Annotated in this window: 43 protein-coding genes; 11 read left to right on the top strand and 32 right to left on the bottom strand. The window is 63.4% G+C overall.

Going from position 1 to position 57671, the window contains the following annotated elements; genetic code table 11:
- Positions 1–18: 18 nt before the first annotated feature.
- Positions 19–3426: an alpha/beta fold hydrolase gene (locus AAHK20_RS29655; RefSeq protein ID WP_449185063.1), complete on the bottom strand. Its 3408-nt coding sequence runs from the start codon at positions 3424–3426 to the stop codon at positions 19–21.
- 100 nt (positions 3427–3526) lie between these two features.
- On the bottom strand, positions 3527–4315 hold the full coding sequence (locus AAHK20_RS29650; RefSeq protein ID WP_449185062.1) for a hypothetical protein: 789 nt from the start codon (positions 4313–4315) through the stop codon (positions 3527–3529).
- A 263-nt stretch (positions 4316–4578) separates the two neighbouring features.
- Here AAHK20_RS29650 and AAHK20_RS29645 point away from each other — a divergent pair, with 263 nt between their 5' ends.
- Positions 4579–6495: an ATP-binding response regulator gene (locus AAHK20_RS29645; protein WP_449185061.1), complete on the top strand. Its 1917-nt coding sequence runs from the start codon at positions 4579–4581 to the stop codon at positions 6493–6495.
- Here AAHK20_RS29645 and AAHK20_RS29640 read toward each other — a convergent pair.
- Positions 6461–7177 (bottom strand): response regulator transcription factor, encoded by a 717-nt coding sequence (locus tag AAHK20_RS29640; RefSeq protein ID WP_449185060.1) that lies wholly within the window; start codon positions 7175–7177, stop codon positions 6461–6463. The two genes, AAHK20_RS29645 and AAHK20_RS29640, sit on opposite strands and share 35 nt — an antisense overlap.
- Before the next feature lie 162 nt (positions 7178–7339).
- The gene (locus tag AAHK20_RS29635) at positions 7340–8248 is read right to left on the bottom strand and encodes a LysR family transcriptional regulator (protein ID WP_449185059.1); all 909 of its coding nucleotides are present in this window, start codon (positions 8246–8248) and stop codon (positions 7340–7342) included.
- Between the two features lie 145 nt (positions 8249–8393).
- Between AAHK20_RS29635 and speB the strand changes: the two genes are divergently transcribed.
- The 8 genes from speB to AAHK20_RS29595 all read left to right on the top strand — a co-directional run bounded on the left by speB (position 8394) and on the right by AAHK20_RS29595 (position 18448).
- The gene (speB, locus tag AAHK20_RS29630) at positions 8394–9350 is read left to right on the top strand and encodes an agmatinase (protein ID WP_449185058.1); all 957 of its coding nucleotides are present in this window, start codon (positions 8394–8396) and stop codon (positions 9348–9350) included.
- A 79-nt stretch (positions 9351–9429) separates the two neighbouring features.
- Positions 9430–10935, top strand: coding sequence for a purine-cytosine permease family protein (locus AAHK20_RS29625; RefSeq protein ID WP_449185057.1), 1506 nt, complete (start codon positions 9430–9432; stop codon positions 10933–10935).
- Between the two features lie 252 nt (positions 10936–11187).
- Positions 11188–12867, top strand: coding sequence for a 5-guanidino-2-oxopentanoate decarboxylase (locus AAHK20_RS29620; protein WP_449185088.1), 1680 nt, complete (start codon positions 11188–11190; stop codon positions 12865–12867).
- On the top strand, positions 12864–14369 hold the full coding sequence (locus tag AAHK20_RS29615) for an aldehyde dehydrogenase family protein (RefSeq protein WP_449185056.1): 1506 nt from the start codon (positions 12864–12866) through the stop codon (positions 14367–14369). Before AAHK20_RS29620 ends, AAHK20_RS29615 begins: the two co-directional genes overlap by 4 nt.
- A 100-nt stretch (positions 14370–14469) precedes the next feature.
- Positions 14470–15567 (top strand): ABC transporter substrate-binding protein, encoded by a 1098-nt coding sequence (locus AAHK20_RS29610; protein WP_449185055.1) that lies wholly within the window; start codon positions 14470–14472, stop codon positions 15565–15567.
- 5 nt (positions 15568–15572) lie between these two features.
- Positions 15573–16496 carry an ABC transporter permease gene (locus AAHK20_RS29605; RefSeq protein WP_449185054.1) on the top strand — a complete coding sequence of 308 codons (924 nt, stop codon included), beginning with the start codon at positions 15573–15575 and terminating at the stop codon, positions 16494–16496.
- Positions 16493–17335, top strand: coding sequence for an ABC transporter permease (locus AAHK20_RS29600; RefSeq protein WP_449185053.1), 843 nt, complete (start codon positions 16493–16495; stop codon positions 17333–17335). Before AAHK20_RS29605 ends, AAHK20_RS29600 begins: the two co-directional genes overlap by 4 nt.
- Positions 17336–17374: 39 nt before the next feature.
- Entirely contained in the window at positions 17375–18448 is a 1074-nt protein-coding gene (locus tag AAHK20_RS29595; protein ID WP_449185052.1) for an ABC transporter ATP-binding protein, read from the top strand.
- Between the two features lie 87 nt (positions 18449–18535).
- Here AAHK20_RS29595 and AAHK20_RS29590 read toward each other — a convergent pair whose 3' ends face one another.
- The 8 genes from AAHK20_RS29590 to AAHK20_RS29555 all read right to left on the bottom strand — a co-directional run bounded on the left by AAHK20_RS29590 (position 18536) and on the right by AAHK20_RS29555 (position 32046).
- Positions 18536–19186 (bottom strand): DsbA family oxidoreductase, encoded by a 651-nt coding sequence (locus tag AAHK20_RS29590; protein ID WP_449185051.1) that lies wholly within the window; start codon positions 19184–19186, stop codon positions 18536–18538.
- A 108-nt stretch (positions 19187–19294) separates the two neighbouring features.
- The gene (gene pelG / locus AAHK20_RS29585; protein WP_449185050.1) at positions 19295–20668 is read right to left on the bottom strand and encodes an exopolysaccharide Pel transporter PelG; all 1374 of its coding nucleotides are present in this window, start codon (positions 20666–20668) and stop codon (positions 19295–19297) included.
- Complete coding sequence (pelF, locus tag AAHK20_RS29580) at positions 20668–22335, bottom strand: GT4 family glycosyltransferase PelF (protein ID WP_449185087.1); 1668 nt, start codon at positions 22333–22335, stop codon at positions 20668–20670. The genes pelG and pelF overlap by 1 nt, the downstream gene beginning before the upstream one ends.
- Positions 22335–23342: a hypothetical protein gene (locus tag AAHK20_RS29575; RefSeq protein WP_449185049.1), complete on the bottom strand. Its 1008-nt coding sequence runs from the start codon at positions 23340–23342 to the stop codon at positions 22335–22337. The genes pelF and AAHK20_RS29575 overlap by 1 nt, the downstream gene beginning before the upstream one ends.
- On the bottom strand, positions 23335–24753 hold the full coding sequence (locus AAHK20_RS29570; RefSeq protein ID WP_449185048.1) for a PelD GGDEF domain-containing protein: 1419 nt from the start codon (positions 24751–24753) through the stop codon (positions 23335–23337). Before AAHK20_RS29570 ends, AAHK20_RS29575 begins: the two co-directional genes overlap by 8 nt.
- Before the next feature lie 25 nt (positions 24754–24778).
- Positions 24779–25327 (bottom strand): penicillin-binding protein activator LpoB, encoded by a 549-nt coding sequence (locus AAHK20_RS29565; protein ID WP_449185047.1) that lies wholly within the window; start codon positions 25325–25327, stop codon positions 24779–24781.
- Between the two features lie 85 nt (positions 25328–25412).
- The gene (locus AAHK20_RS29560) at positions 25413–29297 is read right to left on the bottom strand and encodes a tetratricopeptide repeat protein (RefSeq protein ID WP_449185046.1); all 3885 of its coding nucleotides are present in this window, start codon (positions 29295–29297) and stop codon (positions 25413–25415) included.
- Positions 29287–32046 carry a polysaccharide deacetylase family protein gene (locus AAHK20_RS29555; protein WP_449185045.1) on the bottom strand — a complete coding sequence of 920 codons (2760 nt, stop codon included), beginning with the start codon at positions 32044–32046 and terminating at the stop codon, positions 29287–29289. The genes AAHK20_RS29560 and AAHK20_RS29555 overlap by 11 nt, the downstream gene beginning before the upstream one ends.
- Positions 32047–32792: 746 nt before the next feature.
- Here AAHK20_RS29555 and AAHK20_RS29550 point away from each other — a divergent pair.
- A complete protein-coding gene (locus AAHK20_RS29550; protein WP_449185044.1) occupies positions 32793–33434 on the top strand; it encodes a DUF1007 family protein in 642 nt (213 codons plus the stop codon).
- Positions 33435–33611: 177 nt separating this feature from the next.
- Here AAHK20_RS29550 and AAHK20_RS29545 read toward each other — a convergent pair whose 3' ends face one another.
- From AAHK20_RS29545 to AAHK20_RS29525, 5 genes are all read right to left on the bottom strand, one after another.
- On the bottom strand, positions 33612–33785 hold the full coding sequence (locus tag AAHK20_RS29545) for a hypothetical protein (RefSeq protein WP_449185043.1): 174 nt from the start codon (positions 33783–33785) through the stop codon (positions 33612–33614).
- A complete protein-coding gene (gene cydB, locus AAHK20_RS29540) occupies positions 33763–34764 on the bottom strand; it encodes a cytochrome d ubiquinol oxidase subunit II (RefSeq protein ID WP_449185042.1) in 1002 nt (333 codons plus the stop codon). Before cydB ends, AAHK20_RS29545 begins: the two co-directional genes overlap by 23 nt.
- Before the next feature lie 70 nt (positions 34765–34834).
- Complete coding sequence (locus tag AAHK20_RS29535) at positions 34835–36256, bottom strand: cytochrome ubiquinol oxidase subunit I (protein WP_449185041.1); 1422 nt, start codon at positions 36254–36256, stop codon at positions 34835–34837.
- Positions 36257–37108: 852 nt separating this feature from the next.
- A complete protein-coding gene (locus AAHK20_RS29530) occupies positions 37109–37306 on the bottom strand; it encodes a 4-oxalocrotonate tautomerase (RefSeq protein WP_449185040.1) in 198 nt (65 codons plus the stop codon).
- 62 nt (positions 37307–37368) lie between these two features.
- A complete protein-coding gene (locus tag AAHK20_RS29525; RefSeq protein ID WP_449185039.1) occupies positions 37369–38145 on the bottom strand; it encodes a class II aldolase/adducin family protein in 777 nt (258 codons plus the stop codon).
- A gap of 278 nt (positions 38146–38423) precedes the next feature.
- On the opposite strand from AAHK20_RS29525, the gene AAHK20_RS29520 reads away from it, so the two are divergent.
- Positions 38424–38978: a putative glycolipid-binding domain-containing protein gene (locus tag AAHK20_RS29520; RefSeq protein WP_449185038.1), complete on the top strand. Its 555-nt coding sequence runs from the start codon at positions 38424–38426 to the stop codon at positions 38976–38978.
- Between the two features lie 74 nt (positions 38979–39052).
- Here AAHK20_RS29520 and AAHK20_RS29515 read toward each other — a convergent pair whose 3' ends face one another.
- The 15 genes from AAHK20_RS29515 to AAHK20_RS29445 all read right to left on the bottom strand — a co-directional run bounded on the left by AAHK20_RS29515 (position 39053) and on the right by AAHK20_RS29445 (position 57609).
- Positions 39053–39946 carry an alpha/beta fold hydrolase gene (locus AAHK20_RS29515; protein WP_449185037.1) on the bottom strand — a complete coding sequence of 298 codons (894 nt, stop codon included), beginning with the start codon at positions 39944–39946 and terminating at the stop codon, positions 39053–39055.
- Positions 39943–40827 (bottom strand): metal-dependent hydrolase, encoded by an 885-nt coding sequence (locus AAHK20_RS29510; protein ID WP_449185036.1) that lies wholly within the window; start codon positions 40825–40827, stop codon positions 39943–39945. Before AAHK20_RS29510 ends, AAHK20_RS29515 begins: the two co-directional genes overlap by 4 nt.
- Before the next feature lie 41 nt (positions 40828–40868).
- Positions 40869–41771, bottom strand: coding sequence for an SDR family NAD(P)-dependent oxidoreductase (locus AAHK20_RS29505; RefSeq protein WP_449185035.1), 903 nt, complete (start codon positions 41769–41771; stop codon positions 40869–40871).
- Between the two features lie 74 nt (positions 41772–41845).
- Positions 41846–43411: a flavin-containing monooxygenase gene (locus AAHK20_RS29500; protein WP_449185034.1), complete on the bottom strand. Its 1566-nt coding sequence runs from the start codon at positions 43409–43411 to the stop codon at positions 41846–41848.
- A 173-nt stretch (positions 43412–43584) separates the two neighbouring features.
- Positions 43585–44850, bottom strand: a complete 1266-nt coding sequence (locus AAHK20_RS29495; protein WP_449185033.1) for a GGDEF domain-containing protein — start codon at positions 44848–44850, stop codon at positions 43585–43587.
- Positions 44851–45193: 343 nt separating this feature from the next.
- Positions 45194–46498, bottom strand: a complete 1305-nt coding sequence (locus tag AAHK20_RS29490; protein ID WP_449185032.1) for an NAD(P)/FAD-dependent oxidoreductase — start codon at positions 46496–46498, stop codon at positions 45194–45196.
- A complete protein-coding gene (locus tag AAHK20_RS29485; protein WP_449185031.1) occupies positions 46498–47790 on the bottom strand; it encodes an NAD(P)/FAD-dependent oxidoreductase in 1293 nt (430 codons plus the stop codon). Before AAHK20_RS29485 ends, AAHK20_RS29490 begins: the two co-directional genes overlap by 1 nt.
- Before the next feature lie 70 nt (positions 47791–47860).
- The gene (locus AAHK20_RS29480; RefSeq protein ID WP_449185030.1) at positions 47861–49423 is read right to left on the bottom strand and encodes a DUF3138 family protein; all 1563 of its coding nucleotides are present in this window, start codon (positions 49421–49423) and stop codon (positions 47861–47863) included.
- A 53-nt stretch (positions 49424–49476) separates the two neighbouring features.
- Positions 49477–50394, bottom strand: coding sequence for an ABC transporter permease subunit (locus AAHK20_RS29475; protein ID WP_449185029.1), 918 nt, complete (start codon positions 50392–50394; stop codon positions 49477–49479).
- Positions 50391–51362 carry an ABC transporter permease subunit gene (locus tag AAHK20_RS29470; protein ID WP_449185028.1) on the bottom strand — a complete coding sequence of 324 codons (972 nt, stop codon included), beginning with the start codon at positions 51360–51362 and terminating at the stop codon, positions 50391–50393. Before AAHK20_RS29470 ends, AAHK20_RS29475 begins: the two co-directional genes overlap by 4 nt.
- 7 nt (positions 51363–51369) lie before the next feature.
- Complete coding sequence (locus AAHK20_RS29465; protein WP_449185027.1) at positions 51370–52554, bottom strand: ABC transporter ATP-binding protein; 1185 nt, start codon at positions 52552–52554, stop codon at positions 51370–51372.
- Between the two features lie 195 nt (positions 52555–52749).
- Entirely contained in the window at positions 52750–53883 is a 1134-nt protein-coding gene (locus AAHK20_RS29460) for a polyamine ABC transporter substrate-binding protein (protein ID WP_449185026.1), read from the bottom strand.
- Positions 53884–53970: 87 nt separating this feature from the next.
- Complete coding sequence (locus AAHK20_RS29455) at positions 53971–55404, bottom strand: aspartate aminotransferase family protein (protein ID WP_449185025.1); 1434 nt, start codon at positions 55402–55404, stop codon at positions 53971–53973.
- A gap of 37 nt (positions 55405–55441) precedes the next feature.
- Entirely contained in the window at positions 55442–56776 is a 1335-nt protein-coding gene (locus tag AAHK20_RS29450; RefSeq protein ID WP_137336721.1) for a glutamine synthetase family protein, read from the bottom strand.
- 38 nt (positions 56777–56814) lie between these two features.
- The gene (locus tag AAHK20_RS29445; protein ID WP_449185024.1) at positions 56815–57609 is read right to left on the bottom strand and encodes a gamma-glutamyl-gamma-aminobutyrate hydrolase family protein; all 795 of its coding nucleotides are present in this window, start codon (positions 57607–57609) and stop codon (positions 56815–56817) included.
- Positions 57610–57671: the final 62 nt, after the last annotated feature.

Below are 57671 nucleotides of genomic sequence, written 5' to 3'. Positions count from 1 at the left end.
TCTCGACGCACTAAGCCACTACCTGGCGTGGACCGCCAGATGCCGCGTAATCGCGGGATACACGTGCGTGGCCGCATCGCGCCCGAAGATGCAGTCGATATGGCCGTACCCGTCGATGAGCACGTGCTCGTAGCGCTGATCGGGGTAGGCGCCCTTGAGCAGATCGAAGGTCTTTAGCGTGCTTTCCGGCAGATAGCAGCGATTGAGCGCGCCATGGACGAACGTGATCGGCAGATTCAAGCAGCTCAAATCGCGCAGATAGACATCCTCGCCGTCCGCTCTCACGACATGCCCCGCTCGCACCATCGCGGCGAGATGTTCGAACAGACGCATGTCATGCACGCCGAACAGCTCCTGCAGGTTTTCGTGCAACACCTCATTGAGCTGCTCGTGCTCGTAGACTTGCCCGTACATGAACGTCGCGCGATGACAGACCGCGCTGCGGCAGCCTTCTTCCACCGGATACAGACGCAGTGCTTCATCGAGCAGGTTCGCTGGCCAGCTCGCGTGCCGGGTTAGCGCGGTCAAGTCGGTGATGCCCAAGTGACCGAGCATCTCCGGCACATGCAAGCCGGCCTTCACGCGCTGCAGCGGTTCGGGAATCAAATGCGCGGACACTTGCGACATCACGGCCGAACTTACGCGCGTGAGGCCGCTCAATAGCGACATCGTCAGCGTCACTGCGCCTAGGCAATGGCCGATGACGTGGATCGAATCAGCGCCGCTCAACTCGCAGACCTTTGTCACGGCGGCGGGGATGTCGTAGGCGGCGATCGCGTCGGCAGTCGTTGGCTCGGCCGCGCTCGGCAGCGCGATGCTCACGCGCAGATCGACGAGCCAGACGTCGTAGCCGTCCGCGCACAGATGCTCGACCAGATTGGTGTCGATCATGTCCGTCGTGAAGATGCCGCTCGATACGCCCGAACCATGAATCAGCAGCAACGGTCCCTTGTTTCCGGCGCGATAGCGTGTGAGGCGCAGCGTCTTGCCGTCTTGAGTGCGCAAGTAATGGGTATCCGGCGCAGGTGCATTTAAACGGCGACGCTCGCGCGGACGTACGTCGGCGTCCGCGAATTGCAGCGGCGCTGCAATGCCGCCGTACTCGGTGAACAGCACGTCGGCGAAGAACTTGCCGAAACGCAGGGTCCACGCCAGGCGCATTTCGAGTGTCGGCGCGTTGGTGACGCCGAGCGTCGTTTGCTGCTTGAGCGAATTGCCGGCCGTGATGATGAGCGTGGCTTTGCCCAGCAAACGCGCGCCGTCGTCAGCGGATTCATGCACTTCCGCGTAAAGCGTGTTCGTCTGCTTCCACAGTTCGAGCGGCGAGCTGAACGTGATGATCTTGCGGCCGACGAAGTCATAGCGCTTGTCCTCGGCCGCGACGAGCGTCATACGGTAGACCATGTAGCGCTGATCGACATGCGCCGGGTCGGTGACGAACAGGTTGAAGCGCCCGTTAGCGATCGTCATCGGTTCGCTCGATAGCGCCGCGCACGTCAGCGTGCCCACCATCGGCGCTTCGTGCTGCGGGTTCGCGAGCATGGCTGGAAGGTCGCCGGAGTCGACGGTGAGCGTGAAGCTCATCGGACTCGATTCGGCGTCGTCAGGGGCGGCGGGTGTATATGACCCGACCATCGTTTCCGTGAAGCGCAGACCGATGCGCTCGGCAGGTGGCGCAGCGGCATCGGCGCGCGTATCGCCGGTTGTGAAATCAATCGCCCAGCCGTTGGCTGCAGCCAGTTGCACGCAATTGCGTTCGGCCAGGGCCGAAATCGTCAACAGCGGATTCACGCCGAGCGACAACGGGATGACCGCGCCGTCCATCACGTAGAGGCCGCGATGCACGTCGACGCCTTCCGCGCCGCTGAACACGCGGCCCGCGTGATCGACAACGCCATGTCCGGCATCGTCCGCCATCGCGCAGCCGCCCAGCGGATGCACCGTGACGAGGCGGTCCTTGAAGAGCGGCGTATCGAGCGGATCGTTGACGAAGGTGCCGCCGAGCGCGCGTGTCGCGTCTTCGAGCGTGTCGTTGATCGTGCGGTAGATCGGCTGCTCGCTCGCGCCAGGCCACGCGATACGCGGGCGATCTTCTTGCAGCACGATTTGCCCGGCAGCGTCGTCGTGGGCCATCACGAGGTACGTTTGCGTGTTGCGCATCGCGCCGTAGTGCGGGCCGCGCAATGCCGAGAGCGCTTCGCGCGCGACGGCGTCGAGCGTGTCGTTTTCCTCGGCGCCGTCCAAGGCTGCGTCCTCCGGCTCCGCGACACCCTCCGCGGGCGCGGCGATGCCGAGCACGCCCAGCATCGCCGTGCCGATCGGCGCGGCGAGCGAGCCTTCTTCGACGACGAAGCCGTCCATCACGTCTTTGGTGTCGCGATGATCGATGATGCCGGTGATCACGGGGCCGACCGGCGCGCGCCTGGCTTCTTCGGCCGTCTCCCAGCCCACGCCGTTGATTTCATGGTTGGTATTGAACGCGAAGGCGAGCACGTCGCCGTTACCGGTGAAATGCTCGCCCAACTGATTCGATAGCCTGAGGCCGCGCTTCTCGCGCGAGCGCAACAGGATCGCCGTGGAGCCGAGCGTGCCCGCCGAAAGGATCACGTGGTCCGCCGTCGTGAACAAATCGGCGCCGTCGAAAATCTCCCGGCCGATATCGACCCACTCGTAGTAGACGCGCCACTGCTGCGCTGCTTTGTCCCATTCGACCGAATCCACGGCAGCTTGCGTGAAGATCTGCGCGCCGTGCGCGACCGCATCCGGCAGATAGTTCATGTGCGTCGAGTTCTTCGCGCCGTAGTTGCAGCCGGAATTGCAGTTGCCGCAGCCGATGCAGGCGCTTTGCTCGACGCCCGCCGCATTGAGGCCGTCCTTGAACGTGACGGTGATCGGCGGCCGGTAGAACGACGCGCTCATGTCAAGCGCTTGCGCCGACCGCCCGAGCGCGTCGAGCTTGGGCAAGCGTGGGAAATCGGCGGGCCACGGCTGCGGGTTGAGCATCGCCAGCGCGCGGGCATAGCCGGCTTCGATGCCGCCTTGATCGGCGCGCAGCGCCGCAGGCCAGCGCGGATCGTCCCAAAGGCGCGCGTCAGGATGCAGCGCGACGTTCGCGTTGATCAGCGAGGTGCCGCCGAGTCCGCAGCCGACCACCGCGTTGACTTCCGCGTTCACGTGCACTTCGATCAACGCGAGCGCCGAGCCGAGCCGCCTGGCGTCGAGGTTGTACTGGACCTCGCCGGCGCCCTGCGCGGCATGCACCGGATAGTCGCCCGCCATGAATTCGCGCCCGCGTTCGAGCACGCAGACGCGGCGCCGTGCGCGCGCCATGCGGCTTGCGGCGATGGCGCCGCCATAGCCGGAGCCGACGACGATCACGTCGTAGTGCGGCTCCAACGCCTCCATAGGTCTCGACAGGCGGTTCATGCGGCCACCTCGCTAGCTAATTGGAAGAAGAGGGGACGTGCGGCGCGGCTTATCTATCTTAGGCGGTGAATCGCGCTTATCCAGTGAATTAGCCGGTGCATCAAGCCGCCGCCTCGTTCACCACGCACTCGCTCGCCTCGACGGCCAGCAGGCTCAGCGCGACCAGAATGACCTCGCGGTTCTCGACATGAATCTCGATGCCGAGCTCGTCGACCAGCCAGCGTCCGATCTTCGTATTGGAAAAATCGTCGGCCTGGGCCGTCTTTTTCATCGTGACGCCGAGCTTTACGGCGCGATAGTGATATGACGGCACGCGATGCTGCGCCGCGATACGCGACAGTCCGCCCTTCGATTCGGAGCCCCAGCCGAGGCTGCCCGCGAGCACGATCTGCTCGGGCGCGTCGAGGCCGGCGATGAAGCGGCGCGCGGCGGCGCGCACGTGGGCTTCATGGAGGCCGTATTGCGTCAGCACGCCGTCGACGGGGTCTTCGAGCGCGCGCGCGTGCGAGTCGATTTCCTGTTCGATGCCTTCGATTTCCATCGACACGTTGCGCTGATGGCTCGCGCTGCGCAGGCAGTCGATCAGATAACGGCGGAAGTACGCGCAGATCGCGTAGCGCGTGGACGGCGCGCTGTCCGGGCAAGCGCGCGATTCGGCGTGGCCGGGTTCGAGCCGGAGCACCTTCGCGAAGATGAACTGCGCGACGAGCTCCTCTTTGTCCTCGGCGAGCGCGTGGAGTTCGAGCGGATGGTAGCCGCGCAGCGCGCTCCGCACGAGCTCGCACATCGACACCATCTCGTCGTCGGACAGCGCGCTGCGGCGGCGCCAGAGGTCGGGAAGGATTGCGGTGTCGTTGCGTGCAAAGTCGTGGCCGATCAGTGCGCCCATGATGCCTCCATCTTGTCGAAGAACTAGAGGGAACGCGGCATCGGAATCAGCGTTGAAGGAAACGCTGAAAAGTTCGCGAAGAAACGCAGGCCGCGCGAGAAGTGCCTGCAGTATTGTTTTTGGCCTCGTTGCTGCCTATATGGATTAAGTGTTAGCTGATGGGTAAACTCCCGGGTAAACCGCGAAAACGCAGCCACTAATGCGGTTTCCCCAAAAGGGCCGCCGCTCAACGCACTTGCCGGACTTCAAAAGGAAGCCGCACGATGCAGGCCGATCCGATCCAGCGCGCCATCGATGAAGACCTTGTGCGGGTTCTCTACGCGCAGGATTTGCTCGCGTTTTTCACGCATTGGTTTTCGATTGCGGTGCTGACGTCGATTTATTGGGCGGAGATGTCGGCGCTGCGCTTCTTCAACGCGTGGTTCATCTTCTACTCGATGGCCAATTGCCTAGGTCTCGCGCTCTGGCTTTGGCACCGGCATTGGCCCGCCGCGCTGGCGCCGCGCGTCTGGATCAACCTGCATGCGTTGCGCGGCGCGCTGCTCTATAGCGCGCCGGGGCTTTCGATCTGGTTCGCGTTTCACAGCACGCAAGTGGAGCTGCCGCTGCTGCACACGGTGATGATCGTGACGCTCGCCGCCGGCGTTTTCATGTCGAACGGCTTCGATATGCTCAATTTCTCAGTCGCCATTCCGTTGCTGCTGCTGCCGGCGATCGTGCTGCATTTCAGCGCGCATTCGTTCGAGCGGATCGTGGTCGGGACCGTGGTGCTGTTCTTCTTTTCCGCGATCAACCTGTATGCGGTCAGCTACCGCAAGCTCTTTCGCAGCGTCGTGCAGGCGCGCGTCGACCAGCAGCGTCTGGCCGAATCGCTCGCGGTGCAAAAGCATGTGGCCGTCGAGGCCGGCTTGGCGAAGACGCGCTTTTTCGCGGCCGCGAGCCACGATCTGCGTCAGCCGCTTCACGCGATCGGGCTGCTCGCGGCGTCGCTCGGCGACATGGCGGCGCCAAGCGCCGAACGTGCGCGCGCGGCGGACAACATCGTGCGCAACGTCGAAGCGCTCAATCAGCTCTTCAATCAGGTGCTCGATCTCTCGCGGATCGAAAGCGGCGTCACGCAGGTGATGCGCGTGGATTTCCGGCTCGCCGAGCTGTTCGAGCGCATCGGCGGCCTATACCGGCCGCAGGCGGCGGCCAAGGGGCTCGCGTTGCGGATTGCGCCGACCTCGATGGTGCTTTACGACGACCCGGCGCTGCTCGAGCGCGTGCTCGGCAACCTGGTGGCGAACGCGGTGCGCTATACCGACGAGGGCTCGATCTGGGTCGGACTGCGGCGCGCGGGCCGTGCCGACGGCGGCTATATCGAAGTGCGCGATTCGGGCATCGGCATTCCGCCCGGCGAGCACGAGCGCATCTTCGAAGAGTTCTATCGCGGCGAGAGCGCCGAGCGCGACGCGCGCCCGGGCCACGGGCTCGGGCTGCCGACGGTGCGCCGCCTGATCGGCTTGCTCGGCGGCGAGTTGCAACTGCGCTCGGCGCCCGGACTCGGCTCGACGTTTCGTTTTCCAGTGCGCGCGGGGGACCCGGGGCGCGTCGTCACGGGGCTCGCCGAGCTGACGCCCGCGAGCGCGCCGCAGGCCATGGCGACAGGGCGGCGCGTGTTGTGCGTCGACGACGAACCGGCGATTCGCGACGGCCTCGCGAGCTTGCTCGGCCACTGGGGGTGCATCGTGAAGAGCGTCGCCAACGAGGAGGACGCCTGCGATGCGATCGCCGAGGGCTTCGCCCCCGACGCCGTGCTATGCGATTACCAGCTCGGCAACGGCCGCGGAGGCCGAGCGGGCAACGCGGCGATCGAACGCGTGCGCGGCGCGCTGGTGCGCCACGGCGCTGAACGCGCGGTGCTGCTGCTGATTACGGGCGACATGGCGTCGCCGGAGTTGAAGGCGCTGGCCGAAGAGGGCGTGGCGATCTTGCACAAGCCCGTGAATCCAGCGCGTCTGCTGCGCACGCTGCTGACGGCGTGGCGCGCTGCGGCGGACGACAAGGCGGACACCAAGGACGCCGCGGTTTCCGAGGCCGCTGCGGCGCCGCTGCCGTCGCCGAGCCAGCAGCCGCCTGAAACGCTTAGGCAGCCCGCGCCGCTTACAGCGTCTTCCCGGCCTCGAGCCAGCCGTTGATGACGGCGATCGCGGTCGCGCGATTGCGCACCGCCAGCGCCCGGAAGATCACCGACAGATGCACCTTCACCGTGCCTTCGGCCATGCCGAGTTCACGCGCGATCATCTTGTTGGTCCAGCCACGGTGGACGAGCCGCATGATGTCTTGCTGACGCGGCGAGAGGTTTTCCATCAGATGCTGCTGGTGCGGCTGCAGCGCTGGAACGCTGGACGGCGGGGCTGCGGCGGCGCTTTCCGGCGACGCCTGCGCTGATGATGCGGAAGACGCCGCCCCATGCGCGCCGAGCAGGCTCAGCGCCTCCATCGGCACATAGGCGCCGCCCGACAACACGAGTTCGATCGCCTTGAGCATCACGCTCGCGGGCTGCCGCTTCGGCACGAAGCCGAGCGCCCCGGCGGCGAGCACGGCGCGCATTTCATCGGGCGACTCCTCGGCGGAGAGCACGACCACCGGCAGCGCCGGATTGCCCTTCAGGAGCGCTTCGAGCGAGGCCGCGCCCGCCATGCCGGGCATGTGCAGGTCGACGATCGCTAAATCGTGGTTGGCGTCGGGGCGGGCGGCGGCGTTGAGCGTTTCCCAACTGTCGGCTTCATCGAATTGGGCGTCCGCATCGAGGCCGCGCAAGAGGCCTTTGACGCCTTGGCGGATCAGTTCATGGTCGTCGGCAACAAGAAACTTCATGTTGTCTCCGTGAGGGACTCTGCTTCTTGTTATACGGCCTGAGCGCGGCGAATGCCAAGGCGCTCGCGCTGCGTTGCAGCGTAGCGCATCGGAACGTCGCCGTGTTGCGGCTTACCCGATAGACGAACCGAGCGGAGCGTTTTTTGAACGCCGCGCCGCGGCTCAAGCGACAAGCGACACGTGCGCATGTTTCAAATCCTCCACGAAGGCCGCGACGATCGGACTATGGTGGCTCTCATGCTGCGTGACGATGTGAAAGGTCACCTCGTAGCGCAGCGTCTCGGGATTGAGCGCCGCCAGCAGCCCCTGCGCGACGTACGGCGCGGCGAAGTGCTCGGGCAAATAGCCGAGATGATGGCCGGAAAGGATCAAGAGCGACACGGCCTCCATGTTGTCGGCTTGGGCGGTGACGCGATTCGGCGTCGTCGAGAGCTGCGCTTCGGGCAGCGGATAGCTGCGCCATGCCCACTCCATGTCGGCGACTTGCTCATGCGTGAGGCGCCCCGCGCGCGAAAAGAGCGGATGCCCGCGTCCGCAATACGCGATCTGCCGCTCGACGAACAGCGGCGTGTATTCGAGCGTCGGCACACGGTGCCAGAAATAGCCGACCGCGACCTGTATCTCGCCGTTCAGCAACTGCGCTTCGAGGTCGCCCGGCGACTTCACCGAAATCGAAAAACGCACGGCTTCGTCGCGTTCCCTGAAGCGCGCGATCGCCTCGCTGATGCGCGCGTTCTGGCTGATCGGCGTGTGGCCGATCAAGCCGATCTTCAACGTGCCGACGAGCTTCTTGTCCATGTTGCGCGCCTCGACGCTGAACTCGTCGACGGCCGCGAGCAGCCGCTTGGCGAGCGCATGAAAACGCTCGCCTTTCTCGGTCAGCTTGAAGCCGCCGCGGCCGCGCTCGCAGAGGCGAAAGCCGAGCCGGGTTTCGAGCGTCGACAACTGCGTGCTGATCGTCGACTGGCCGACGTTCAGCGTCGTCTGCGCGACGCTGACGCCGCCCGCGTCGACCACCGCGAGAAACACGCGGATCAGCCGCAGATCGAGATCAGAGAGCGTTCCGAACATGGTTTTCTCCGTCGCGGGCGGTTACATCGATAGTTATAGATGTAAGCATCCGAATTTCATCATTCAAGTTTTGTTTCTGATCGCTTAAAACTCAGTCCTGAGGACGAGACACATGATACGGCTCGTTGAATGTAAATCGGAGGAAATGATGCCGGCTGACTATTTTCAACCCCTTGGCGGCAACGACATGCCGCGCAGCGGGGGAATCGCGACGATGATGCGTCTGCCGCATCTGGAGAGCGCCGAGGGGCTCGATGCGTGCTTCGTCGGCGTGCCGTTCGATTTGGGCACGTCGAACCGCACCGGTGCGCGCTTCGGGCCGCGCCAGGTGCGCACCGAATCGGTGCTGCTGCGCCCGTACAACATGGCGACGCGCGCCGCGCCGTTCGATTCGCTGCGCGTGGCCGATGTCGGCGATGTCGCGGTCAATCCGTACAACCTGCACGACTCGATTGCGCGCATCGAGGCCGCGTATGACGGCATCCTGAAGCATGGCGCGAAGCCCATCACGCTGGGCGGCGATCACACGATCACGCTGCCGATCCTGCGGGCGATCCATCGCCGGCACGGCAAAGTGGGGCTGATTCACGTCGACGCGCACGCGGATGTCAACGACACGATGATGGGCGAGAAGATTGCCCACGGTACGCCGTTCCGGCGCGCGGTCGAGGAAGGACTGCTCGATTGCGACCGCGTCGTGCAGATCGGCCTGCGGGGCACCGGCTACGCGGCTGAGGACTTCGATTGGTGCCGTCAACAAGGTTTTCGCGTGGTGCAGGCGGAAGAATGCTGGAACCGCTCGCTCGAACCGTTGATGGCTGAGGTACGGGAGCGCGTCGACGGCGGGCCGGTGTACTTGAGCTTCGATATCGACGGGATCGACCCGGCCTATGCGCCGGGCACCGGGACGCCGGAGATCGCCGGGCTGACCGTCCCGCAGGCGCTGGAGATCATCCGTGGCGCCTGGGGGCTCGGTCTGGTGGGCGCGGACGTGGTGGAAGTGGCCCCGCCTTATGACCCGTTCGGCACGACGGCGCTGCTCGCCGCCAATCTCGCCTACGAACTGTTGTGCGTGCTGCCCGGCGTGAAGCGCCGCGACTAAGCGGACGCCGAGCGCCGGCCACGCTGCCGGCGCTCGGCGTCTCGCATTAAAAAATAACCACTGTGGAGACACGCTATCGATGAGCAATTCCGAATCCGCACACCTGCCCGGCGCGATCGGCGGCCTGGAAGTCGAGACCCATTCGATCGACTACATTCCCGAGAATGAGCGGCACGCGCGCTTGCGCAGCCAAGGGCCGTTCTGGTTTCTCGGCAACTTTCACTTCTTTACGATTTCGATCGGTTTTGTCGGACCCAGCATGGGGCTCACTGCAGGCTGGACGACCTTGGCCGGGGCGCTCGGCATCATGTTCGGCACGATCTTCATGGCCTTTCACGGTTCGCAAGGGCCGGAAATGGGGCTGCCGCAGATGATTCAATCGCGCGCGCAGTTCGGCTATCGCGGCGTGATTCTCGCGTTGCTCGCCACGCTGTTCGTGTTCATCGGCTTCAATGTCGTGAACATCGCGCTGATCATGGATGGCTTGAAGAACGTGTTCGGCATCGACCCGACGCTCGTCGCGATCGTCGCTGCGGCTGCGGGCGCGCTGCTCGCTGTCTTCGGTCACGACCTCATGCACAAGGCGTTCAAATGGGCGCTGATCGCGACGCTGCCGCTTTATGCGCTCGTGACGATCGCGCTGCTGTTCGGCGTCGGCAAGGGCGCTGCTACGATGCCGGCTCACCCCGTGCAGCTCGGCTTCAGCTGGGTGGCGTTTCTCACGCAGTTCGCCATTGCCGCGAGCTTCAATATTTCGTACGCACCCTACGTGTCCGACTATTCGCGCTACCTGCCGAAGAACACGAGCCGCGCGAAGCTGATCACGATCATTTTTCTCGGCGCGTCGTTGTCGGGTGCATGGATGATCGGGCTCGGCGCATGGCTCGCGCAGCAGCTAAAAGCGAACGACGCCCTGGTGGCGCTGCATCAGGTCGGCTCGGCGCTCGCGCCGGGGCTCGGCAACGTGATCGTCGCCGTCTCCGTGTTCGGCTTCTTGCCGATCATTTCGCTGAACACCTATAGCGCGATGCTGACGATCCTGACCGGCGTGGATTCGGTCAAGAAGATCCAGCCTAGTCGCGGCTCGCGGATTGCAGCGATCTTCGCGATCAGCGCGGTGCTGCTGATTTGCGTGCTGTCGATCAAGGGCAACGGCGTGGCGATGCTGAATACGTTTCTCGTGCTGATGCTGTATTTCCTCGTGCCATGGACCGCGGTCAATCTGGTCGACTACTTCTTCGTGCGCAAGGGACGCTACGCGATTCCGCACTTCTTCACGCCTGACGGGCTGTATGGCGCATGGCAGATCAGAGGGATTGCGTCGTATCTGATCGGCTTCGCGGCGATGATTCCGTTTTTCTATGTCTACGATGCGCAAGCCGAGAAGGAAGTGTTCGTTGGGTATTTCGCGAGATTGCTGGACGGAATCGACATCGCGTGGCTCGTCGGTCTGATTGTTTCGGGGGGTGTTTACTACCTGTTGAGCCGGTCGCTCGATTTGGCGCACGAGGAAAACGTGATTCGCCAAGTCGGCTCGCGGGATAGGGCTGCGATGGTGCGGCAGACGGCGGGGAAAGCGCGGTAAGCGGAATTCGCTACGCTTAGTGTGGTTTGCGAGAGGCGGCGATTGGCTGGAAACAGCTGATCGCCGCCTTTGTTTTTTGGCGTGTTGAACGCGTCCGGGTTTTCCTCAGGTCATGCGCGACGATCATGCGCACCATGAAAACTTATCGATTGTTCGTACGCCAGATCAGCACAGAGAATGACTTCAACACATGCGCCGAGGTACGCGCGTTCGAGTCAACCACGAAAGCGACGAACGATGAACTATCCAGACATGACTGCCCGCCTCAATGACGCAGACGAGCAGGCGGCTACCCGGCGCGCCAAGCCGGATCTCACCTGCGGCGAGGCGCTCGTCACGCTGCTCGAGGAATACGGCGTGCAATACGTGTTCGGCATTCCCGGCGTGCATACGGTCGAACTGTATCGCGGTGTCTCCGCGTCCTCGATCCGGCACATCACGCCTCGCCACGAACAGGGCGCGGGCTTCATGGCCGACGGCTACGCACGGGTCACGGGCAAGCCCGGCGTGTGCTTCATCATCACCGGGCCGGGCATGACCAACATCGCGACCGCCATGGCGCAGGCCTACGCGGATTCCATCCCGATGCTGGTGATCTCCAGCGTCAACGCTCGGCGCGAGCTGGGCAGCGGCGATGGACGGCTGCATGAGCTGCCTTCGCAACGCAATGTCTTCGCCGGTCTCACCGCGTTCTCGCACACGCTGCTGGATGCGGCCGAATTGCCCCAGGTGTTGGCTCGGGCCTTTGCGGTGTTCGAGAGCGCGCGTCCGCGACCCGTGCACATCGAGATCCCGCTCGACGTCATCAAGGCGCCGGCAAGCGTCATGAAGCGGACGCACACCGCGTTGCCGGCGAAGCCGGCGGCGAGCGCCAGCGCCCTTGCCGCGGCCGCGGACCTGCTTGCCGAGGCACAGCGCCCATTGATCCTGGCCGGCGGCGGAGCCGTCCACGCGGCAGCCGAACTCCGGGAACTCGCTGAACGTCTGGACGCGCCGGTTGCGCTCACGATCAACGCCAAAGGTCTGCTGCCGTGCGGTCACCCGCTGTTGATCGGTTCCACCCAGTCGTTGCCGCCGACCCGCGCGATGATTCGGGATGCCGACGTGGTGCTCGCCGTCGGGACTGAACTCGGTGAAACCGACTATGACGTCGTGTTCGATGGCGGCTTTGCCATCGACGGCCGGCTGATTCGCATCGACATCGACGCGCAACAGCTGATGCGCAATTTCCATCCCGATGTGGCGATTGCGGGTGATGCACAGCAGGCACTGGGGAGCCTGTCGCAGCGGCTGCATGAACGGACCTTGCCCGCTTCACGGGCCGACTGGGGAGCGCCACGCGTGGCGGCGGTGCGCAAAGCGGTCATGGCCAGCTTCGACGAGCCGACGCGTTCGCAGAAACACCTGATCGATACCCTCGTCGGCACCTTGCCCGGTGTCATCGTTGCGGGTGATTCGACCAGCCCGGTCTATGTCGGCAACTTCGTGCACGACGCGCCGGCGCCGCGCTCGTGGTTCAACTCCTCGACCGGCTACGGCACGCTGGGCTATGGGCTGCCCGCCGCGATCGGCGCAAAGCTCGCGGCGAGCGGGCGGCCCGTCGTCTGCCTGATCGGCGATGGCGGCTTGCAGTTCACCCTGCCGGAGCTCGCAAGTGCGGTCGAGGCGCAAGTGCCCATCATCGTGCTGCTGTGGAATAACTTCGGTTACGGCGAAATCCGTAAATACATGACCCAGCACGACGTCGCTCACGTGGGCGTCGATATCCATACGCCGGACTTCATGGCGCTCGCGCGCGGCTTCGGATGCGCCGCATGTCGCGTCGAAAACCGGCCGGACCTCGTCACGCAGTTGCAACAGGCCGCGTTGCGTCATGTCCCGACGGTGATCGAGATTCTGGAAAGCGACTGGTTCGAACAGGTGCCGGCATGAGTACGCAAGCCTTCCCTCGTTTGGATGTCCCGCTGCGCACCCAGCTCTATATCGATGGCTTCTGGTGTGCGGGAGAGGCGGGTCGCCGCCTGCCGGTCGTCAACCCGTCGACGGAAGAGACGATCGTGGAAGTGGAGGCGGGTGAGGCCGGCGACGTCGATTGCGCGGTGCAAGCCGCTGCGCGTGCATTCCGCACCTGGAAGAAAGCAACCGGTGCCGAGCGTGCGGCTTGTCTGCGCGCCATTGCCCGGGGTGTGGAGGCGCGCCGGGCCCAACTCGCCGCGCTCCAGTCGCTGAATAACGGCAAACCGCTGGCCGAGGCGCAGATCGATGTGAGCGACGTCGTCGCGACCTTCGACTACTACGCGGGACTTGCCGAACAGCTCGACGTCAGCGCAGAGGCGGAGGTCGCCATCCCAAGCGGCGATCACCAAGCCTTGATTCGCCGCGAGCCGGCAGGCGTCGTGGCGCTGATCGTGCCGTGGAATTTTCCGATGGTCACGACGGCCTGGAAGCTCGCGCCGGCGCTTGCGGCGGGCTGTGCCGTCGTGCTCAAGCCGTCTGAAGTGACGCCGCTACCCGAGCTGGAGCTGGCCTCGATCATCGCGGAAGCGGGTTTGCCGCGCGGCGTATTCAACGTCGTGACGGGCACCGGACCGGAAGTCGGCGCGCCGCTTGCCGCACATCCGCTCGTTGCGAAGGTGTCGTTTACCGGGAGCACCGCAGTGGGCGAGCAGGTGATGAAGACGGCCGCGCAAACGATCAAGGGCGTGAGTCTGGAATTGGGAGGCAAGTCGTCGATCATCGTGTTCGCCGATGCCGACCTCGATCTCGCAGTCGACCTGGTGGCAGGCGGTGCATTCTTCAATGCCGGCCAAATGTGCTCGGCCACTTCACGTGTACTCGTTGAGCGGCCGCTTGCTCAGGCGCTGACCGCGCGCCTTGCCGATCGTGCGAAACAGATCGTAGTAGGCGATCCGTTCTCGTCCAGCGTCCAGATGGGACCGCTCACGAGCCGCGCGCAATACGAGCGTGTCCAACGCTTCATCGCGAAGGGAAAGGCCGATGGGGCGCGTCTCGTGATCGAAGGCGAGGTGCCATCGGGGCCGGGCTATTTCGTGAAACCCACGATCTTCGTGGATGTGCCGGCCGACAGCGCGGTGTGGCGTGAGGAGATCTTCGGACCGGTCCTGTGCGTGCGCAGCTTCGATACGGAAGACGAAGCGATCGCAGCGGCCAATGACACCGAATTCGGGCTGGTGGCCTCCGTCGTCACGCGGGATGCCGTGCGCGGCAAGCGTGTGGCCGACGCGCTGGAGGCGGGCGTCGTCTGGATCAATGCGCCTCAGCTGATCTTTCCGCAGACGTCCTGGGGCGGCTACAAGCGCAGCAGCGTGGGCCGCGAACTGGGACCGTTCGGACTCGCGGCCTTTCAGGAAATCAAGCAGGTACTGACTGCAACCGGCCAGGGCGCAGCGCTGTCCGCAGACGGCGGCGCATGACTTCCTGTCATAGGCCGCATGCAGAGATTTCGTTTGTTACCGGAATTTGACGAACCTAAAGTTCATTCACGTACCGACAGGGTTCAACGAGGAGACGATCATGAAAGACATCAATGAGCGCAGAAGGCAGGCGATCAAGACCATCGGAACCGCGCTCGGCGTTTCGATGCTCCCCATGCCATTCATCAGCACTGCCAAGGCACAAGAGAAGAACTTTTCAGGCAAGACGCTGCGCCTGCTCACGTGGTCCGACGACACCGGAGCTGCAGCGTTACGCAACATCGCCGCGACCTTCAGCAAGAAGACCGGGGCGCAGGTGATCGCGGACCGGGCTGACGGCACCTCCGGCATGGTTGCGAAAGTGAAGGCCGCCGGAGACCGGCCGACTTACGACGTGATCACGCTGGCAGGCGTCGGCGCGTCGGGCCTCGCGGATGCCGGCCTGCTGATGAAACCCGACCTGAACAAACTGCCGAACCTCAAGGACGTCGCCCCGCCATATCGAACCGGTGCGAACGGCTTCGGCGTCGGCTATTTGCTCTGGTCGGACGGCCTGATCTACAACACCTCGACGGTGAAAACGGCTCCCTCGAGCTACGAGGCGCTGTGGGATCCGAAGTACAAAGGGCGGCTCTTCCTGCCGCCGCCGGAATGGGCCGAAGCGGTCGATCTGGCGATCATCGCCGCCAAGATGGCTGGTGGCTCGCAGCAGAATATCGAGCCTGGTTTCGCTAAGCTGGCTCAATTGAAGGACAGCGTCATGACGCTCGGAGAGAATCCGAACCAGATTGCCGACCTGTTCCGTACCGGATCGCTCGATATCGGCGGCATCTACTCCCCGGCGTTCTTCCCGGATCAGTTGCGCAAGCCCGAGTACAAGATGGCCGTGACGTATGGCATGAAGGAAGGGTTCGCGACGCAGTTGATGTTCACTGTCATTCCCAAGGCGCATCCCGGCGACATCGATCTGATTCACGCGTTCATCAACCATTCGCTCGATGCCGGCGTGCAAGGCCAGATGGCCGCCGATGTGCTGAATGGTCCTGTGAACTCGAAAGCGGTGATCCCGGCCGAAAGCCGCGCGTATGTGCCGTCGCCGCAGCAGATCGCCGAGAAGGCCATTCTGCACGACGACAAGACGCTCGCTGCGGTCCAGCCGGCGTGGATCAAGCGCTATACGGAAATCTTCTCGGCCTGACGACCATGTCCGCGTTCTCTTCACACCGTGCGGCAGCGGCGGCTGCCGCCGGCGACTCCGCGGCGCATGCGGCGACGCCTGCGTTGCCCAAGGTGCCGCCGCTGCTGCTGCTCGCGCCGATCCTCGCGTTTCTCGCGGTGCTGGTCGCGGCCGCGCTCGCGGTGCTGCGCATGAGCTTTGGCGTAGCGGGTAACGAGTGGCACGCGTTCACGCTGCAGAACTACGCGGACCTTGCCGACTCGTACTTCCTGCGCTCGCTCTGGCTGACGTTGCGGCTCGCGTTTCAAAGCATGGTGTGCGCGGTGCTGCTGGCAATTCCCGTGGCCCTCGCAATGGCCCGCACTCAATCGCGGATCGCGCGACGGCTGCTGCTCGCGGGGGTCCTGTTGCCGCTCCTGGTCAACCTTTTGCTGCAGGGCTACGGCTGGCTTGTCATCCTCGGGCCGGCCGGCTTGCTCAACCATGCGTTGAGCGCAACCGGCCTCATCGAGCGGCCGGTGCTATGGCTCTATCGCGAGAACGGCGTGCTGCTCGGCCTGATCCAGACCGCTTTCCCGCTTGCCGTGCTGCCGCTTTCCAGTGCGATGCGCGCGGTATCGCGCTCGTATGAAGAGGCAGCGGCAACGCTTGGCGCGACGCGCTGGCAGACCTTGCGTCACGTGATGCTGCCGCTCGCGATGCCGGGCCTGGTCTCCGGCGCGCTGCTCGTCTTTGCCTATAACGCAAGCGCGTTTGCCGTGCCGCTGCTGCTTGGCGGCCGCCGTGTGCCGATGCTTGCCGTGCTGGTGCACGACAACGTGGCCCCGCTGCTGAACTGGCCGGCCGCCTCGGCATCGGGCGTCGTGCTGATGGTCGCGACGCTCACCGTGATGGCGGTGTCGCAGCGGCTCGTGCGCGGCATGCAACGCAACGAGGAATCCCGTCCATGACTACCTTGCGCCTTCCCGCGATGATGCCGGGCCGTCTCAGCCGGGCGACGAGCCTGCTCGCGACCGTCGTGCTGTTTCTCGCTGCGCTGCCGATCCTGACGATGATCACGATGTCGTTCGGCAACTCGGACACGCTCGAATTTCCGCCGCAGAGCTTCGGGCTGCGCTGGTACCACGCCGCGTGGCACACGTTCGTCTCGCCCGATGCAAGCGATGTCTTGTCGATGGGCACGGCGCTGACCACGAGCCTGGTCGTCGCGATAGCGACGATGTTCATCGCCACCGCCATTTCGGTGCCCGCAGCGTATGCGCTCTCGCGTTACCGCTTCCGCGGCAAGCCGGTCATCGAACAACTGGTTGCGCTGCCGCTGGTGTATCCGCTGGTGATGCTCGGGCTCTCGTTGTTGCTCGTGTTCAACGTCTTGCCAGTCGAACTGGGCGTATTCCGGCTCATCATCGCGCACGTGATTCTCGCGTTGCCGTTCACGGTGAAGAACTGCGCGGCATCGGTCGCGTCGATCGGCCCCGAATTCGAGGAAGCCGCGTGTCTGATGGGGGCAAGCCCGCAACGCGCGCTCATCGACGTGGTACTGCCGCTCATGCGCCCGGGCATTCTCGCGGGCATGCTGTTCGCCTTCATCATCTCGTTCAACGAGTTCACGGTGACGTTCTTCTTGTACAGCATCAACACGATGACGCTGCCCATCTGGCTCTACAGCCGCACCGTGTCATCGCTTGATCCGACGGTGTTCTCGTTTGCCGTTTTTATCGTGCTCATCGACTTTGGGCTGATCTGGCTGCTCGAAAAACTGGTCGGTGACGAAGGCGTTGCGCTGTAGCGGTTGCCGCATTCGCCATTGCATGCACAGAGGACTCTCATGACTCATTTGACACTTCAAGCTGTGACGAAGCGCTTCCACACCGCGTACGCGGTCGATCATGTCGACCTCACGGTACCGGACGGCAAGCTGGTCTGTTTTCTTGGACCGTCCGGCTGTGGCAAGACGACCCTGCTGCGGATCATCGCGGGGCTCGAAACCCCGTCGTCCGGCACCGTTGCGTTTGCCGGCCGCGATCTGACCCACGTGCCGGCAAACCGGCGCGATTTCGGCATGGTGTTCCAGTCGCTGGCGCTCTTTCCGCATATGACGGTCGCGCAGAACATCGCCTACCCGCTGCGGCTGCGCCGGATCGAGAAAAGCGCACAAGAGAAGCGCGTTTCTGAACTGCTCGAACTGATTCAGTTGCCGCACATGGCGAACCGGCCGGTCACTCAGCTTTCGGGCGGGCAGCGCCAACGGGTTGCGATTGCCCGTGCGATCGCATCGTCACCGAAGCTGCTGCTGCTCGACGAACCGCTCTCGGCGCTCGACGCGAAGCTGCGCGAAGCGATGCAGGTCGAGATCCGTCTGCTGCAGCAGCGCCTCGGCATCACGACGATCATGGTCACGCACGACCAGCGCGAGGCCATGACGATGGCCGACGAAATCGTGGTGATGGAAAAAGGCCACATCGCGCAGGTCGGCAGGCCGCTCGATATCTATCGCGACCCTGTGAGTGAATTCGTGGCCGACTTCATCGGACTGGGCAACATTCTGCCTGTCACGTTCGATGGGGGAGACCGGATCGGCCTTCCCGGCGGGCAGCAAATCAGGGTGAACGCGACGCCAAGCGCATCGGCCGACGCCGGCGATATCCGGCTGCTGATTCGTCCCGAAGACGTCTGTGTGCGACCCATCACGCCCAATCCCGGGCCGAATAGCCTGGCGGGCAAGGTCACGTTCATCCGGGACGTCGGCGCGTCGCTCGAAGCCACGATCGACTGCGCCGGCTTCACGCTGACCGCCGCCACGACGCCGCGCGAGACGCCCGAGCTCGCGGTGGGCATGCCGATATTCGCGGAATTGCCTCCGCAGGCCTGCAAGCTCATCGCGGCACGCACCGCGCATTGAATTCGCTCGACCTGAGGCTGCGGACGGCGGCGATCGGCTTGAAACGGTCGATCGCCGCCGATCTTCGTGGGCGTCTTAGTGGACGTCTTAACGCTCTTGTGCTTCAGCCAGAATCTGCTGAATCACTTGCTCGAAGCTTTCCACCGGTTGTCCGCCGGTGACCAGATAACGCTGGTTGAAGATGATCGACGGCACGGAATCGACGCCCAGCTCCTGATATTTCTGTTCTTCCGCACGAACCACATCGGCGTAGTCGCCGTTACGCAGCACGTCACGCGCGGCCGCGGCGTCAAGTCCCACCGATTGCGCCGCCTCGACCAAGACCCCATGGTTGCTCGGGTCTTTGCCTTCGGAATGATAGGCGCGCAGCAGCGCCAGCTTGAGCGGCAACTGCTTGCCTTCGAGACCGGCCCAATACAACAGGCGGTGCGCATCGAAGGTGTTATAGACGTTCGTACGCGGACCGAATTCAAAGCCGACGCTCGCGCCTCGCTCGCGAATCATCGCTTGCGTTTCGGCGATTTGCGCCGGCGTGCGTCCGTATTTCTTGCCGAGATAGTCAACGATGTCCTGGCCTTCGGGCCCCATCTGCGGGTTCAATTCGAAGGGATGCATGACGATCTGCGCATCAACCGCATCGCCCAGGCGCGATAGCGCGAGTTGGAGCGAGGAGAGGCCGATGGCGCACCACGGGCACGCGACGTCGGAGACAAAATCGATAGTGAGCGATTGGGTCATGGCTTACAAAATGGAGAGAGTCTGTCCCCCACGGGTTTGCGAGGGATGCAGCGGCGGCAGACAGGTTAGCGTGAATCGCCGATGCTTGCAGAAACGCAGACATCCTCCTCACGACCGCAACATATAGGTTTCGTACTCCAACGAAGCAAACTTCGCGTCGAGCAGTTTCACCGCGGCCACGACGACCATCAGCAGCGCCGCCGCAAATCCATACCCGTAGGCATTCGGCCCAATCCACAGCGTAAAGATCGTCAGCACCGCGTTGAGCAGCGCGAACGCCGTCGTCAGCACGAGCACGGTACGCCGCGCGTCCAAATAGAAGAACACGTTCAGCAGCCCAAGCAACAACACCTGCAGGCTTGCCGAGATCACGTCCACCAAAAGCAGCGGCATGTACAGCGGCGAAATATCGAGCGCTTGCAGCACCCATTGCCCGAACGCCACGATCAGCAGCAGCACGATCGATTGCACCTTGATGATTTCGTAAAGCCCGGAACGTACGCTGCGCACCATCATGTCGCGCATGTCGTTGATGCGGCCGAATGTGTCGCCGCTGCGCACGGCGTCATAAAACGCATCGTAGTATTCGACGAAGTCCGCTTCGATGCGAACCAGAAACGTGGCCATGCCGGGCATCACGCAAACGTAAGCGATGAACACCGGAATGTCGTAGATGATCGATGCGTTGAGCCAGCCGATCACGTGTCCGCCGGTGCCGGGCGCATACCAGAAGACGAATTTGTCGGCCCAGACGCCGAGGTTGAACATCAGGCCCACGAGCGCCAGCGTCGGATACGCGTAGCGCCGTTCGAACACCTCGAACGAAATGAACACGGGGCTGCTGTAGTTCCGGTAGATGAGCCCGGAGAGTCCCGTGAGCAACACCAGATGCCCGCCGACAAACCCGCCCAGCAACCCGACCAGCCCATAGTGATTCAGCGCGAGCGCGAGCGCGACGACGCACGCATAGCCGACGAAGAACACGACCAGAATCTGCCGATACTGTTTGACGCTCGATAGAAAAATGACGGCAATCCAGATGTTGCTCATCACCGTGAAGCCCGCCACCATCAGCAGACGGTACGTGAGCAACTCGTGGCGAAACCCGAATGCCATCGCAGTGACGGCGATCGCGGCCGACAAGACAGTCGATACGAGCACCACCGCGTTGTAATTCGACAGCACGAGATCGTCGCGCTTCTCGAACAGGCGGTCGGAAATGAAGCGTGTGAGCGAGAGCTGCAACGGCCCCGTCACGATCAAGCTCACCGCGATCAAATACGTCACCGATACCTGGAACTGCACGACGGCGAACTTCGGTATCACGACCGCGAGACTCAGCAAGCCGATGATCAGAATGCCGAAAATCGACAGGATCAGCGGTCCGGAGCTGATGAGGCCCGCGTAGAGATACGCGCGTGCGACGCCGGCCAGCGTGTCGCGCCGCATCACCTTGCGCAGTTCGAATCCGATGCCGGCCATCAGCGGCTCTCCTGCGGCGTGGCGCCCTGATCGGCGTCGATCGGCAATGCGGTTTGCGAGTGTTCGGCTGGTCGTGCCGTTGCGTGATGCATCGGACAGCCGGGCGCGGAACCCGGCGAGCGCTTGGCGCCTGTTGGCGCGGCCGCGAGCCGCTCGTACAGCGTGCGATAACTGTCGATCATCTGCGTCTTCGTGTAGTAGCGCCGCACGCGCGCGAGACCGGCTTGCTGCGCTGCCTGCCAGCGCGCGTCGTCGCTCAGCAGCGAGACGGCCGCTTCGGCAAACGCGGGCGGATTCGCAATCGGCACGATCGCGCCGGCGCTGCCGAGCGCTTCGTCGTCGCCGCCGAAGCCTTCGATCAACTGGCGGCATGCTCCGACATCGGTCGTAATGGCCGGCACACCGGCCGCGAAGCCTTCGAGCACGACAAGCGGCAATGCCTCGCTGATAGAGCTGAGCGCAATCAAGTCGACTTCGGGCATGACGTCGTCGATCTTCTGAAAGCCTAAAAACCGGATGTTCTTGGAAGACCCAAGGCTTTGCGCCAGCGCGCGGCACTCTTGGGCGTAATCGGCATCTTCTTCCTCGGGGCCGACGATCCAGCCTTCGATGTCCGGCATCGCACGCGACGCGATAAACACGGCGCGAATGAACGTCTTGATGTCCTTGATCGGCACCACGCGGCCGATCAGCGCGATCACGCGGCGCTTGCGCGGCGTGCGGCGCGAAAGCAGGGCGCCGAAGCGCTCGATGTCGATGCCGTTCGGGATGTTGCGCGTGCGTTCGGCGAGCGCGCCGTCGGCCACTTGGCGGCGGCGGTTGCCTTCGTAAAGCGCGACGATGTCGTCGGCGGCGTCGTAGGCGAGCTTGCCGAGCGCTTCGAAAAAGCGCACCCATAGCTCCCGAAAATAGCTGACCTGCGAAATATCGCGTTCAAAAGCGCCACGGTTGTCGCGTATCCACTTGCTTTGCAGCAGGTCGATCTTGCGTTCCTTTGTATAGATGCCGTGTTCGCTGATGAGCAGCGGCCGCCCGGTGCGATAGTGGGCGAGCGTGCCGAGGAACCCCGCATAACCGGTCGACACCGTGTGATAGACGCGCGCCGGCATCAGTTGCTGTGCGACTCTCGCCAACTGCCACAGCGGCTTGTGCATGATGCGCACGGTCCAGAAGTAATCGGTAAACGAGGGGTCTGTGCAGTGCTGTTCGTATTGCTCGACGATGAATTCCCAAGCGCGGCGGCTCGTGAGGAATTGCGCTTCCGAAAGTCCGCCTTGCTCGCCTAGCATCGGAATCAGCTCGGCCATCAGCGCGCCCACATCGACGTCGGCGCCGCGATTGCGCAACGCGGCGTGCAGCTTCGCGGAGCGCTCGAAAGCATGCGCGTCGCCAGTGGTGGCGCGCGGCTTGCGCGTGTCGGCGTTGACTGGCGACTCGTACAAGTAGTGCGCTTCGAAATGCACGACGTTGTCCGGCAATGCGTAGACGGCGCCCGCGTAGTCGTCGGTGCGGCTGCCGATGAACACGATCGCGAACCGCAGCGCCGGATAGGCACGGATCATTTCGTTGACCCAGCTCGATACGCCGCCGCGCACGAACGGAAACGTGCCTTCGAGCAACAAGCAGATATCGGCGTCGGCGGATTTGCGGTTGAGCGGGGTATTCATCATGACCAGTACTCCACTACGGGCTTCAACACCGGCAGCGCGGCGGCGCTGCCGAGCGACGCAAGCAGCTCGCGCGTGCGCGCGTAGTCGCCCTTGAGGAAAGCGGCTTCGGCAAGCCAGGGCAGCAGCCGCTCGCGCGGAAAGCCAAGACGCTGCGCTTCGTCCAGATGGGCCGCCGCGGCGTCGGGCTGCACGCGCGCCAGCGCGAGGCGGCCGCGGATCAGCCATAGGGCGGCGTCCTTGTCGCTACTCGAAAGCGACAACGCCATGGCCGCATGACGCTCGGCCTCTTCGAGCGTGTGTTGAAACACGGCGCTCTGCACGAGGTTCTGATAGACGAGCTCGAAGTGCAGCTCGGCGAGACGGCAATGCAGCGCATGGCGCCCGTCGTCGGTGGCGGCGCTCTCGAGGGCCTTCGTGTTGTCGAAGATCTTCTGCATGATCTCGTTCTCGGCCTGATCGAGCGTGCCGTAGGCAATCAGGCGAATATCCTCGACAGGGTCGGTGAGCAAGCCGCGCAGCAGCGAGCCCGTGGTGCGCGTCGGCATGTTCTGGATCGCGACGAGCGCCGACAGGCGATCGGTCGTCGAGACCTGGGTATTCGCGAGCCGCGCCTGCAGGCGCGCGCCGCTGCCGTGCGAAACGCGCGAGACGAGATGCGTGACGAACTGCGGGCGCGCGATGTCGGTCAGTCGATCGTTCGTGCGTGCGGCCGGAAACCAATACGCCCACGCGCACGACACCAGCGCGACGAGTCCGCCCGCGAGCGGCACGAGCGTGCAGAGCAGCCACAGCAGCAGAAGTGTCGAGCGCGCCGGTTGGCGGTATGCCGCGGGGAGCAGCAAGCGAATCGCGCAGGCCTCGACGAATCCGGCCAGCGCCTGCAGCACGCAGAACGCGAGGAACGGGTCGAGCCATGACGGCGCGTGCAGCACGCCCGCCAGCGCCGCGTATTGCAGCCCAAGCGCGAGGATCGCGACGAGAGCGGGGATCAGTACGTCAGACATGCGACGTGACCCGCGCGATCAGCGCAGCGAGGCTCGGCCCGGGCGAGGCATCGTGCACGTGCAGCGTATGCACGCCGATGCCCGCTTGTTCGAGGTCGGTGTCGAATTGGGCTGCAAGGCTGCCTTCAATGCGCGCGAGATAACCGTCGATGCCGGTCGCGTCGGTGACGGGCATCAGGTTCACGAGCACCGACCGCTTGTCGGTCACGAGCGGCCAGATGATATCGAGCGAGCGGCGCCGGCGCATGACGTGCTCGAAGAGGGAATCGTGCGCGTCATCGCGCGGGAACGACAACGCGACGAGCGACGATTCGATGCCCGAGCCCTGCTGCAAATGAGCGAGCCGCCCTAATTCGAGCGCGAATTCATAGGGGCATTCGGGCACGGCATCGAGAATGTCCTGCACGTGCTGTGAATGCTCGATGCCGTCCGCGTAGTAGCCGAGCAGGACGAGCAGCAGCAGGAGGTTGTCGGCATTGAGCGACAGGAACGGCATGCGCTTGACGACGAGGACCGCGCGCAATTCATTGTCGGCGGTGAGCATCGGCGCGCAGACGATGTAGCGGCTGTCCATGTGCCGCGAATCGTCGACGCGAAGGTGCGCGACGCTTTGCGTCGTCAGCGCATGCGTGACGAGATCGTCTTTCGCGTCGAACTCGAACGGCTCGCCGACCGCCGCGACGGCGTTAAGAGCAGGCTTGCCGCCGGTCACCGGATAGAGCGCGGCCACTTCGATCTGGCACGCCTGCGCGACGAATTCGAGCAGACGCTGCGCGCCGGGAAGCGTTTCGAGGGTCGGTGCAGGGGATTGTTCGGCGTGCGTGGCGGGCGAGACGGCGTGCGTCACGGTCAAGCGCCGCAGCTCGGTGATCGAATCGCGCAGCGTGGTCGGCTTCGAGAGCAAGTCTTTCTCGAGCCGCTCGTGCGAAAGCCGCAACAGGTAGTGGCTATCGGTGATCGCGACGAGCCGGTCGTTCAGGTAAGCATTGATCGAGCGCGAACGGGTCGCGCGCGTGCCCCACGTGTCGCCGAAGTGACCGGCGACGATCGTCTGAATCAGGCCGCCCGCGAAATACGCCATGGGCCATTCTCCGGCCGGGTAGCAGAGGTACCACATGCCGATCATCATCGCGCCGCCGAGCGTGCCGATCAGCGCGCCGTAGCGCAGCGCCACGATCAACGGCGCAAGCCACAGCCACGGAAAGCGTGCGCCGAGCAGCAGCGGATCATGGCGATCGAGCGCCCAGCAAAGCGCGAGCACGAGCGCCATGAAGACGGCCGACTCGACGAGCGCAAATGGCCGCTCGACGGCGGGCGCGAGCACACGACGCACGCGGCCCAAGTTGCCGAATGGATCGGAATTGCGCGGCTTGGGCGCGGTGGAGCGGGAGTCGGCGGCTACGGTGTTCACGGCCGTTTCCTTCTAAAGAGGCAGCTTAGGAGCGCACGCCGAGCGGTGCGAGCAGCTTGCCGATCAGCGTCTGCGCGACGCTTGCGAGACCCGAACGGCTCCAGCCGGTGCGCGTGCCCGTTGCGCTCCACAGCACCTTGCCCGATTCGACCTCGATCAGTTCGAACGTGATGCCGACAGCCGGCTCACCGTCCACGCCTACCTTGTAGCGCCACTCTTCGACCGCGCCCGTGAGCGCATAGCGCGCGTGTTGCTGGCGCGCCCAATCGAGGTTCGGCGCGCCGTCGCCGTGCGCGCCGCTATCGAAGAGCGCGTTGGCGTTCGGGTCGGCCGGCGTGCGCACGACGTTCGTGACGCCGAGCGTGCGCAGCGCATTGGCCGACATCGCTTGCGCGGACTGGCCGGCGTCCGGCGTTTCCGTAAAGTTGGCGATCGGCAGCACGGCCACCGCGTCGCCTGCGGCGAGCGCGGGCGCGTGCGTCGCATCGATCGAGCTGCACGCGCTCGCGAGCGCCACCGAGGCGAGTGCGAGCATCCACGCCGCCCGCGCGCTGGTCTTCTTCCAAAGGCTCATGCTGTTTTCTCCGTCGAGTTACGTTGTATGTGGTACACCACGTATTGCATTTGGTATACCTAATTCAAAACGCTCAATTCACTATTCAATAGAACCAGCTATAGCGGGCACCGAGCAGCGTCACCGACGTGCCACGCTGCGACACGCTTTCATGCTCGAAATAAATCGCCGCATGGTCGCCGCCGAATATCGTCCCGGCGATGCCGATGTTCGTATCCACCCCCCAACCCTGCACCGAGTCGTGCACGAGGCCCACATCGAGGTACGGGCGCCACGCATGCGTGTAGCGATCGGCAAGATCGTTGCCGAAGCCGAACATCGCGCCGTACTGGGCGTAGGTGAGCGGCATGTACGCGCTCGCCGCGGTGGGCGCGCCTGGCACGAGGCGCGATAGCAGCGCGTCGGCCTGGCCTGTCGCGTTGTAATTGCCGCGCACGCCGATCAGGCGAAGCGTGTAGTCCGGATACGTGGTGCGGAATTTGTAGTCGATCTCGCCTTGCGACAGCACGCCGGTGCCGAGAAAATTGCGCGCCTGGCTGTAGAAGCGGTCGCCTTCGATGTTCGCGGCGACTGAAATGCGCGGCGTCACTTGCCAGACGAGGCCGCCTGTCAGGTTGTCCTTCATGCCGCCGACTTGCAGCGACTGCGCTTCGGTCGCCATCTGATTGCGTCCCAGCGTGCCTTTGAACGACAGCGCCGAATCGCGGCCGATCTCCGCCGAGGCGTTCGCCGTGTAGAACGAATCGAGCGCGTCGCGCCGTCCGGCGCGGACCTGGAAATCCGTATCGCGCGTTAGGCGCCGCGCCCAGAATTCGGCCGAGCGGTCGACGTTGGGCACGTTGATGAGCTGAGAGGCATCCGTCGAGCGCTGGAAGATCTGCGTGCCTTTCGCGCCGATCATGTAGTGATCGGAGAGTTTCAGGCTGCCCGCGAGCGTCTGCTGCAGATAGTCGAGCGGATGCTCGACGTAGTTGTCGACGGACGCATCGATCGATTGCGCCCAGAACATCGTCGTGTCAGTGAGGCGCTGGTGCAGTTCGCTGTCGTCGGGCGCGCCGTCGAGTCCGTCGAACGCCAGCGCTTGGGCAGCGCCTTGGCGATCGGTCTGGACGGAGGCGTCGATACGGTTGTAGAGCGGCAGCTCGGCGGTGTGCTGGTCGAGCAGCCGGTTCATCTCGGCCGTGTCGCCTTCCGCGAGTGCGATCGAGAGCTGCGCGTCGGCCGGCGCCAGCAAGCGGCTCGCGTAGCGGCGCGCGAGCCAGCGCTTGGCGAGCGCATTCGACTCGCGCGACAGCGCCCAGGCGACCGCCACGTCTCGCGCCGCGCTCGTGCGTATGCGCCGCGATTCCTTGAGCGCGTCGGCGCGCGTCGGCACGGGCGGCAGTCCGCGCACTTCGCCGAGCAACGTCTTGGTCGCCGCGGGATCGACCGCATCGCTCGGCGAGGGCGGTCGTGTCAAATCGTCGAGCAGGCGTGTCGCGACATCGCCATTCGCAAAGATCTGCGCGAGCGACACGCGCCGGCTCGCTAACTGCGCGCGCACTTCGGGGTCGGTCGGCGTCGGCAGTTGCAAGCCGTTCTGCGCTGCTGCGCCGTCAAGCGGCACAGGCGCAGCTTGCAGCGCGATCAGCCCGCGCCACACATTGCGGCGGATCGACCACGCCAGATCAGGACGCCCCGTCATCTCCTCGGCGTCCGCAAAGGTGAGGAGCCACAGCGGGTCGCGCCGATTCGACGCCGCCTGCAAGCGCAGATAGCGCAGCGCGGCGACGGGCCGGTTCAAGCGCATCAAGGCGGCGGCCATCGGCCCCCACAGCTCGGACGTGCGCAGCGCGTCGTCATGCCAGCGCTTGACGATATCGCGCAGCTCGCTTTCGCGGCCCACGTCGACGAGCGTCCACAAGTACGCCGCCTTCACATCGGAGCGAGCGTCCGGCATCGCGATCGCGCGCGAGAGATCTTGCAGCGCCCAAAGCGGGCGATCGATCTGTCGATAGTATTCGGCGCGGACGCCGAGAAACTCCGGACGTTGCTGCGCAGCGTCCAATTGCTTGGGCGTGAGGCGCGCGAGCAGCGCGCCGACGCGGTCGAGCTGGTGCGATTCCGTGTAGTAGTACATCGCGTCGCGCAGCGACTGCACGTCCTGATAGCGGTCGAATTTCAATTCCGCCGTGCGTCCGGCGTCGATCGGATAGGGATCGTAGAAATAGACCATCGCGGCGAGGTCCTCAGGCGTGGCTTGGCCGTCCTCGAGCAAATGTTTGTATGCCGCGTTGGCCGACGCGTCGTCTTGCAGAAGCCGCGCGAGCTGGCCGTAGGTGCGCCAGTAGAGCGTGTCGTGGTCGCTCGCGCCGCGCTCGGCGAGCTTCAGCGCGGCGAATGCGTCGGCGTAGTCGTTCTGCTGGTAGAGCAGGTTGGCGGCTTGCAACGCGTAGACGGTGTTGTTCGGGTCGAGCTTCTGCAGCTTGCGGTAAGTGTCGAGCGCCTGCGCATCGTCGCCGGCGCGTTCGGCAACCGTCGCGTAGCGCTCGTTCATGGCGGCCGCTTCGCCATCGGTGGCGCGCGTTTGCAGGAACTTGAGGGCGTCCTGCGGCCGTCCGAGCCGCTCGTAGGCCGCGACCACCTGATCGGCGAGCTTCAAATCGGAGGGCGCGGCGTTCGACGCGTGCACGAGCGCGAGCACGTAGGACTCGTCGTCGTGGAGCATCGGCGCGAGGCGCAGCACGTTCTTCCAGCCAGCCGGATCATTCGAGAGGTTCGCATACGCGAGCCACGCCTTGAGCGAAAGCGCCGGCTCGTCGTGCCACTCGGCGACTTGCGCGAGCCGCTTTTGCCAGTCGGCCGATTGCGGGTGGCGTTCTGCCTGCTCGGAGGCCACTTTCTCGGCGTTGGCGAGGTCGTTCGATTCGATGAAGGACTGATAGACGAGCGCGGCAACGTCGTCTCGCGAGGCGCCATTGGTTGCGCTCGCAACGTTCGGCGCGGCGGCTTGCGTGCTGACGCGCAGGATTCGCACGTCGCCCCAGCGCGGCGAGGCGGCATCGGGTGCGGGCCCGTCCATGTAGCGGGCCCACGCCGGACGATACGAAACGGTGCGCAGCCCCGTTCCATCCGCGTCGCGTGCGCCCGTCGTGTACGGCATCAGCGCTCGTGCGTAGCGATCGACCAGATCGGTGCGGCCCGCCGCACGCGCCAGATTCAGCAGCACGATCAACGTGGCGCGATCGTTGGCGAGATTGCCGGCGTTCGCTTGCGCGGCGGCGAGCGCCTCGTCGAGCAGATTGCCCGCCTCCAGCGCTTGCACGCCAGCGAGGAATTCGCGGCGCGTGTCGTCATGGGTCGGGGCGGAGCGCTGCGCGTCGAAGAAACGCTCGGCCGCGAAGCGATATTGACCGTTTCCGAGCGCGATCCGGCCCGCGGCGTCTTGCCAGTGCGAGCGTGAAGCGGCGTCTTGTTGCGCGAGCCGCTGGTAGCACGTCACCGCGACATCCGGCGCACCGGCGGCGAGCGCATCCGCGGACAACACTCGCAACGTGTCCGCGTCCCACTGCTGCTTCATGGACGCAGTCAGCGCTTTGCGGACTTGAATCAGTCCCGCCTCGCGTGCAGGCGTCCCCTCGGGGCTCGCGAAGGTGCGCTGTTCGGCGACCTTCAAGCGGATCAGCGTCGCCTTTGCGCGGAGCGTTTCGTCATCGAGCGCTGTCATGCGCGCGGCGATCCGCTCGGCATCGTCGTATCGCCCAAGGCGCAGATATTGCGTTGCGAGCGCCGTCAAATACTCGGTGTTGGTTGGTTGCGTGCGCAACCAGGCTTCGAGGTACGCGACTGTCAGCTCGCTGGGCGCCGAGGTCTCGATGATGTGCTCGCGCACGCCGCCCGCCGAGTAGACGCCCGCGAGCGCGAGCACGATGGCGGCGGTCATGCCCGTCAGCACGAGCGAGGTGGCGATGCGCGGGCGCTCAACGGCCACAGTCGATCTCCAGCGGCCGATACGTGACTTGCTGGCCGGCCACGCCCGGGATGTCGACACGCAGCAGCGTGCCGTTGCGAGTCGCGGCGACGCGCGCGCCATTCATCGACACGCGGCACGTGGACGCGCTCGCGAGCTCGACGAATGGCTTGTAGTAGCCGCCGAATTCGAAGCGCAGGCCGGACGCCGAGCGCTGGAAGTTGCGCACGAAACCATTGGCTTGCGCGATATAGGGCAGGGCGCCGGGCGCGGCCTTCGCGCCGAGCGTGAAGCGCGCCGCGCCGCCGTCGATGTGGATATAGGTGCCGTCCGGGCCGTGCGAGTAGCCGGTCACGCCAGTCGAATCATGCGCGGCGTCGATGAGCGGCACGTCGTCTTTCGGCCAATGCAGTTCGCGCACTTCCCCGTTGCCGCGCACGAGCCAGGCATCGCCTTCGCGCGCCACCGCGAACGAGCGCCAGTCGAGCACCTTGCGCAGATAGTCGGTCACGTGCACGGGCAGCACCGGCTGCGCGAGCACGGTATCGAAGATCTGCGTGAGCGCGCGCAGCGACGCGACCTTCGTGCCGCTATACATGTGGTAGTAGACGTCGATCGGCTTGAAGCGCAGCGGATGGTCGGTCATGTCGAACGTTTCGAGCACGCGCGTAAATCCGTAGAACGGTCCCTGCCAATCGCTCGTGTAGACGTTTTCGTCCTGGTTCGGCGCGTAGATCTGATAGGCGCCGGGGCCCTTGTCGACGCCGATCGGCGCGATGTTCGTCCAGCTGTCGGCGGCGTGCGTGATGACCGTGTCGCCGCCGTTGACGTTCAGCACGCCGGCCTCATACGTCTTCTTCACGACCACGGCGGGCGGCATGCAGTCGCCCGACCATTGCAGCACGACGGTGCGCTTGCCGGCGGGCGCGAGCCGCGTATCGATGTAGTGGATCGACCCGGAGATCTCGCGATCGAGGTTGAACTTGTAGCCGGGAATGTTCAGCGAAAACGCCGAGTCGCCGCCGCCGCGGTCCTTCTGCAAGCCAGTCTTGGCGTCCACCTCTTCCCAGTTGAACGGGTGCGAATAGGTGTGCGTGCCGATTTCGACATACGGCAGCGCGAAGATCTTGCGCGCGATCTCTTCGAGGCGTGGCGAGATCTTCGGATAGAGGCCGGTTGGGCCGACTTCGCCTTCGATCACCGAAAGCGTCATCGGCACGGAATAGCGCGTGAAGATCTGCTCGTAGAGCGCCTCGCCCGAATAGTCGGGGCCGGGGAACTCGCTGCGCGACGCGAAACCGTCGCCGTCGACGTGCGTCATGAAAAGACGCCTGCCGTTCTCGGTCGTCACGTTGGGCGCGGGCAGATCGGGCAGGCGCAGCGCGGCGCGCAGGAACGCGATCGGCTGAATGGCCCAGCGCTCCTGCTCGATGCCGTCCAGCGACACGACCGTGTACTGGTTCAGCGCGAAGCCGCCCCAGCGCGTGAGGCCGACGACGTCCACCGCCTTGTCTGCCGAGGCGATGCGCAAGAGCGATTGCCCGTCGGCGCCGACCTGGATATTCGGCAGGTCGCGCGGATCGGGGCGCGGCATGATCTCGAAGCCCACCATCGGGTCGCGCTTGGCGACCGTCAACGGTGCATTCAAGATGCCGGATACGGTATGCAAACCGATCGCCGAGTCGTTGTCGGCAACGTTGAAGCCGAACTGACCGAGGAATGCGACCGGCAACTGATCGGCCATCCGTGCGCCGATCCAGCGCCGCCAAGCGAGCGGGTCAGGCACGGCGTTGCGCTGAATCCACGCGACGACGCCTGCGTAGCGGTCAGGCGTCACGTGCGCGGGAAGCGGGTGGCTGAAGTCGGCGTACTCGACGTCGTAGCCGAGGTAGTTGAGCGGCGTGGCGAGCGCGCGCACGCCGAGGCTCAGATCGATCGGCTCGTTCGGATCGCGGTCCTGGATGACGAGCACCTTGCGCGGCATCACCTCGATGCGGCCGATGCCGACGAGATCGCGCGCGGGGTCGGTGACGTAGGGCTCCACGCCGGTGGCCGCAACCTGCGCGGCGAGTGTGCGCGCACACGCTCGCGCCGCGCTCTCGCAGTATTCGATCGAGACGACGGGCACGCGGGTCCGCTGCATGAATGCCTGCGCGGCGGCCACGCGCTGCTCGCGCTCGGCGGCCGGGACGTCGACGACGTGCGTCGCGCTGTCGTTGCGCGCTTCCACGAGCGAATCGATCACCACGGCGTAGATTGCGTTGCGATGCGCTTCTGCGACGCTATACGCCGTTGCCGTGTCGCCGGCGACGATGATCTTGGCGTCCGGATGCGCCGCTACGATCGAATCGATGGAGGCGAAACCGGCGGGACTGTCGAGCAGGAAGCCGCGAAAACCGCGTTGCCACAATGGCTCGATGCGATTGGCTACGAAGTCCGCGGGCGCGGTGTTCGCGCTGGCGGCGGCGCGAGCGATATAGATGGAGTGGGCGAGAGGGTGAGTAGAGGGATCGAACCCGCTGGCCGGATCGAGCACGATTGCGTCGAACGCTTGCAGTTCGTCGAGCGGTGGTTGGTCCGCGTCGTAGAACGCCAGATTCGGCGCTTGAGTCGACGCATGAGCGCGTTCGACCGCGGCGCCCGCGCCCGCTTGCCGGTTCTCTGCGGCCGTTTGCGCGTTACTCGGAACGGCTGCGAATACGCCAAGCCACGCCAGCGACAGCGCGGCCAAGCGGCGAATGCAGCTCCCGGAGAGAAAACGCGCCGGCATGCTTCGCCTGGCGTAAGCGCCAAGGCGTATTGCGGAGTTCGCCATTGTTCTGAATGTTGTTGTCAGGCGCAGCCAGTGACGGCTGCCTCGATAGCCCTCGACCGTCTTTGCGGTTCGATGTTTGCCCCCCACGACACGGTCTAATGCCGCAGGCTCTCATTTTTTTTGAAATCAAAACGGGGGCGAAGATATCACAGCTAATTCGATTAAGGGTCATTTATTTCAGGCTTATAATCGGAGCATTCGCGATATTTAACAATATCTGTCAATTAAATCGCTGAAATGTTAAATGCCGCAAACGTTGTCGGGGATGGCAAACGTTTATCCTGGTTCACCATTTGGTCGCAAACGTTTTCGTATTGGTAATCATAGGAAATATTCCTGCTCTTATCAAAGAATCCGTGCAGAGGCCCGTCGTTGCTGATTGTGCACAGATGCGGCGTGGGTACGGTGCTGCGGTACGTTGCACCCGAACTCTCATCGAAAATCTATCGCTGAGCATGGGTAAAACGCGATCGAGAGCGGTCAGACGTTTTAACGATTGCGGGCAAAACCTCGCCCGGATTTTTAATTTGGTATTGACGGGATTTTGTAATGTCTGGCGTGTGGTGCATCGCGGAAATAATGACGTTTTCCGCAAGCGTCGATTGTAAAATTGTTACCTCATCGGGCAGATTGGAATTGCCGAATCGGTAATTCTGGCGTAGAGAAGCTATTTGCCGATCGACGTCGCTACAAGGATCAAGATGAGTTTGGATCGCCTGCTTCCGGGGAAGAACCGCCTATCGCATGCGGTTCGTGTTCGCGCTTGGCTGCAATTTGCTGTCGCCGTTGCGGTGTGGCTTGCCGCCCAAGCGGCTTATGCGCATCCCCACGTGTGGATCAAATATTCGCTGTCGGTCGATATGCGGGGCAGCGCCATCGTGTCGGTCAACGAGACGTGGATTTTCTCGCGCGGTTTTCCGGTGGCGATTGCGGGCTTGTCCGAGCTGCCCGAAAGCGGTCCGTTGAATGCGGCGCAGACGCAATTGTTCTGGGAACAGGCTTTCTCTTCGCTTAAAGATACGGATTACTTCACGCATCTGTTCGTCGATGGCGTGCCGCTTCACTTTGGCGAGGCGACGAATTTTCGCGTGGCGATGGAAAACGGGCACCTTGTGTATCGTTTCTCGCTCGTGCCGCAAAAGGCCGTCGACGTGACACGCGGGCAAGTGCAGCTAGGCGTGTGGGACGAGAGCTTCTTTGTCGATTACGAACCGTCGGATGCCCCGCACGTGACGCTCGGCGCGGGCGCGGCCCGAACGTGCAAGGCTCAGGATTTCGACGACACCAAGCATCCGATATTCGGCGGCGCGGTCGTACCGGTGGCGACGAACATCGCCTGCTGATGTGATCAGTCTGAACTCAACGCGCTTATGAAACGCCCAGCGACGCTTCAAAAAGCGCCGAGCCCATTCGTCTAATGCATACCACGCGGTGAGGGACCGGGGAAAGACGGGGAGAGAGGGAAGCGCCGGGGATGCCGAACTTCGCATCCCCGGCGTCGTCCTGTGCTGCGCCGCGCGTTACTTCGAAACGGCAAACAGCGTGACGTTCATGAACACCTTGAACAGCGCGCCGATCAGCATCGCGCCGCTCACGCCCACGCACCACAGCGTGACGAACCAGACCCAGCTCGGAATCGCCCAGCTCGCGCGCTGAAGCGCGGCCATCGATTTAGTGATAATGCGCGTCGCCATGGCGTACCTTCCCGCGAAAAACCCAATAGCCCAAGATCGTGTAGCCGATGATGACCGGCAGGATCACCGCCGCCCCGGCGAGTGTGAAGGTCTGGCTCGAACGCGGCGCCGCTGCCTCCCACACGGTCAAGCTCGATGGAATCGCGTAAGGCCAGAGCGACACGAGCAAGCCCGCGTAGCCGAGCAGCACGAGCGCGAGCGCGATGAAGAACGGTGTCGTGTGATGGCGCCCGTGGACCGCGCGATACATGACGAACGCGCAGACCGCGACGAGGAACGGCGCCGGCAGCAAGCGATAGAACAATCCCGAATCGAACCAGCGCGCGGCCACGTTCGGATCCTGCAGCGGCGTCCATACGCTGACCAGCGCGATGAACGCGAGCAGGACGAGCGTGAGCGGCCACACGACGCGATGCAAGCGCCGCTGCAGGTCGCCCTCGGTCTTCGCGACGAGCCAGCACGCGCCGAGGAGCGCGTAGGTCGCGACGAGGCCGAGCCCCGTCAGCAGGCTGAAAGGCGTGAGCCAGCCGAACGCGTCGCCGGCGAACTGGCCGTTCTCGACCGGAATGCCTTGGAGGAATGCGCCTAGCGCAATCCCTTGAAAGAGCGCGGCGCCTGTCGAGCCCCCGATGAACGCGAGGTCCCACATGGGTTTCGTGCGCGTCGCTTTAGCGCGGATTTCGAATGACACGCCACGAAAGATCAAGCACAAGAGCATGAAGACGAGCGGCAGATAAAGCGCCGAGAGCACCGTCGAATACACGACCGGAAACACGGCGAAGAGCGATGCGCCGCCGAGCACGAGCCAGGTTTCGTTGCCGTCCCACACGGGGGCGACGGTGTTCATCATGAGGTCGCGTTCTTGCTCGTCGGGGAAGAACGGGAAGACGATGCCGATGCCGAGGTCGAAGCCGTCGAGCACGACATACAGGAACAGGCCGAGCGCGATGATCGCAGCCCAGACAACGGTCACATCCATTTTAAGCCTCGAAATACAGGGGTTTTACGAGTTGCGGCGAGTTGCGGCGATAGCGATGCGGCTAGCGCGCTTAAGCGTCGATCAAGTGCTTGGGCGCCGGCACCGGTTGACGCTTGGGGCGCAGGTTCGCATCACGGGGCGGCGTGTCGCGTTCCACATCTCGCCCAGCAGGCGGCAGCGCAGGACCGTTTTTCATCAGCTTCAGCATGTAGTACACACCGGTGCCGAACACGAGGAAGTAGACGACCACGAACGCCATCAGCGAAATGCCGACCTGCTGCGCGGTAAGCGGCGACACGGCTTGCGAAGTCCGCATCACGCCGTACACGACCCACGGCTGACGGCCGACTTCAGTCGTCACCCATCCCGAGAGCAGCGATATGAAGCCGGTGGGACCCATCGCGACGACGAAGCGGTGGAACCACTTCGCGTCGAACAGACGCCCGCGGCGGCGCAGCCACCACGAGAGCGCGGACATCAGGATCATCAACATGCCGAGCCCGGCCATGATGCGGAAACTCCAGAACACGACGGTCGAGTCAGGCCGGTCTTCCTTCGGAAAGTCTTTGAGGCCGCGAATCTCGCCATCCCAGCTGTGCGTGAGGATCACGCTGCCGAGGTGCGGAATCGATACGGCATAGCGCGTCGTTTCGGCGTCCATGTCGGGGATGCCGAACAGATTGAGCGCCGTGCCGCCTTTCTCGGTGTTCCACAAGCCCTCGATCGCCGCGATCTTCGCGGGCTGATACTTGCGTGTATTCAAGCCGTGCTGATCGCCGACGAATGCCTGAATCGGCGTGAGGATCAACAGCAGCCACAGCGCCATCGAAAACATCTTCTTGACTGCGGGATCGCGCCGGCCTTTGAGCAAATGCCATGCGCCTACCGCGGCCACCACGAGCGCGGCGACGATGAACGCGGCGAGCGCCATGTGCGCGAGACGATACGGGAACGAGGGATTGAAGATGATCTTGAACCAGTCGACCGGGACCACGTGGCCGTCGGCGATCGTGAAGCCTTGCGGCGTCTGCATCCAGCTATTCGACGCGAGAATCCAGAACGTGGAGATCAGCGTGCCGACCGCCACCATCAAGGTCGCGCCGAAGTGCGCGCGCGGTCCGACGCGTTTCCAGCCGAACAACATGATGCCGAGGAAGCCGGCTTCGAGAAAGAACGCGGTCATGACCTCGTAGGTCAAGAGCGGTCCGGTGATCGGTCCGGCGAACTTCGAAAAGCCGGCCCAATTGGTGCCGAATTCGTAGCTCATCACGACACCCGAGACGACACCCATGCCAAAGGCGACCGCAAAGATCTTCGACCAGAACAGGCAAAGGTCTTTGTAGTACGCCTTGCCGGTTTTGAGCCAACGCCACTCGAGCACGGCGATGAAACTCGCTAAGCCGATGCTGAGCGCCGGAAAGACGATATGGAATGAAACGGTGAAAGCGAACTGAATGCGCGCCAGTTCGAAAGCGCTGAGTGCGGGTTCCATAAGCCAGAGAGCAGAAGTTGACCACGCGTGCCGGCCGCTGCCGGTACGCACTGCGCTGTGCTATGCAGATGGACGCAAGGTTAGGGCAGCGATGCGAAATTTGCTGCGCTGCGTTTTGACGCTTTATGCCGAGACGTCAATGACGTGCATCAATTTTCGAGACGTAAGTGGCTGATGCGAAACGGATCGCTGAAACGCGTTTTGATGGACGTCAATTGACTGATCATTGAAAAGTGCGGCAATCGACCGCGCTGCAGCGCACATGGCGCACTGCTTTTCTTGCAGAGGGCTTTCCAAGTTCGTTCAAACGAATAACAAGCGAGCTAAATTCGCAGTGTTTAATCGAATGAAACACACAGCCGCCGTTTAGGCGCGAACAGGCAATGGTGCCCGTCCAGCGTCTTGCTCCTATGCCGAGGCAGCACGATCCGATGCCACGCGGGGCATTCGCAATAAGCGGAAAAGCCGTCATAGACCATGCTTGGCGCACGATACGGACGGCGAAACAGTCGCGGTACAAGGCGAGCGCGGCGCACGGCCACACCCGCCGCGACAATCGGCGGGCGATGCATGGTGGGCTCCCGTTATGACCTGCCGGGCCGCGTCGGCGCGCGAAGCGCCGGGCTCTGTATGGATCGGTTGGGGCCGATCCCTTTTGCGTGGCCCTAGAACCGAAAATTAGTGCGCAGCCTATAGCGACGCAAGGACAAAAGTTCGCTGTTGCCGTTTTGCTGAAAAAATGTGGCGCGAGGCGTCTAAGCCTCGCGCATTTCGGACAGGCGCCTTGAAAAAGGCTGCGTTCGTGCTTGACCGCTAAGGCACGTAAAGCGTTCTAAGGATAGCGAGCGAGCCTTAAGCCGAAGGCTCCGGATCGGACCACAGGCGGCCCGCAGTCGCCCAGTTTTCGCGCTTGACGTCGGTGAGAATGATATCGACCGAGCTCGCTTCGCAGCCGAGCGTCTCGCACGTCACGCGCGTGATTGCTTCGACGAATTTACGTTTTTGATCGATGCTTCGGCCTTCGAACAGTTCGATGTGGAATGTTGGCATCGTGTCTCTCCTCTGAGATTAGTGGGATGAATGGGATGGAGCCGTGCGCGCTTAGTCGCGTTCTAGTCGCGATAGGACGGATCGATGCGGTCGAGCTTGCGCAAGAGCGCGGGCCATTCGAGCACGCCTTCGATCGCGCCGCCGTCGAGCAGTTGCTCCGCCGTGCGCTTGGCGACCGTGTCGTCCGGCACCACGAGGTATTGCTTGCTGCCTTGCGCCTGGATTTGAATCTCGCAAGCTTTGATGAGCGTCGCCATCAGCACGTAGGCTTCGGCGACCGTGCGCCCAGCAGTCAGCGTGCCGTGATTGCGCAACAGCATCGCGGGCTTGTCGCCGAGATGCGCAACGAGCCGCGCGCCCTCGGCCGGCGTGAACGCGAGCCCCTCGTAATCGTGATACGCGAGCTGACCGTAAAAGCGCAGCGCGTGCTGCGAGGCCGGCAAGAGTCCTTCGCGCTGCGCCGAGACCGCGATGCCCGCCGTGTTGTGCAGATGCATCACGCAGAAAGCGTCGGCGCGCGCGGCGTGTACGGCGGCGTGAAGTGCGAAGCCCGTTGCGTTCACCGGATGTTCGCTTTCACCGACGATATTGCCTTCGATGTCGATCTTCACGAGATTCGACGCACGCACTTCATCGAATGCGAGCCCGAACGGATTGATCAGGAAGTGGCCGGGCTCGCCTGGCACGCTCGCTGAAATATGCGAGTAGATGAGATCGTCCCATTGATTGAGTGCGGCGAGCCGGTAGGCGGCGGCGAGATCGATGCGGGTCTGCTGCTCGGCAGCGGACATGGGACCGGATGCGGCGATCCGGCGATTGGGCGCGTGAGCGAATGACATATTCGTTTCCTTCAAGTGCAGGAAGCAGGAGCCAAGCGCGTGACGGCGTGTCGCTTGGCGACGGTTTAGTATGCCGCAGATCGCGCACGCGATGACCGCTCGCGCGGGCGAGGCGCCGCGCGCGGCTTCCGACTCGCGAGCATAGGGCAGATCCCTCGCGTGCAGCATGCAAGGCCTTTGATAGTGTTTATTTGCGGCACCGGTGCACCGGTTTCGTTTGCGCTACGATGGCTCGCAATTTCGGCATTTTCCGTTGACATCGATAGGAGACGTCGCGAATGCGAGAAGTGCGTTGGGTATCGGAAGAGGGTGCGGGCATCGAGCATCTGGCGTTCGATGTCGACGCCGAAGGCTGCATCGTCGAGAGCGTGCTGACCGGGCAGCGTGACGGTAGCGCGTACGGGCTGTGCTACCGCATCGAATGCGATGCGCAATGGCGCGTCAAGGACGCGTTCCTGCGCGTGATGGGCGGCGCGAGTCTGGAGCTTCACGGCGATGGCGCGGGCCATTGGCATGACGGCAAGGGCCTCGCGCTCGCGCATATCGACGGTTGCATCGACATCGATATCATGGCGACGCCGTTTACGAACACGTTGCCGATCCGCCGTTTGAAACTCCTGAAAGACGAGCGCAGGGTGCTGGAGATGGCGTACATCTCCGTGCCCGATTTGCGGGTGACACACATGCGGCAAGCCTATACATGCATCGAGCCGGATCGCGAATACCGCTATGAAAACGTGGGCTCGAATTTCACCGCGAACCTTGAAGTCGACGAAGACGGTCTCGTGATCGACTACCCAGGGATCTTCAGACGATTGCCCATGGCGGGCTGACACCGCGAACCGTGCCATTTCTGTTGCGCTGCGCCATGCGATCGCGTGCTCGCGCTCGGAAATCGACCAGACGGTCACCGCGGCGGGTGTGTAACGTCTGCATGCGGTTCATGCTGCGTCACGAAGCGGTCGATACTTGCGGCGATCCTGGCCGGGTCGCGCAGAATGACCCAGTGGCCCGCGTCGATCTCCTCGCGCTGATACGGGCCGAGCCAGCGTTCTAGCCCGACCGAAAGGGCAGGTCCGACATAGCGGTCGTGCCGCGGCACGATGAACAGCACCGGCGCGTGAGCCTGTCTTGCGCGCGGGCGGCGAATACGGTCGAAGAAATTCGCGCGATAGAGTTCGAGCCCGTTGAGCGCATTGCGCAATTGAGTCGGGTCGGGGTGGATGCGGACGCTTTCGCTCAACTTCATCCAAAGCGGCCACGCCCGCACGCCGGCGAAGCGCCACATGACTTCGGGCGCGAGCGGAAGATGAAAGAACACGATGTACCACGACCGCAGCCGTTGCGCGATATCCGCGCCGAATGAGCGCTGCGAGGCGTCGCGCGACGCAGCCGCTACATGATCGAGGCAAGGCCCCGAGATCGACGTGAACGACGCAATGCGTCCGTTTAATGCCTCGCCGGTGACGGCTTCCCAGCACTGAATCGAACCCCAGTCGTGTCCGACCAAATGAAACGGCCGTGTGCCGCAGGTTGCGTCCGCAACGGCGGTGAGATCTTCGGCGAGCCGTTCAAGCTGATATCCCGCGCGTTCAGAGGGGGCGTCTGAGGCACCCGCACCGCGCACGTCATACGCAATCACGCGATAGCGCGTTTCGAGTTGCGCACGCAGCGGTTCCCACACGGCCGCCGAATCCGGATAGCCGTGCACGAGCACGATAGGCGGCGCATCGCGCGGCCCGCTCACATAGACCGCGAGATCCAGGTCGGCGGAGCGCACACGCAGTGTTTCGCGCGTCATGCAGGCGCCCTTTCGTCTTGCTGCGGCGGGGCGCCTGGAGCGTGCGCGCCGTATGGCGTGTTGCTCTCGGCGACAGCCGCGAGCAGATCGTCAAGGCGTGCGAGTTGCGCACGATTGTCGTGATCCCACGGATGAAAGCTCGGCTTGAAAAAGCGCAGCCAGTCAAGCGCGATCGTAGGAAACACCCCGCGTCGGCCGAATAGGAAACGAACGACTCGCGACATGCCGCGCAGGTGTCCGCCGCGTTTGCGGTCCGCGACGATAAGGCGGACGTGAAACTCGAACACCATCGCCCAGAACAGTACGGTGACCTCGAGCATCGCGAGGGTGCGCATCAAATAACGCTTCGGCCCCGGCTCGATGACGGTATTCCACACATCGAACGAAACCGCCTTGTGCTCGGTCTCTTCGAACGCGTGCCACATCCATACCTGCCGGTAGTGCTCTTCGGAGCCTTCGAGCCGAGAAGGATCGTCGAGCACCATCCCCGCGAGCATCGCGGTGTAGTGTTCGAGCGCGACGGTTTGCGCGAGCCGGAAAGAAGGCGGCAAGTGTCTGCGCCCGAAATCGAAGAGCGCCCACACGCGTTTGTCGAGTTGGTGCGCGGGCAAGCTGGCTGCTTCGAGCCGCTTGTTGTATTCGATGTGTTCGCGCGTGTGCATCGCTTCTTGTCCGATGAAGCCGATCACCTGCTTCTTGAGGACAGGGTCGTCGATCTTGTCGCGGTAGTGACGCACGCTGTCGATGAAGTAGCGTTCGCCGCCCGGAAACATGAGCGACAGCGCGTTGAAGAAATGCGTGACGTGCGTGCCCCACGCGTGCCAGTCGCCGACGCGATCGGGCGGCAGCGCGAAATGCAGGTCGCGGCGGATGGGCATCATGATCGTTTCTCCTTCTTTTAAGGGCGCGTGGCAGATGCGGATCACGCTCGATGCGCGGAACTGTCGTGCGCCGCATTCCGTTGCGCGCGCCGCTGCATGCGGCGTGCGCTTGCCACGACCAGCGCTTGATAGGCAGCCGGCAGCAGGCGCGCAAGCCAATCGGCGGCGCGCGCGTCGCGGCCGATCAGCACGCGGCGCTTATTGCGGCGCACGCCGTCGAGAATCACGCGTGCCGCCTCGTCGGCCGACGTGATGAACAGCCGCTCAAAGTCGCTTCGGCTCTGTTGTTCGTTTTCGATCAGGAAGCCTTTCATGTTCGAGGCGATTCGGCTCGCCTGAGCGATATTGGTGCGGATGCCGCCAGGGTGCACGCAGGTCGCCGACACGCCGCACTTCATCAAATCGAGCTCCTGGCGCAGCGATTCGGTGAAGCCGCGCACCGCGAACTTGGTTGCGTTGTACGCGCTCATGCCGGGCTGAGCGAACAGGCCGAATACGCTCGATGTATTGACGATGTGGCCTTCACCTGCTGCCTTCAAGTACGGCAGGAACGCTTGCGTGCCGTGCACGACGCCCCAGAAGTTGACGCCGACGATCCAAGCGAGGTCCGCGTGGTCCATGCCTTCGATCGTGCTCGAAAGCGCGACGCCGGCATTGTTGAAGACGAGGTTCACGCGGCCATGATGAGCGGCGCTCGACGCGGCCCAGTCGAACATCGCGTCGCGCTCGGCGACGTCGAGCACGCGGGTCGTGATCGCGACTTCCACGCCGAGGTTTTGCATGGCCGCATTCTGCGCGAGCCGCGCGGTCTCGGCGAGGTTCGCGGCATGTTGATCCGCAAGCGCCAGTTCACAACCTTCACGAGCGAGCGCCACCGCAAGCGCGCGGCCCATGCCGGAGCCTGCGCCGGTGATGGCCGCGACTTTGCCGGTAAATGACTTCACGATTGTTCTCCCTGATTGCTGTGCTGTCGTTTTGTTGTTCGGGGATGCTGTGGTCGATGACGTATCGCGCGGTGCTACGCCGTTTCCGTGGAGCGTATCGCGACGGTAGCGCGTTCCGTATTCGTTGAAGATGGCTTAGGGCCTGCCGCATAAGTGTAGTAGTCCGCCATCCTGAAGCGCCGCGTCAATTGCCGGAAGCGCCACGTAAAGCCGGGCCAAAGCGTCGTGTTCTTGCCGGTCTTCGGATCGAGATACCAGCTTTTGCAGCCGCCTGTCGACCAGATCGCGCGCGCGAGCTTTTGCTGAACGCGCTCGTTGTAGGCGCGTTCCACCGCCGCGCGCACCTCGATCGCATCGGCGCCTTCGCGGCGCATCGTTTGCAAAGCACGCAGGATGTACTCCACTTGCGCTTCGATCATCAGCACCATTGAGTTGTGACCGAGCCCGGTGTTCGGACCGACCACCATGAAGAAGTTCGGATAGCCCGGCAGCGTCGCACCGAGATAGGCATGCGCGCCGTCGCGCCAAGTGTCGACGATATCCACGCCGTCGCGGCCGATCACGACGCTGCGTGCAAACGGATCGGTCACGTGAAAGCCGGTGCCGAAGATCAGGCAATCGGCGGGGTGGCGCACGCCGTCGGCCGTGACCACGGCATCGTGCTCGATTCGCACGATGCCGGTTGTCACGACGTCAACGTTCTCGCGAGCAAGTGCCGGATAGTAGTCGTTCGAGATCAGCACGCGTTTGCAGCCGATCGTGTAGTCGGGCGTCAACGTTTCGCGCAGGACTGGATCGGGCACTTGGTCTTTCAAGTGCTTGAGCGCGAGTTTTTGCACGGACTTCATCAGCGCGGGATGCGTCGCGAAACCGAGCACGCGTGCCTCCAGCATCCAATAGAGACGTGTTCGCGCGAGTCGCTGCAAGACGGGAAAGCGTTCAAACAGCCACGTTTCGCGAGGCTTCAGCGCGCGATCCGCTTTCGGCATGATCCACGGCGGCGTGCGCTGAAAGAGGTCGAGGTGCGCGACGCGCGGCGCGATTTGCGGCACGAATTGAATTGCGCTCGCACCGGTGCCGATCACGGCGACGCGCTTGCCGTCGAGCGGATAGTCGTGGTCCCATTGCTGCGAGTGAAAGGCTTTGCCCGCGAAGGTGTCGAGACCGGGGATGTCGGGCAACACGGCGCGCGACAACGCACCCATGCCCGATATCAATACGCGCGCCGACAAGCGCGTGCCGTTGGTAAAGCGTAATTGCCAGCGCAACGCCGCTTCGTCGTAGACGGCCGAAACGAGTTGGTGATGAAAGCGCAAATGCGGACGGATCTGAAAGCGCGTCGCGCAATCCTCAAGGTAAGCGCGAATCTCGGGTTGTGGCGCGAACATGCGCGTCCAGCGCGGATTGGGCGCGAACGAAAACGAATAGACGTGCGATTGCACATCGCATGCGCAGCCGGGGTAGTGGTTGTCGCGCCAGGTACCGCCTAGCGAGCCGGCTTGTTCCGCGATCACGAAATCGTCGATGCCCGCTTGCTTGAGCCGGATCGCCATGCCGAGTCCGGCGAAGCCCGAGCCGATGATGACGATGTCGGTGGTCTCGGGGGCGGGGCTCGCGGTCATCTGTGCGTCCTTGTGCATTCATCGATAATCGTTACATTGTACGATGTAACGATAGGATGTGGCGGTGGCGAGCGCAAGGATGGGTTTAGACGCGCAACTCTATGGACGGCGAGAATCGCTCACCGTTATGCGGCTTCCATGGGGGCAGGACTGGGGCGATCCGCCAACACATTTCGACAGCCACCCTCCGACTAAGCGATCGAGCTCGCTTCTTCGACCCGGCCACGTCCCGCCGCCTTTGCCAGATAGAGTGCGTGATCGGCAGCCTTTGTCAGGTCCGTCATCTCAGCGCCGGTATCGACCACCCGGCTGGCGACGCCGACACTGATCGTGACGTTGGGCATTTGAGGTGAACCGGCATTGGGAATCGCCAAGGCAGCGACGGCTTCGCACATTCGTTCACCGATGTGAGCGGCCGACGCCGCATCGGTTTCCGGCAGCAGAATCACGAACTCTTCGCCACCGTAGCGTGCAACCAGATCGCTTGCGCGCCGCACTGTCCGTGTGAGGCATTGGGCAACGAGCACGAGGCACCGGTCGCCTTCGACATGGCCGTAGTGATCGTTGAAACGTTTGAAGAAGTCGATGTCGATCATCAGCAATGAGAGCGTCGACCGGTCGTGGGCGGCGCGCTGCCAGTGCAATGTCAGCGCGGCGTCGAAGGCGCGACGATTGGCGACGCCCGTCAGCGGATCTGTCGTGGCGAGCCGCTTCAATTCGTCAAGTGCTGCCGCAAGCCGCGAATGAAGAAACGTATTTTCGACCAGGAGCAACAGAAGGACGAAGCTGGCTGCGCACATGCCGTAGATTCGACCGACATAGAACCCGAGGTCATAGCGGGCCCCGTTGAACACGGCACTTAACGCGACGTCGCAAATCCAGGCGCACTGCACGACCATCAGCCACAGGTCGATTGTCGAGCGCCGTCTTTGCCGGTACAGCACCGCAAGGGCGAGGAGGCAGATTCCCCAAACCGATCCCGCCACCCACGGCATCGTCGGGGTGTAGTGGTTGTTTCGGATGATTTCAGGCAGCAGGCGCTGCCCTGCTATGGCAAGAACGGTCATCCCCGCTGCGAGGCAAAGCATGGCGCCGACGATGAACATCAGCTTGCCTGCTCCGACGATGTCGCCTGTTATCGTGGCCTGTTTCCTGTTGTTGAGCAGTGCATAGGCAATGACGAAGCACGGAAAGCCGGCGTGCCAGAACATATAGATCCAGGCCGTGCTTTGCGGTCCCGCATTCAAGAGTCCGGTTGGCGAGAACACCCCCGGAAAGCTCAACATATGGAGAAGGGCGATCGCCGATGTGTACAGATAGCCGCTCGCCAATGCGCCGAGTGCCCGCGAGCGTGCGATCACGCACTGGCCGAACAGAAGGACCGAGGTGATCAGATCGTTAAGAATGAGCGCCGATTCATAGACGGGAATAAATGCGGGCACTTGATGCAGCGGCACCTTCGCGAACGGCGCGGCAAAGAGGAAGACAAGCATCGACAGGAGCGCAACGCCTGCGGGAAGCAGGCGCGTGTGCCGGCTGATAGAACGCGAATGCGGCGAATACGCTGGCGCATCAATGAGTTCAGGCATCAAGCGTGGTTCCGCCGTCGTTGTAAAACTGGTTCGGCCGTGTCATGAGCGGATGGACGGCGCAGTCTATGCCTTGCGGAGTCAAGCCGTCGCCTGAACCGCGCAAGACGCTGACTATGCGAGGTTTAAATCGCAGGTGCAAGCGTCCGGCTTGTAGGGTTTTGATGAAAATGGAGTGAGGATATCCTGAATCGCGGCTGCGCAATGCGCGTCAGAACAATTCGCGCATGCGGTGATAGAGCATGCCGATTTCGAGCGCGGGGCCGCGCAAAGCCGGACCGCCAGGAAAGCGCGCGTGCTGGAGCTTCGCGAAGAGATCGAAGGCAGCAGTGTTTCCCGTGATCGCGCTTGCCACGACGCGCCCTGCGATGCCCGTCAGCGCAACGCCATGCCCGGAAAACCCTTGCGCATAGAAGTAGTTCGGATCTATCGCGCCGAAATCCGGCGCGCGATTGCGTGTCACGTCGACGAACCCGCCCCACGCGTATTCGACTTTCACATCGGAGAGCTGCGGAAACACGCCGACCATGCGCTTGCGGATATCGTCGGCGAGCTTGGCGGGCGATGCGCCGGTCGAACTCGCGCGTCCGCCGAACAGCACACGGTGATCGGCGGAAAGACGGAAATAATCGAGAAAGAAATTGTTGTCGCAAATCGCTTCGCGCTTTGAAATCAGCGCATCGGCGCGGGCTTGCCCGAGCGGCTCGGTCGCGACGATGTAAGAGGCGATCGGCGCAATGCGCGCGGCGATCCGCGGCGGCAATACGCCATCAAGCGTGGCGTTACCCGCGGCGACAACGAAGCGGCAACGCACTTCGCCATTTGCCGTGCGCACGACCGGCCGCGCGCCGCGCGCGACTTCAAGTACCGGCGAATGTGCGAACAGTTGCGCGCCTTCGCGACGCGCGGCATCGGCGAGGCCAAGGCAATATTTGAGCGGATGCAGGTGGCCCGAATGCGGATCGTAGACGCCGGCCAGATAGCGCTCGGATGCGATCCGTTCACGCACCTCGCTGCGCTCGAGCCACGACAAATGCGGATGGCCCCAGCGCGACGCCGCTGCATCCATCCACGCGCGCAAATCCGGCACGCGCTTGGTCTTCGTCGCTACGGTCAGATAGCCCGCGGTGAAATCGCAATCGATGCCGTACTTCGCGATGCGCTCGCGAATCAGCGCGACCCCGTCCATCGACATCGCCCACAACGCCCGCGCACCGTCGAGGCCCAATTGCTTTTCGATGACCTCGTCCTTTGCAAAGCCGACGAGCGCTTGCCCGCCATTGCGTCCCGATGCCCCCCAGCCGGGACGATGCGCGTCGAGCACCGCGACCGAGAGGCCGCGCGCGCGGCATTCAAGCGCGACCGACAAGCCCGCAAACCCGGCGCCGATCACGCAGACGTCGACATCGAGCGTGTCTTCGAGCATTGGGTCGTCGACGGCGGGGCGCCGGACACTGGCTTCGTAATAGGAACGGCGCGCGAGATCGTCCGCGCGCTTGTCGAGCGTTGCAGTCATCAGAGCCAATCCTTCATTCGGTACCACGCCATCGCAAGCACGAGCGCCGGCGTGCGCAGCAGCGCGCCACCCGGAAAATCGCGGTGCCGAATCTTACCGAATAAATCGAAGCGCGACGCTTGCCCGTCGATCGCTTCGGCGATCAGCTTGCCGGCCAGACCGGTCGTGTTCACGCCATGCCCGGAAAAGCCCTGCGCGAAATAGACAGTCGGCGATAGCCGCCCGAAATGCGGCGCGCGATTCATCGTGATGTCGACATAGCCGCCCCACGCGTAATCGATCTTCACGTCGGCGAGCTGGGGGAACGTGACGAGCATGTCGCGGCGCATCGCTTGCGCGAGGTTGGGCGGTGCGAAGGTCGAGTAGCTGACCTTGCCGCCCCACAAGATCCGCCCATCAGGCGACGGACGGAAGTAGTCGAGCACGAAGCGGCTGTCGCACAGCGCGGCGCGCGCGGGCATCAGCGCTTCTGCGCGCGCGTGGCCGAGCGGTTCCGTTGCGATCACATAGGTGCCGACCGGCATGATCTTGCGCGTGAGCTGGGGAGCGAGCGCGCCGAGATAGGTATTGCACGCGAGCACGACGTATTGCGCACGCACGCGGCCCTTCGACGTTTCGACGAGATGCTTGCCGTCTTCCTTGCCGATCGACGTCACGCAGCTGTCTTCGAAGATTTTCACGCCGGCGTCTTTCGCGGCGCGCGCGAGGCCGAGCGTGTAGTTGAGCGGATGCAGATGGCCGCTGTCGGGATCGAACAATCCGCCCAGGTAGCGCGACGACTGCACGTACTCCGGCATCGCGTTGCGCTCGACGTAACGCAGACGGTCGTAACCAAAGCGCTCGGCGGCGTCGTCGCGCGCGGCGCGAAGTTCTTCTGCATGGCGTGGTTTGTTCGCCGCGGTGAGGTAGCCGAGCGTCAGATCGCAATCGATCTGGTGCTTCGCGACGCGGTCCTTGACGATGTCGAGCGTCTCGAGACCTATGTCCCAGACACGCTTCACGTCGGCTTCGTCCATGTGGTCCGCGAACGCATCGATGCCGCATGCGAAGCCCGCGATCAACTGCCCGCCGTTGCGGCCGCTCGCGGCCCATCCGACTTTCGACGCCTCCAGCACGGCGACCGAGTGCCCGCGTTCCGCGAGATTGAGCGCGGTGCTGATGCCGGTGAGGCCGGCGCCGATCACGCAGACATCGACGGAGAGCGCGTCGGCGAGGGGCGCGTGGCGCGTCGTGTCGTTGGCGGTGGCCGCGTAATACGACGCGACGTGAGGTTGATTCGTGAACTTGAGCATAGGCAGGGAAGGGCGTGAGGCGGCGCGTCGATGACGAACGCGCCGCCTCACGCCGCAGCGGTGCAACAGTTTAGAACGAGTAGATGAACTGCGTGGCGAGCAGGTCGTTCGACTTCGCGTACGAACCGTCGTTGCGCAGGAACACGGCGTTGTTCGCCCAGTCGTGGCGGTATTCGACCTTCACGGTGATCTGCTGAGTCGGATAGAACAACAGGTCGAGCGCGACGTCCTGACGGTTTGCGCCCTTGCATTCGATGCCGCCGTCGGTCGAGCTCTGGATGCAATCGGTGCTTGGGCCGAAGCCGTTGTACGGATCCCGACCTTGGTCGGTCAACGCGATACCACCGCCACCACCGCCGTTTTTACTGTCTACGAGGTAGTCATAACGCAGCGTCGCGCCCATGCGGCCAACCACAGGTGCGTTGAATTTGCGGTGCGCGAGCAGCGACAAACCGTACCACTGCGCTTCGCCGCCGTTATACGCGGCATGCTGCTGCTGTCCGTAGTCGAGTTCGGCGTTGTAAATCACATCGGCAAGCGTGTACGTCATGTCCGCCTCGCCGAAGAAAAATGTGCCGTACGCGTTGCTCGACAAGCCAGCGGGACCGAAGCCGGTCCCATTCGCAGCCAGCGTCTGGCGCCCGATGTTGAACGAACCGCCGATATCGAGCGCGCTCGACCACGTATAGTCGGTACGCGCGGTGAAGGTCGGGATCTTGTTGCTCGACGTGATCGGGTCGTTGGACGCATTCTTGCCGATCTGCGTCACAGCGCCGTAAGTACGGTACTGCTCGTTGCCGAGGAAGAACTTCCATGCCCAATTGCTGCCGTCGCCCGTGTAGTTCAGGCCGACGCCGACATAGCTGCCCGGATCGGAGAAGTCATAGAGCAGGTTGTGCGTGAGCGTCTGCATCTGGTTCGACTGCTGCACTTCGTAGCCGCCGAAGCTCGGAATCAAGCCGGCCACGAAAGTGGTGGTGCCCGACAGCGGCACGTTGACCACGGCCGTGTTCAGGATGTTGAGACCGGAGCTGCCGTTTTCGTTCTGCAGCAGCGTGATGCCGTTGCCGCGGTTCGGCATCAGCGTGATTTCGGCGGACGGCGCCATCGGGCCCACGCCGAACGTCTTCTTGATGTCGAGGTACAGATCGCCGAACGTGCTGTTGAAGTAGTTGTAAGTGTTTTCGTGGTTCGCGAACAGGAACGACGAGCTGCTGGCAGCACGGTTATAGACGTAGGTCGGGTCGATATAGCCCGTGACCGAGAGGCCTGCGATCGGTCCGGTGTTGGCGGCGTCGGTGAGCGAATCGACCTTCAACTGCTGATTCGCGATCTGCTGCTTCATCGACGCGAGGTCGTCGTTGGTCAACGTCGCTGTGGCCTTGCCATAATCCGGCGACGAGATATCGACCGGCGCGGCGGGCGCGGCCGTGGCCGCCGTCGCGACCGCCGCCGTGCCCGAGGTCCCAACAACAGCCGGCTTGGCCCCAACCTCCGCCTTAAGTGCTTTCACTTCTTTTTGCAGCGCTTTCAGCTCGGCCTGAAGCGCTTTGATTTCCGCGCTAGTCGAGTCGGCCAGCGCAAGCCCCGGCATGCTGGCCGCCACCAGCATGCATATCAGTTTCTTTTGCATCCCAATTCTCCGTTCTAGGTCGTTTTGCAGTGAGGTTTCTAGTTCGATTCGTGTCAGGCCGTGCCCAGCGGTTCAGGCGCTTTGCGGGCACTCGCCGTTTGCGGAATACGCGGCGTTTTCGGGTCGTCTAGCTCGATTTGCGCAAAGGCCATCTGCATGTCGCGTGTCCGCTTGCGGTCCTTCGCGAGCATCATCTGGTTCACGAGAATGACGCCGATCGTCACGAGCGTGATGAAGATGGTTGCGAGCGCATTCATTTCGGGGTTCAAGCCGAGGCGCACGCGAGAGAACACGACGAGGGGCAGGGTGGTCGAGCCGGGGCCGGACAGGAACGCCGACAGCACGAGGTCGTCGACCGAGAGCGTGAACGACAGCAACCACCCGGACAGGATCGCCTGCGAGATCAGCGGCAGCGTGATCACGAAGAACACCTTGAGCGGCGTGGCGCCGAGATCGAGCGCGGCCTCTTCGAGCGACTTGTTCAACTCTTTCACGCGCGACTGCACGATGATCGCGACGTACGACACGCACAGCATCACGTGACCGATCCACATCGTGGTGATGCCCCGGCCCTTGGGCCAGCCCAGCAACTGCTCCATCGCGACAAACAGCAGCAGCAGCGAGATGCCCTGGATCACCTCGGGAATCACGAGCGGCGCATTGATCATGCCGGCGAACAGCGTGAAGCCGCGAAAGCGCCCGAAGCGGGCCAGCACGAAGCCGGCCCAGGTGCCGATCACGACCGACGCACAGGCCGTCATCAACGCGAGCTTCAACGACAGCCACGCCGCGGTCAGCAGCTCGTCGTCCTTTAGCAGCGCGCCATACCACTTGAGCGAGAAGCCGGACCAGACCGTGACGAGCTTCGACTCGTTGAAGGAGAAAACGACGAGGCTGATGATCGGGATGTACAGGAACAGAAAGCCGATCGTGAGCACCGTCACCGAAAGGGGTTTGCTTGGCTTGATCATTTGGTGCTCTCCAATTCCTTGACCTGGTAGTACTGGAACACGGCCATCGGCACGAGCAGCAGCACGACCATTGCAACCGTCACGGCGGAAGCCATCGGCCAGTCCATGTTGTTGAAGAACTCGTCCCACATCACGCGGCCGATCATCAACGTGTCGGCGCCGCCGAGCAGCTCGGGAATCACGTACTCGCCCACCGCCGGGATGAACACGAGGAGACTCCCCGCGATGATTCCGTTCTTCGAGAGCGGCAGCGTGATGCGTGTGAACGCGGTCCACGGTTTGGCGCCGAGATCGTAGGCGGCCTCGAGCAGCGTGAGGTCCATCTTCACGAGGTGCGCGTAGAGCGGCATCACCATGAACGGCAGGTACGAATAGACCATGCCGATATAGACGCCGATGTCGGTCCGGTAAAGACGCAGCGGCTCGTGAATCAGGCCGATCGCCATCAGGAAGTGGTTGAGCAGGCCGTTGTCCTTGAGAATGCCGATCCACGCATAGACGCGAATCAGGAACGACGTCCAGAACGGCAGCATCACGCCCATCATCAAGACGTTGCGTGTCGCCGGATTCGAGCGCGCGATGTAGTAGGCGATCGGATAGCCGAGCAGCAGGCAGAAGAAGGTCGACACGGCGGCCATCTTGAGCGAGCTGATGTAGGTGGCGATGTACAGATCGTCTTGCAGCAGGAACACGTAGTGTCCGAGCTGCAAGGCGAAGTGCACGACGCCGTCCTTGATGCTGACGAGATCGTTGTACGGCGGAATGCCGAGCTGTTGATCGGCGAAGCTGATCTTCAGCACGAGCACGAATGGCACGGCGAAGAACAGCGTGAGCCAGAGGAACGGGAAGCCGATGACGGTCGTCCGGCCCGAAGGCGTGAAGCGAGCGACAAGGGCGCGCAGCGGCGCGAACAACGAACCGGTGTTGGCGTTCGCGCCGGGCAGGGAGGAGGTGGCGGGATTTCTCATGGCGTCCTCATTGCGTCAGCACCACGCCGCTGGCGGGCGACCAGTGAACGAACACGTCGTCGTTGTAGGCGGGCGCACCGTCTTGCAGGAGGTGCGAGCTGGAGAGATTCGACACGACGACTTTGCCGCTCGGCAGACGCACGTGATACAGCGAATAGCTGCCCATGTAGGCGATATCCGTGACGACGCCGCGCGCCCAGTTGTGAGCGGCGCTCGGCTTTTCGCGCGAGACGCGCACGCGCTCCGGGCGCACCGAGATGCCGACCGGCATGCCGAGCGGCCCGGTGATGCCGTGGCTCACGTACATGCGCGCTTCGAGGTCTTCGCTTTCGACGAACACGTGGTCGGGCTCGTCTTCGACGACGAGGCCTTCGAACAGGTTGGTCGAGCCGATGAACTCGGCGGAAAAGCGGCTGTTCGGGAATTCGTAGACTTGCGACGGCGAGCCGATTTGCACGATCTTGCCTTCGCTCATGACGGCGATGCGGCCTGCCATCGTCATCGCTTCTTCCTGGTCGTGCGTGACCATCACGCAGGTCACGTCGACCTTCTCGATGATGTTGACGAGTTCGAGCTGGGTCTTCTGGCGGATCTTCTTGTCGAGCGCGGACATCGGCTCGTCGAGCAGCAGCAGCTTCGGGCGCTTGACGAGCGAGCGCGCGAGCGCGACGCGCTGCTGCTGGCCGCCCGACAGTTGATGCGGCTTGCGGCCCGCATACTTGCTCATCTGCACGAGCGCGAGCGCATCGGCCACGCGCTCCTTGATTTCGTTCTTTGGCGTGCCTTCCTGCTTGAGGCCGAATGCGATGTTGGCTTCGACCGTCATGTGCGGAAACAGCGCGTACGACTGAAACATCATGTTGACGGGACGCTTGTACGGCGGCAGCGTCGCGAGGTCTTCACCGTCGACATAGATCTTGCCGGACGTGGCCGTCTCCAGGCCGGCGAGCATTCTGAGCAACGTCGACTTGCCGCAGCCGGAGCTGCCGAGCAGCGCGAACAACTCGTTCTTGGCGATCGACAAATTGACGTTGTCGACGGCGGTGCTGTCGCCGAATTTCTTGACGACGTTTTCGATGCGAACGAATTCATCCGATTTCGCTTGCTTTGTGAAGGCGATGGGCGAATTGCGGTTCGATTGCGGCGCCGATTGAGCCGCATTAGGCGCTTTGTTGGAAGCTGTCGTATTCATGATCTAACCATTCCGTGCGAATCGCAGGCATGAGTTCTCCCGTGCGAGGCGCGAATGCGGCTCACAGGGCTTGCAGCGATCGAAAGAAACTTGGGGACTGCGCGGGGAGAATCCCGTTAGCGCAGGTTCACTACCGTGATGCGACTTCTTGCCGGTGAGGGATCGAGCGACCCCTCACCCGCGGTCATGAAGCAATCAGTGGCCGGTTTTCAGTTGGGCCCAGAGGCGGTTTTCAAGGCGCAGGATGTCGGTCGGCATCGGCCTCATCAGCGTCATCTTCTTGAGCACGTCTTCTGTCGGATAGACGGTCTGGTCGTTCGCCACCGCGGGTATCACGAATTGGCGTGCGGCATGGTTGGCGGTCGGGTAGAACACCTCATTGGTGATCGCCGCATTGACCTTCGGATCTTCGATGTAGTTGATCCACTTCATCGCTGCTTCGGGGTGTGGGGCGTCCTTCGGAATGACCATCACGTCGAACCACAGGAGGCCGCCTTCCTTCACATTCGAGAACTTCACTTCATACGAGCGCTTGGCTTCCATCGTGCGGCGGCGCGCGATGCCGACGTCGCCCGACCACGCGACCGCGACGCAGATGTCGTTGTTCGCGAGATCGTTGATGTAGCCCGACGAGTTGAACTGCGTGATGTACGGGCGCACTTGCTTGAGCACTTGGAACGCGGCCTGGTAGTCGGCCGGGTTCGTGCTGTTCGGGTCTTTCTTCATGTACTGCAGCACGGCCGCGAATACGTCCACGGGCTGGTCGAGGAACGAGACGCCGCAGCCCTTCAACTTCGAGAGATTCGCGGGATCGAATACGAGCGCCCAGCTATCGACGGGCGCGCTGTCGCCGAGCGCTTTTTTAACGGCTTCGACGTTGTAGCCGATGCCGTCGGTGCCGTAGGCCCAGGGCACGCCGTACTGATTGCCCGGGTCGGCATCGGAAATCATCTTCATGAGCGTCGGGTCGAGGTTCGCCAGATTCGGCAGCTTCGACTTGTCGAGCTTCTGATACACGCCTGCCTGGATCTGCTTCGCCATGTAGTTCGACGTCGGCACGACGATGTCGTAGCCCGAGCTGCCCGCGAGCAGCTTGGCCTGCAGCGTGTCGTCGCTGTCGTAGTTGTCGTACTTCACGTGGATCGACGTTTCCTTTTCGAAGTTCGGAATCGTGTCCTTCGCAATGTAGTCGGACCAGTTGTACACGTTCAGTTCGGTGTCGGCGGCGAGCGCCGGCGTGGCGAATGACGCGGACAAACTCGTGACGGCTAAAAGAGCGGCCCCCGCGATGGCGTGACGAAGATGACGTCCAGAACAATTAACGCTCATGATGAGATTTCCCTTGGAAATAAAAACCCGGCGCGGGTGCCCCCTCTTGTGTGCGGTCGCCGCACCCGTGCCAGGACGGAACTGCCGTTACGAAAGGCCTAATTGCTTAGCGGTGGCGTCGATGGCTTGCTTCGCCTTCGACACGATTTCATCGATCTCGCCACGTGTGATCACAAGCGGCGGCGACAGCAGCATGCGGTCGCCGGTGGCGCGCATGATCAAATTGCCGTTGAAGCAGAAGTCGCGGCAGATCGTGCCGACGTCGCCGCCGTTCGCGAAGCGCTTGCGCGCTTTCGGGTCTTCCGCGAGCTGCAGGCCCGCGACGAGCCCCGCGCCGGCGATCTCGCCGATGATCGGATGGTTCGCAAAGGTTTCGCGCAACAGATTCTGAAAGTACGGGCCGGTGTCGGTCTTCACGCGCTCGACGATCTTCTCGTCGCGCAACACCTTGAGGTTCGCCACTGCGACGGCCGCCGCGACCGGGTGGCCCGAGTAGGTGAGGCCGTGATTGAATTCGCCGTGCTCGATGATGACCTTCGCGACGCCGTCATGCAGCGCGACGGCGCCCATCGGCACATAGCCGCTCGTCAAGCCCTTGGCCAGCGTCATCAGATCCGGCTCGAAGCCGAAGTGCTGATGAGCGAACCACTCGCCGGTGCGGCCGAAGCCGCCTATCACTTCATCGGCGACGAGCAAGATGTCGTACTTGCGGCAGATGCGCTGAATTTCCGGCCAGTAGGTCGAAGCGGGGAAGATCACGCCGCCCGCGCCTTGGAACGGCTCGCCGATGAACGCCGCCACGTTCTCGGCGCCGAGTTCGAGAATCTTGGCTTCGAGCTGCTGCGCGCGAGCGAGGGCAAATTCTTCAGGCGTCAGATTGCCTTCGGCTTCGCCAAAGAAATACGGCTGATCGATGTGGACGATGTGCTCGACCTTCGATGGCATCTGCTCGTGCATGTAGCCCATGCCGCCCAGCGTGCCGCCTGCGATCGTCGAACCGTGATAGCCGTTCTTGCGCGAAATCACATATTTCTTCGACGCCTTGCCTTGCGCGCCCCAGAAGCGATGGGCGATGCGCAGCACCGTATCGTTGCCTTCCGAGCCGCTGTTGCAATAGAAGAAGTGGTTGAACGGAGCGGGCGTGACTTCCGCGAGCAGCGCGGACAGTTCGATGACGGGCGGGTGCGTCGTCTTGAAGAAGGTGTTGTAGAAGGGCAGTTCCTGAATCTGCTGGTAAGCGGCGTCGGCCAGTTCCTTGCGGCCATAGCCGACGTTCACGCACCACAGGCCGGCCATGCCGTCGATGATCTTGTTGCCGTCCGAGTCCCACAGGTAGACGCCTTTCGCCTTCGTGATCACGCGGCTGCCTGTGCGATTGAGCGACCCCATGTCCGAAAACGGGTGGATGTGGTGCGCGGCGTCGAGCGCGCGGTATTGCGCGGTGCTGCGCGCTTGACTCGTCTGGCCGCTGGCGGCAGCGGCGGGCTGCACGTAGGCGATTTCGTCGGTTCTGTAGCTCATGTTTCCTCCAAATGGTTTGCGCTTGCGCGTTGTTGGCTCAAACGTGCAGCAGCAAATGCCTGCGTTCCCACGAACTGATGACGCGGAAGAACGCTTCGTATTCGGTTTCCTTCAACGCGAGATACGCCTTCACGAAGCGTTCGCCGAGGATGTCGGAGAGCGGTTCGCATGCACCCATCAAGCTCAGGCCTTCTTCGAGATTGCGCGGGAGCTGATACGGCAGCTCGTAGCCGTCGCTCGTGAGCGGCTCGGTCGGCGCGAGCTTTTGCGTCATGCCGAGATAGCCGGCGGCAAGCGTGGCGGCAATCGCGAGGTACGGGTTGCAGTCCACACCCGGGATGCGGTTCTCGACGCGCCGCGCAACCGGCGACGAGTGCGGCACGCGGAAACCCACCGTGCGGTTGTCGTAGCCCCACTGCACGTTAATCGGCGCGGCCATGAAGCGCGATAGACGACGGTACGAGTTGATGTAGGGCGCGAAGATCGGCATCAGCGCGGGCGTGTATTTCTGCAAGCCGGCAATGTACGCGTAGAACATTTCAGTCGGCGCGCCGTCGGCGCCGGTGAACAGGTTGCGGCCGGTTTCCTCGTCGAGGAGGCTCTGATGCACGTGCATGGCCGAACCCGGTTCGTTCTCCATGGGCTTCGCCATGAACGTCGCGTACATGTGGTGACGCAGCGCGGCCTCGCGCACGGTGCGCTTGAAGAGGAACACGCGGTCCGCGAGATTGAGCGGGTCGCCGTGCAGGAAGTTGATTTCCATTTGCGCCGCGCCGACTTCGTGAATCAGCGTGTCGACTTCGAGCTCCTGCACCTCGCAGTACTCGTAGATGTCCTCGAACAGGGGGTCGAATTCGTTGACCGCTTCGATGGAATACGCTTGCCGGCCGGTTTCCGCGCGGCCTGTACGGCCGACCGGCGGCTGCAGCGGCAGGTCGGGGTCCTTGTTCATGTCGACCAGATAGAACTCGAGCTCCGGTGCGACGACGGGCTTCCAGCCCTTGGCCTTGTACAGTTCGAGCACGCGGCGCAGCACGCGGCGCGGCGAGATTGCGACGGGCGAGCCGTCGAAGTGCACGCAGTCGTGGATCACTTGCGCGGTCGGATCGACTGCCCACGGGATGAGGCGGATCGTCGACGCGTCGGGAACGCAGACCATGTCGGGATCGGTGACGCCGGTGAAGCTGCCGTCTTCCGGATACTCGCCGGTGACGGTCTGGATCATGACGGCCTGAGGCAGCCGCATCGATTCGCCGGATTCGAACTTGTTGCGCGGAATGATCTTGCCGCGCGCGATACCGGCCATGTCGGGGATGATGGCTTCGACTTCGGTGATGCGGTGTTTCTTCAGAAATTCATCGATGTCTTGCATGATTGTTCTCTTGGCAGAGTTGTGCGCGGACCGGTTGATCAGCGGCGTGCGGCGGCCGCTAATGCAGCATTCAAGCCGGCCCTGGTGCGCATTCGATCGCGGCAGGCTGCGCCAAACGCACGGAAGATCGCATTCGAGAGCGGGTCGTCCGCCTGTTTCCACTCCGGGTGCCATTGCAGGCCCAGTGCGAAAGCGGGAGCGTCCTTCACGCTGATCGCTTCGATCAGTCCGTCCGGCGCGACGGCTTCTACAGCCAAGCCGTCTCCAAGCCGCTCGACGCCTTGGCCATGCAGTGAATTCACGTGCGCCTCGAGTGCGCCGCCAGCGAGGCGGCTGAGCAATCCGCCTTGGCTCAGGCGGATCGAATGCGAGGGGCCGTATTGCAGGTCCAGGGCGTCGTCTTTGTTCTCGCGGTGGTCATTGAGGCCTTCCACCGCGTGAACGCTTTGATGCAGCGTCCCGCCAAAAACCACATTCATCTCTTGAAAGCCACGGCAAATCGCGAGGACGGGGACGCCCGCTTCGATCGCCGCACGCATCAGCGGCAGTGTCGTCGCGTCGCGCGCCGGGTCGTGCAGCGTGCCCGGTGCACTTGCCTCGCCGCCGTAGTGATGCGGCTCGACGTTCGAATAGGCGCCGGTGAAGAGCAGCCCGTCGACCGCGGCCAGCACGTCTTCGGTTGCCTGTTTGGCACCCAGAGCGGGCAGCAGCATCGCCAGCGCTTCCGAGCCGTCGATGATCGCGGCGATGTATTTCTCGCCGGTCACATGGGACGGATGCGCTCCCATCATCGTTCTGTCGGCGGTAACGCCTACTAGCGGTTTCTTTTGCATGACTAACAGTGTGATTCTGTGGCCGCGGCAAGCGGCATCGAAAACTTTCGCTTTGGTTGGCA

The sequence above is a fragment of the Trinickia camelliae genome, assembly GCF_053525655.1.
This window is presented reverse-complemented; position numbering and strand designations above follow the sequence as displayed.

Bases quoted from the DNA above. Each gene is read 5' to 3' on its own strand.
- AAHK20_RS29655 (WP_449185063.1), bottom strand. From the start codon at position 3,426: ATGAACCGCCTGTCGAGACCTATGGAGGCGTTGGAGCCGCACTACGAC.
- AAHK20_RS29650 (WP_449185062.1), bottom strand. From the start codon at position 4,315: ATGGGCGCACTGATCGGCCACGACTTTGCACGCAACGACACCGCAATC.
- AAHK20_RS29645 (WP_449185061.1), top strand. From the start codon at position 4,579: ATGCAGGCCGATCCGATCCAGCGCGCCATCGATGAAGACCTTGTGCGG.
- AAHK20_RS29640 (WP_449185060.1), bottom strand. From the start codon at position 7,177: ATGAAGTTTCTTGTTGCCGACGACCATGAACTGATCCGCCAAGGCGTC.
- AAHK20_RS29635 (WP_449185059.1), bottom strand. From the start codon at position 8,248: ATGTTCGGAACGCTCTCTGATCTCGATCTGCGGCTGATCCGCGTGTTT.
- speB (WP_449185058.1), top strand. From the start codon at position 8,394: ATGATGCCGGCTGACTATTTTCAACCCCTTGGCGGCAACGACATGCCG.
- AAHK20_RS29625 (WP_449185057.1), top strand. From the start codon at position 9,430: ATGAGCAATTCCGAATCCGCACACCTGCCCGGCGCGATCGGCGGCCTG.
- AAHK20_RS29620 (WP_449185088.1), top strand. From the start codon at position 11,188: ATGACTGCCCGCCTCAATGACGCAGACGAGCAGGCGGCTACCCGGCGC.
- AAHK20_RS29615 (WP_449185056.1), top strand. From the start codon at position 12,864: ATGAGTACGCAAGCCTTCCCTCGTTTGGATGTCCCGCTGCGCACCCAG.
- AAHK20_RS29610 (WP_449185055.1), top strand. From the start codon at position 14,470: ATGAAAGACATCAATGAGCGCAGAAGGCAGGCGATCAAGACCATCGGA.
- AAHK20_RS29605 (WP_449185054.1), top strand. From the start codon at position 15,573: ATGTCCGCGTTCTCTTCACACCGTGCGGCAGCGGCGGCTGCCGCCGGC.
- AAHK20_RS29600 (WP_449185053.1), top strand. From the start codon at position 16,493: ATGACTACCTTGCGCCTTCCCGCGATGATGCCGGGCCGTCTCAGCCGG.
- AAHK20_RS29595 (WP_449185052.1), top strand. From the start codon at position 17,375: ATGACTCATTTGACACTTCAAGCTGTGACGAAGCGCTTCCACACCGCG.
- AAHK20_RS29590 (WP_449185051.1), bottom strand. From the start codon at position 19,186: ATGACCCAATCGCTCACTATCGATTTTGTCTCCGACGTCGCGTGCCCG.
- pelG (WP_449185050.1), bottom strand. From the start codon at position 20,668: ATGGCCGGCATCGGATTCGAACTGCGCAAGGTGATGCGGCGCGACACG.
- pelF (WP_449185087.1), bottom strand. From the start codon at position 22,335: ATGAATACCCCGCTCAACCGCAAATCCGCCGACGCCGATATCTGCTTG.
- AAHK20_RS29575 (WP_449185049.1), bottom strand. From the start codon at position 23,342: ATGTCTGACGTACTGATCCCCGCTCTCGTCGCGATCCTCGCGCTTGGG.
- AAHK20_RS29565 (WP_449185047.1), bottom strand. From the start codon at position 25,327: ATGAGCCTTTGGAAGAAGACCAGCGCGCGGGCGGCGTGGATGCTCGCA.
- AAHK20_RS29555 (WP_449185045.1), bottom strand. From the start codon at position 32,046: ATGCCGGCGCGTTTTCTCTCCGGGAGCTGCATTCGCCGCTTGGCCGCG.
- AAHK20_RS29550 (WP_449185044.1), top strand. From the start codon at position 32,793: ATGAGTTTGGATCGCCTGCTTCCGGGGAAGAACCGCCTATCGCATGCG.
- AAHK20_RS29545 (WP_449185043.1), bottom strand. From the start codon at position 33,785: ATGGCGACGCGCATTATCACTAAATCGATGGCCGCGCTTCAGCGCGCG.
- cydB (WP_449185042.1), bottom strand. From the start codon at position 34,764: ATGGATGTGACCGTTGTCTGGGCTGCGATCATCGCGCTCGGCCTGTTC.
- AAHK20_RS29535 (WP_449185041.1), bottom strand. From the start codon at position 36,256: ATGGAACCCGCACTCAGCGCTTTCGAACTGGCGCGCATTCAGTTCGCT.
- AAHK20_RS29530 (WP_449185040.1), bottom strand. From the start codon at position 37,306: ATGCCAACATTCCACATCGAACTGTTCGAAGGCCGAAGCATCGATCAA.
- AAHK20_RS29525 (WP_449185039.1), bottom strand. From the start codon at position 38,145: ATGTCATTCGCTCACGCGCCCAATCGCCGGATCGCCGCATCCGGTCCC.
- AAHK20_RS29520 (WP_449185038.1), top strand. From the start codon at position 38,424: ATGCGAGAAGTGCGTTGGGTATCGGAAGAGGGTGCGGGCATCGAGCAT.
- AAHK20_RS29515 (WP_449185037.1), bottom strand. From the start codon at position 39,946: ATGACGCGCGAAACACTGCGTGTGCGCTCCGCCGACCTGGATCTCGCG.
- AAHK20_RS29510 (WP_449185036.1), bottom strand. From the start codon at position 40,827: ATGATGCCCATCCGCCGCGACCTGCATTTCGCGCTGCCGCCCGATCGC.
- AAHK20_RS29500 (WP_449185034.1), bottom strand. From the start codon at position 43,411: ATGCACAAGGACGCACAGATGACCGCGAGCCCCGCCCCCGAGACCACC.
- AAHK20_RS29490 (WP_449185032.1), bottom strand. From the start codon at position 46,498: ATGACTGCAACGCTCGACAAGCGCGCGGACGATCTCGCGCGCCGTTCC.
- AAHK20_RS29485 (WP_449185031.1), bottom strand. From the start codon at position 47,790: ATGCTCAAGTTCACGAATCAACCTCACGTCGCGTCGTATTACGCGGCC.
- AAHK20_RS29480 (WP_449185030.1), bottom strand. From the start codon at position 49,423: ATGCAAAAGAAACTGATATGCATGCTGGTGGCGGCCAGCATGCCGGGG.
- AAHK20_RS29475 (WP_449185029.1), bottom strand. From the start codon at position 50,394: ATGATCAAGCCAAGCAAACCCCTTTCGGTGACGGTGCTCACGATCGGC.
- AAHK20_RS29470 (WP_449185028.1), bottom strand. From the start codon at position 51,362: ATGAGAAATCCCGCCACCTCCTCCCTGCCCGGCGCGAACGCCAACACC.
- AAHK20_RS29465 (WP_449185027.1), bottom strand. From the start codon at position 52,554: ATGAATACGACAGCTTCCAACAAAGCGCCTAATGCGGCTCAATCGGCG.
- AAHK20_RS29460 (WP_449185026.1), bottom strand. From the start codon at position 53,883: ATGAGCGTTAATTGTTCTGGACGTCATCTTCGTCACGCCATCGCGGGG.
- AAHK20_RS29455 (WP_449185025.1), bottom strand. From the start codon at position 55,404: ATGAGCTACAGAACCGACGAAATCGCCTACGTGCAGCCCGCCGCTGCC.
- AAHK20_RS29450 (WP_137336721.1), bottom strand. From the start codon at position 56,776: ATGCAAGACATCGATGAATTTCTGAAGAAACACCGCATCACCGAAGTC.
- AAHK20_RS29445 (WP_449185024.1), bottom strand. From the start codon at position 57,609: ATGCAAAAGAAACCGCTAGTAGGCGTTACCGCCGACAGAACGATGATG.